We start from the raw sequence: 55,730 nt of genomic DNA, 5'->3' as shown, positions 1-55,730 counted from the left end.
TCCAGGGTTTTTAATAGGGCGTTGGCTGCGGCTTCCGTGAGCAGCGCGGCGTCTTTCAGCCACACCACTTTCGCCCCGCCCAGACGCGCATATTCGTACAGTTTCTCACTGACCTCACGCACCGCGTCGATACCGAGCGTATTTTTGCCTTTCTCGGGTTCGAGGGTGTAATAGTCAGGATGCGTGCCCGCCTGCATGAGCTGGCAACCCCGGCACTTACCGCAGCTTTTATGTCCTTCCGGCTGTTGGCACATCAGAAAGCGGGTGATGGCGTAAATCAACGCATCATCACCCATTCCCGGAAGCGCCTGGATCAGTAACGCATGATGCCCCCGACCAACCTGATAGCTGCCGATCAGCTGTTCAAAGTGTGGGCGCAACCATGGATACCATTTCATGCCTGCTGCTCCTGTAGCCACTGCGTAACAGTCTGCTGAATATCACGCGTAACGTCTTCAAGGGATTGCGTCGCATCGATGGTACGAATGGTCTTGTCCTGCCCGGCCAGCTCCAGATAACGCGCACGGGTGCGGTTAAAGAAATCAAAAGATTCCTGTTCAATGCGGTCCAGTTCGCCGCGGGCACGGGCGCGCTTCAGGCCCACCTCAGGGGTCACGTCCAGATACAGCGTCAGGTCAGGACGGAAATCGCCCAGAACCGCGTCGCGAAGCGTAGCCAGCATGGTCTGGTCGATACCCCGGCCACCGCCCTGATATGCCTGGGTTGAGAGATCGTGGCGATCGCCAATCACCCATTTCCCTTCTGCCAGAGCGGGTTTGATCACCGTCTCCACCAGCTGAACGCGCGCCGCATAGAACATCAGCACTTCCGCTTTGTCGGTAATAACTTCATCGCCAACGGATTTGATATCCAGAACCAGGCTGCGCAGTTTTTCCGCCAGCTGCGTACCGCCCGGCTCGCGGGTGAAGACCATATCGGCAACGCCAAGCGACGTAAGCGTATCCACCACCACGTTACGGGCAGTTGTTTTGCCCGCCCCTTCGAGTCCCTCAATGACAATGTATTTACTGCGCATTTTTTTCCTTAAGTGCCTTCAGATAGTCCTGAACGGAGCGATTGTGGCTGGCCAGGTTGGTATTGAACGTGTGCCCCCCTTTTCCGTCAGCCACAAAATAGAGATACGGCGTTTTGGCCGGGTGCGCGGCGGCCTTCAACGATGCTTCACTCGGCGTCGCAATCGGTCCAGGCGGCAGGCCGCTAATCACGTAGGTATTATACGCCGTTGGCGTCTCCAGATCTTTTCTGGAAATCCTGCCGTTGTAGTTTTCGCCCATGCCGTAGATGACGGTAGGATCGGTTTGCAAACGCATGCCGATGCGCAGACGGTTAATAAACACCGAGGCAACCTGGTCACGTTCGGCAGCAACGGCCGTCTCTTTCTCGATGATTGAGGCCATCGTCATGAACTGGTTTTGATCTTTATAAGGCAGGCCTTCTGCTCGCCCTTTCCAGGCAGCGTCTACCGCCGCGACCATTTTGTTGTGCGCGCGCTTCAGAATGGCCACATCCGTCGTGCCTGCCGTATACATCCACGTATCGGGCCAGAACCAGCCTTCCACCCACTCGGGATGTTCGAATTTTAAGGCGTCTGCCACGGTCTGGTAGCGGTCATCTTTCAGCGTATGCTTGATGTACGGCGCGTCACGCAGCTGCCTGAGGTAATCGCTCAGACGCATACCTTCCACGAAACGCAGCGGGAATTGGGCTTCTTTACCACTTTCCAGCAGTTGCAGCATTTCGCGCACGGTCATGTCAGGGGTAAAGCGATAGGTACCGGCCTTGAAATGGGACAGGTCCGGTTCAATACGCAGCAGCCACTGGAATACGCGTGGGCGATTGATAATTTTGTCGTCATACAGCTGCTGACCAAGCGCCTGCCGCCCGGTCCCCGCTTTCAGGGTAAAAATCGTCTCGTCTTTTATCAGGATCTGACTCTCCGCCAGCTGACGGACTTTCCACACTCCCGCTCCGCCAGCGATACCTAACGCAACGATCAGAAGGAGGACAAAGCGTAACATTTTCTTCATGACTACCTGGTTTGCTCACATAACGGGGCCAGTAACTGGAACAGCTCGCGGGATGACCAGCATTTGCGGCCATAAGCGCGAACGGGGACAACGGGCATCAGCGCATTGCAGATAACGACTTCATCGGCAGCCAACAGCGCCTCTTCCTTAGCGTTGACTTCGACAACGCGAAAGCCTGCGCGTGCCAGCTGGTGCATACAAAACTGCCGCATAATGCCGTTGACGCCGGCCTGCTCCAGCGAAGGCGTGAACACGTCACTGCCCTTCCGCCAGAGTAAATTAGCCGCACAGCATTCCGTAATGTACCCTTCGCTGTCAAGAACCAGCGCCTCCCCGGCCTCCGTCTGCTCAAGATGAGTACGAATTAGCACCTGTTCAAGGCGGTTGAGGTGTTTTATGCCAGCGAGCATCGGGTTTCTTCCCAGACGTACCGGACTTAGCGCCAGGGCTACGCCCTCTTCACGCCAGTGCGCATAATGGGAAGGATAATCTGAAACGGAAAGGATCCGCGTAGGATGCAGACAGGCAGAACCGCTATAGCCCCGGCCACCGCTCCCGCGGCTGATAATGACTTTCAGGACGCCGCTTGCTTTTTCTGACGCCAGCCGACGCATCTCACTTTCAAGAATGTCCCACTGCGAGAAGGGGATCAGTAATGTTTCGCAGGCTTTTTGTAAACGAAGGATATGGGCCCCGAGCAGGCACACGTCACCGTCGAGAATACGCGCAGTCGTGAAACAGCCATCGCCAAACTGGGTCGCCCTGTCGCTTGCCGGCAGCGTGTCTTGCTCAAGGCCATTAATCAAAAACATAGTGGCTCCTTATGCGTGGAGGCTCAGTCTGGCAGGATGTGAACAGCCGGACAAGGGGATTTCGCCTAATAAAAAAGGCCCGGCAAGCGGACCTTTTTTATCGTCAGCGACCAACCAGACTCAGACCTTTTTGAAGATCAGAGAACCGTTAGTCCCACCGAAGCCGAAGGAGTTACACAGGGTATACTCCATACCGCTAACCTGGCGCGCTTCGTGAGGAACGAAGTCCAGATCGCAACCTTCATCCGGGTTATCCAGGTTGATGGTTGGTGGTACAGCCTGATCGCGCAGCGCGAGAATAGAGTAGATTGACTCTACTGCCCCCGCAGCGCCCAGCAGGTGACCGGTCATGGATTTCGTGGAGCTCACCAGCACACGGCTGGCAGATTCGCCGAAGATAGACTTAACAGCCTGCGCTTCTGCTTTATCGCCCGCAGGGGTAGACGTCCCATGCGCGTTAACGTAGCCAATCTGTGCCGGCGTAATGCCCGCATCACGGATGGCGTTTTCCATCGCCAGCGCAGCACCTGCGCCATTCTCTGGAGGAGACGTCATGTGATAAGCATCGCTGCTCATGCCAAAGCCAACAACTTCAGCATAAATTTTCGCGCCACGTTTTTTCGCGTGTTCGTACTCTTCCAGTACGATCATGCCTGCACCGTCACCCAGCACGAAACCATCACGGTCTTTATCCCACGGACGGCTCGCCGCCTGAGGATTATCGTTTCGGGTAGAGAGCGCACGCGCTGCACCGAAACCACCGACGCCCAGTGGGGTACTGGCTTTTTCAGCGCCGCCCGCAACCATAGCATCTGCATCGCCGTACGCAATGATACGCGCGGCCTGGCCGATGTTATGCACGCCAGACGTACAGGCTGTCGCGATTGAGATGCTTGGGCCACGCAGGCCGAACATAATGGTCAGGTGACCTGCCACCATGTTGACAATCGTAGACGGAACGAAGAACGGGCTGATTTTACGCGGGCCGCCATTCATCAGAGATGTATGGTTTTCTTCAATCAGACCAAGACCGCCAATCCCGGAGCCGATAGCGGCGCCGATACGGGTCGCGTTCTCTTCCGTAATCTCAAGGCCAGAATCCTGCATGGCCTGAACGCCAGCGACAATTCCATATTGAATGAAGGCATCCATCTTGCGCTGTTCTTTGCGCGAGATGATCTCTTCACAGTTAAAATCCTTTACTAAGCCAGCAAATTTCGTTGCATAGGCGCTAGTATCGAAATGGTCGATTAGGCTGATGCCGCTCTGACCGGCAAGGAGAGCTTTCCAGGTGGACTCTACGGTATTGCCGACAGGAGACAACATGCCAAGTCCGGTCACAACTACACGACGCTTAGACACGCTTGTCCTCCAGGGAGGGATAAAAAAAGAGATTCGTGGGACAACAAAAGATAAAACTCAGGCGGTCGAATGACCGCCTGGAGATGTTCACTTACGCCTGGTGACCGTTGATGTAATCAATGGCAGCCTGAACGGTGGTGATTTTCTCAGCTTCTTCGTCCGGAATCTCAGTATCAAACTCTTCTTCCAGAGCCATTACCAGCTCAACGGTGTCAAGAGAATCTGCGCCCAGGTCTTCAACAAAGGAAGCGGAGTTCACAACTTCTTCCTGCTTAACGCCCAGCTGTTCGCCGATAATTTTCTTAACGCGTTCTTCGATAGTGCTCATACTCTTAAATTTCCTATCAAAACTCGCTTTCGCGATGGTTTTCGTAGTGTATAAAATGTTGAAAAATTTGCAACTAAATCCCGGCAGGTCTTACCACGATTTTACGTTATTTTGAGGCCATTTGCCCAAATAACGCAAATATTTTCGATCGTGATTAAACCATGTACATCCCGCCGTTGACGTGGAGGGTTTCACCAGTGATGTAACCCGCTTCGTCAGAGGCTAAAAATGCAACCGCGCTGGCGATTTCTTTAGGGTCGCCAAGACGACCCGCTGGAACTGCCGCCAGCGTACCCGCACGCTGCTCATCAGTTAGCGCACGCGTCATGTCCGTTTCAATAAAGCCCGGAGCAACAACGTTTACAGTAATTCCGCGGGACGCGACTTCACGCGCCAGCGACTTACTGAAACCGATCAGACCTGCTTTCGCCGCAGCGTAGTTAGCCTGACCAGCATTTCCCATGGTACCAACCACAGAACCTACAGTGATAATACGACCATGACGCTTTTTCATCATAGCGCGCATTACCGCTTTTGACAGACGGAATACAGATGACAGGTTGGTTTCGATAATATCGTTCCACTCGTCGTCTTTCATTCGCATCAGCAGGTTGTCGCGAGTGATCCCGGCATTATTGACCAGAATATCCACTTCGCCAAACTCTGCGCGAATATTTTCCAGAACAGATTCGATAGATGCTGGTTCAGTCACATTCAGTACCAGACCTTTACCGTTCGCACCCAGATAGTCGCTGATGGCCTGTGCGCCATTCTCGCTGGTCGCAGTCCCGATCACCGTTGCGCCGCGCGCAACCAGTGTTTCAGCAATAGCGCGCCCAATACCGCGGCTTGCGCCGGTCACCAGGGCAATTTTTCCTTCAAAACTCATGGTATTCCTCTTTTATTGCGAGAGTGCCGCTTTCATGGCTTCCGGCTCGTTAATCGCCGAGGCAGTCAGGGTATCTACAATACGTTTTGTCAGACCGGTAAGTACTTTACCTGGACCGACTTCATACAGATGTTCCACGCCCTGAGACGCCATAAATTCAACAGTTTTAGTCCACTGAACCGGGCTGTAGAGCTGGCGAACCAGCGCGTTACGGATAGCCTCCGGCGCGGTTTCGCACTTCACATCGACGTTATTCACAACGGAAATCGTCGGTGCGTTAAAGGTCATTTTTTCCAGCTCAACCGCGAGCTTATCGGCTGCGGGCTTCATCAGCGCGCAGTGAGACGGCACGCTCACCGGCAGGGGCAGTGCACGTTTTGCGCCCGCAGCTTTACAGGCAGCGCCTGCACGCTCAACCGCTTCTTTATGACCCGCGATTACCACCTGGCCTGGCGAGTTAAAGTTTACCGGAGAAACGACCTGACCTTCAGCAGATTCTTCACAGGCTTTAGCGATAGAAGCATCATCCAGACCGATGATGGCAGACATGCCGCCCGTGCCTTCTGGCACCGCTTCCTGCATGAATTTACCACGCAATTCAACCAGGCGTACCGCGTCAGCGAAGGCAATCACGCCAGCGCAGACCAGCGCAGAGTATTCACCGAGGCTATGACCCGCCATCAGCGTCGGCGCTTTGCCGTCCTGCTGCTGCCATACGCGCCACAATGCGACGGATGCCGCCAGCAGTGCCGGTTGAGTCTGCCAGGTTTTGTTCAGTTCTTCAGCGGGGCCCTGTTGGGTCAGCGCCCACAGATCATAACCCAGCGCGTCAGAAGCTTCACGGAAAGTCTCTTCAATAACCGGATAGTTTGCTGCCATTTCAGACAACATCCCAACAGTTTGCGAGCCCTGTCCCGGGAACACAAAAGCAAATTGCGTCATTTTTTAATCCTTATCCTAGAAACGAACCAGCGCGGAACCCCAGGTGAACCCGCCACCAAAGGCTTCAAGCAAGACCAGTTGGCCCCGTTTAATTCGTCCATCGCGTACCGCTTCGTCAAATGCGCACGGTACCGATGCCGCAGAGGTGTTGCCGTGGCGATCGAGCGTCACCACAACGTTATCCATAGACATGCCCAACTTCTTCGCCGTCGCGCTGATAATACGCAGGTTAGCCTGATGCGGTACCAGCCAGTCGAGTGCGGCGCGGTCCAGATTGTTCGCTTCCAGCGTCTCATCAACGATGTGAGCCAGTTCAGTCACGGCCACTTTAAACACTTCGTTACCTGCCATTGTCAGGTAAATTGAACTGTCCGGATTAACGCGATCGGCGTTAGGCAGCGTTAACAGCTCGCCGTAGCGGCCATCGGCATGCAGGTGCGTGGAGATGATGCCCGGCTCTTCGGACTGCCCCAGCAGCACCGCGCCCGCGCCATCGCCAAAAATAATGATCGTGCCGCGATCGGTTGGATCGCAGGTACGCGCCAGCACGTCAGCGCCGATCACCAGCGCATATTTTACGGCGCCCGATTTTACATACTGATCGGCGATGCTCAGTGCATAGGTGAAACCCGCGCATGCTGCTGCAACATCAAATGCCGGGCAGCCTTTGATGCCGAGCATGTTCTGCACCTGGCACGCTGCGCTTGGGAAGGCATGCGTGGCAGAGGTGGTCGCCACCACAATAAGCCCGATCTGTTCTTTATCAATGCCAGCCATCTCAAGCGCTCGCTGAGCGGCTTCGTAGCCCATGGTGGACACAGTTTCGTCTGGCGCGGCGATACGACGTTCACGGATACCTGTGCGCGTGACAATCCACTCGTCAGACGTATCTACCATTTTTTCAAGATCGGCGTTGGTACGCACTTGTTTTGGCAGGTAGCTGCCGGTACCTAAAATCTTCGTATACATGTACGCTCAGTCACTTTTAGCTAATACAGATCCCAGGCGAGCGGCAATCCTCTGAGGGACTTGACGCTGCACCGCCTGCACTGCCTGTTCAATCGCGACGGTAAATGCTCGCTGATTGGCGGCGCCATGACTCTTAATCACGATGCCGCGCAATCCTAACAGACAGGCGCCATTATACTGGTCGGGGTTGAGGTGACTGAATCGCCGCGTCAGGCTTTTTTGTAACCAACGCTTTAATATAATCAGCCACCAGGACCTTTTTTTACCGTCTCCCTGCGATTTCAGCAGAGAAAGGAACATTCGTACGACCCCTTCCATGGTCTTCAACGTCACGTTTCCGGTGAAGCCATCACACACTAATACATCCGTTTTGCCCGTCAGCAACTCATTGGCTTCGAGATAACCAATATAGTTGATGGAGGGGACCTGTTTGAGTATTTCCGCAGCGTCGCGGATACTGTCCAGACCTTTGGTCTCTTCTTCACCAATATTCAATAACGCAACGCGGGGATTGTTAATCCCGAGCACGTCTTCTGCCAGCACCGACCCCATAACGGCAAACTGAGCCAGCATTGTACTATCACAATCCACGTTAGCGCCCAGATCCAGCACCACCGTTTTGCCCTTCTGCTGATGCGGTAACACCGTCACCAGCGCCGGACGCTCAATGCCCTCAATCGGCTTGAGCAATAATTTCGACAGCCCCATCAGCGCGCCAGTATTTCCCGCGCTGACGCAAGCCTGTGCTCGCCCTTCTTTCACCAGCTCCAGCGCCATTCGCATAGAGCTGCCGCGGCTATTACGAATAGCCTGCGATGGCCGGGCATCACTGGCAATAACTGACTGCGCAGGAATAATCTGCAGACGCGAACGTTGTTCAAAGTCAGCTTTTGCAAGTAATGGCGTGATTGTGTCGGGATTACCGACTAAAAGAAGTGTGAGTTGCGAATTAGAATTCAGTGCCTGCAATGCTGCAGGCACTGTCACGGTAGGGCCAAAATCTCCCCCCATGACATCTAACGCCAGGGTTAGACGTGTCAAGGTATCGTCGCAGCCTGGTTCGGTAAACTCCCCGTTTGCACGGGGAAGTTCCTCACTAAGCCTAATCACGCTGACGCGTGATTACTTAGTGATAACCTTGCGGCCGCGGTAGAAACCGTCAGCGGTGATGTGGTGACGCAGGTGTTTCTCACCAGAAGTCTTGTCTACAGACAGGCTGGTAACTGCGGTCAGCGCGTCATGGGAACGACGCATGCCACGTTTGGAACGGGTTGGTTTATTCTGTTGTACGGCCATGGACCTTACTCCTCAATTACTTACGCTTTAAGCTGGCTAATACGGCAAATGGGTTTGGTTTTTGCGCTTCATCAGGCAGTTCCCCAAAGACCATGTCCGCCTCGGACACTTCACAGTGTTCAGAATCATGCACCGGAACGACTGGCAGGGAGAGGATGACTTCATCTTCAACCAACGCCAGAAGATCGATTTCACCGAATTCGTTAACCTCAATCGGCTCATACGCTTCCGGGAGTGCTTCAGCCTGTTCGTCAGAACGAACCGGACTAAAACAATACGTTGTGTGAACATGCTGTACAAACGGTTTCCCGCAACGCTGACATTCGAGCGTTACCGTCACCTTTGCATCACCGGTTAACACGGCGAGACGCTGGTTGTCGATAGCGAACGACATGGAGCATTCTACATCACTGTCCACACTGACTACAGATTCGGCAATACGCTCAGCCTGATCGGAAGAATAGATTCCTTCGTAATCGAGGCGTTTTTGAGCCGTACGAACCGGATCAAGAGTCAGGGGTAATTTTACCTTTTGCATAGGGCGCGCATATTAACTTTGTAACGTCATAGAGTCAAAGAAAAAGGCAACCAGAGCTGCCTTTTGCCAATTATTCGCACACATTGCGGCCTGTAGTTTAAAATGGCTGGCATCGATACGCTATATCTGGTGATAAAAATATGCCAAATCTCGTCCTTGCTTCCACTTCACCTTATCGCCGAATGCTGCTGGAAAAGCTCGGGATCCCGTTTGAATGCGCTGCGCCGGAGGTGGATGAAACGCCACAGCCGGGCGAGTCACCGCGTCATCTGGTGACCCGTCTCGCGAAAGAGAAAGCACAGTCGCTGGCCGTACGTTACCCCGCTCATCTGATTATAGGCTCCGATCAGGTTTGTGTGCTGGACGGCGAAATCACCGGCAAACCGTATACGGAAGAAATAGCCTGCCAGCAGCTTTTGCGTGCGCGAGGCAGTATCGTGACCTTTTATACCGGCCTGGCGCTTTATAATTCGGCTTCCGGTCATCTGCAAACCGAGTGCGAGCCGTTTGATGTGCACTTCCGTCATCTTAGCGAACAGGAGATTATGGATTATGTGCGTCGGGAACGTCCGCTGAACTGTGCAGGGAGCTTTAAAAGTGAAGGACTAGGGATTGCGTTGTTCGACAAGCTCGATGGCCGCGATTCCAATACGCTGGTGGGGTTGCCGCTGATTGCGCTGTGCCAGATGTTAAGGCGAGAAGAGTGTAATCCGCTGACGATGTGACCGTTGCGGCCTGATGCCCCCACCCCGGCCCTCTCCCTGTGGGAGAGGGAGAAAAACATGTAGGCCGGGTAAGCGCAGCGCCACCCGGCACAAAATCAGCCGCGCAGAACTTTCAGACAGCGTTTGAGCTGCTCATCCAGCGGCGCTTCAATACGGATAACTTCACCGGTATTAGGATGGGTGAACTTAAGCGCTGCCGCATGCAGGAACAGACGCGATAGCCCCGTCCCCGCCAGCTGCTTATCAAATTCGCGATCGCCATAGCGGTCATCAAACGCAATCGGATGGCCCGCAAACTGGGTATGGACGCGAATCTGGTGAGTACGCCCCGTCACCGGACTACAGCGCACAAGCGTGGCGAATTCGTAGCGCTCTTCAACTTTAAAGCGCGTCTCAGACGGTTTCCCTTCCTGATTAACACGAACAATGCGCTCGCCGCTTTGCAGAATATTTTTCAGCAGCGGCGCCTGCACCACTTTAACGTGGGACTGCCACTGGCCGCGCACCAGCGCCAGATAATCTTTCTGCATCCCTTTTTCGCGCAGCTGTTCATGCAGTGAACGCAGCGCAGAACGTTTTTTCGCCACCAGCAGCACGCCAGAGGTATCACGGTCAAGACGGTGAACCAGTTCGAGGAAACGCGCTTCCGGGCGCAGCGCGCGTAACCCTTCAATCACGCCGAAGCTCAGGCCGCTCCCCCCGTGTACCGCCGTTCCGGACGGTTTATTCAGCACCAGAATGTGGTCGTCCTCATAAAGGATAACGTCGCTCAGGGCCGCGACTTTTTGCAGCTTCGGAGAAACGACCTCTTCTTCACGCTCTGCAACACGTACCGGTGGAATGCGGACTTCATCGCCCACCTCGAGCTTATACTCTGGCTTCACGCGTTTTTTGTTCACCCGCACCTCGCCCTTACGCAAGATGCGATAAATCATGCTTTTTGGCACACCCTTCAACTGGGTGCGCAAAAAATTATCGATACGTTGCCCCGCCTCGTCGTCGGCGATGGCAACCATTTTTACGGCTGGAGTCTCTGTTTTCATGGTTGGCGATTCTAAATAGCGTCAGGCATTAGCGCCACTCATTTTTCTATGCTTATATTTACTTTTATCCGGACCGCTCCCCTTTCGCGCAATCGATTTGGTGGTTATTAAACCAATCACCCCGTTGAAGTGAAGAAACTGTGAGTAACCGGGTGATAATTGGTAAAAGTCATCTTGCTATAACCCGGCGAGCAGTGGAATAATGAATCCGTTTTCCGCGTTAAATCCGGGTTTTGTAAGGATGTCGACGGAATGACCAATTTTGTCTGACCGATCATCCACGCAGCAATGGCGTAAGACGTATTGATCTTTCAGGCAGTTAGCGGGCTGCGGGTTGCAGTACTTCCCGGTATAAGGATTGTTCTCTGGAGAGTTTTCCCAGGCAATTCCCCTGATAATTGCGCTGTGTTTCCGTATGAAACACAGGCAACCGACACTCTGCGCCTCTTAAGCGAGCGACAACCGTGAGGTTGGCGACGTGAATAGACACGAGGCCATCGGTTCATACCCCGGAAAGCGTCACCTTGCCCGCAGCTTTGTCGTCAATGTAAGAATAACGAGTAAGTTACGATGAAAAGAATGTTAATCAACGCAACTCAGCAAGAAGAGTTGCGTGTCGCCCTTGTGGATGGGCAGCGCCTGTACGATCTGGATATCGAAAGTCCTGGACACGAACAGAAAAAAGCGAACATTTACAAAGGCAAAATCACCCGCATTGAACCAAGCCTTGAAGCTGCATTTGTCGATTACGGTGCTGAGCGTCACGGTTTCCTTCCTCTCAAAGAAATCGCCCGCGAATATTTTCCTGCAAACTACAACTCCCATGGCCGTCCGAACATTAAAGATGTTCTGCGTGAAGGTCAGGAAGTTATCGTCCAGATCGATAAAGAAGAGCGTGGCAACAAAGGTGCCGCACTGACCACCTTTATCAGTCTGGCAGGAAGCTATCTGGTGTTGATGCCAAACAACCCGCGTGCGGGTGGCATCTCTCGCCGTATCGAAGGTGATGACCGTACAGAGCTGAAAGAAGCGCTGGCAAGTCTTGAGCTGCCAGACGGCATGGGCCTTATCGTGCGCACCGCAGGCGTCGGCAAATCTGCCGAAGCATTGCAGTGGGACCTGAGCTTCCGTCTGAAGCACTGGGAAGCCATCAAGAAAGCGGCTGAAAGCCGTCCTGCTCCGTTCCTGATCCACCAGGAAAGCAACGTCATTGTGCGTGCCTTCCGTGATTATCTGCGTCAGGACATCGGTGAAATTCTGATTGATAACCCGAAAGTGCTTGAGCTGGCTCGCCAGCACATCGCCGCGCTGGGTCGCCCGGATTTCACCAGCAAAATTAAACTGTACACCGGTGAAATCCCGCTGTTCAGCCACTATCAGATTGAATCCCAGATCGAGTCTGCCTTCCAGCGTGAAGTGCGTCTGCCGTCCGGCGGTTCTATCGTTATCGATACCACCGAAGCGCTGACCGCTATCGACATCAACTCCGCGCGTGCAACCCGCGGCGGCGACATCGAAGAGACCGCCTTCAACACCAACCTAGAAGCCGCTGATGAAATCGCCCGCCAGCTCCGCCTGCGCGACCTGGGTGGTCTGATTGTTATCGACTTCATCGACATGACCCCGGTTCGCCACCAGCGTGCGGTTGAAAACCGTCTGCGTGAAGCGGTGCGCCAGGATCGCGCGCGTATCCAGATTAGCCATATCTCGCGCTTCGGCCTGCTGGAAATGTCCCGTCAGCGTCTGAGCCCGTCACTCGGCGAGTCCAGCCATCACGTCTGCCCGCGCTGTTCCGGGACAGGTACCGTGCGTGACAATGAATCGCTCTCCCTCTCTATTCTGCGTCTGATTGAAGAAGAAGCGCTGAAAGAGAACACCAAAGAGGTTCACGCCATTGTTCCGGTGCCGATTGCCTCCTACTTGCTGAACGAAAAACGTGCAGCGGTGAGCGCAATCGAAGCGCGTCAGGGCGGCGTTCGCTGCATCATCGTGCCAAACGACGAGATGCAAACCCCGCACTATCACGTGCTGCGCGTGCGTAAAGGTGAAGAGACAAGCACCCTCAGCTACCTGCTGCCGAAGCTTCATGAAGAAGAAATGGCGCTGCCATCGGATGAAGAGCCTGCCGAGCGTAAACTGCCTGAGCAGCCTGCATTAGCAACCTTCATCATGCCGGAAGCCCCGCCGGAAGCGACGCTGGAAAAACCAGCGGCAAAACCTGCCGTGCAAAAGGCGGCCCCTGCCGCGGCAAAAGCGCAGCCTGAGCAGCCGGGTCTCCTGAGCCGCATCTTCGGCGCGCTGAAAAAAATGTTTGCTGGCGAAGAAGTTCAGCCTGAGCAGCCGAAAGAAGCGCCAAAAGAAGCGAAACCAGAGCGTCAGCAGGACCGTCGTAAGCGTCAGAACAATCGTCGCGATCGTAATGACCGCAACGACCGTAGCGATCGTAACGAGCGCCGTGATAATCGTTCCGAGAACAACGAAGGTCGTGAACAACGCGAGGACAACCGTCGCAACCGTCGCGAGAAGCAACAGCAGAACGTTGAAGATCGTGAGATTCGCCAGCAGGCGGGCGATGAGTCCGAGAAGAGCAAACAGCGTGACGAGCAGCAACCTCGCCGCGAGCGTAACCGTCGTCGTAACGACGAGAAACGCCAGGCCCAGCAGGAAGTCAAAAACCTGAACCGCGAAGCGCCTGTTGAACAGCAGGACACGGAGCAGGAAGAGCGTACTCAGGTTATGCCGCGTCGTAAGCAGCGTCAGTTGACCCAGAAAGTGCGTGTGGGTGCTGTTCAGGCGGAAGAAAACGACGTTATCGCGGTTGAAGCAGCAGAAAGCACAACGGGTACACAGGTTGCGAAAGTTGACCTGCCAGCCGTAGTAGAAAATCAGGTTGAGCAGGACGAAAGCAGCGAAAACCGTGACAACGCAGGTATGCCGCGTCGCTCCCGTCGTTCTCCGCGTCATCTGCGCGTGAGCGGTCAGCGTCGTCGTCGTTACCGTGACGAGCGTTACCCAACTCAGTCGCCAATGCCATTGACCGTGGCGTGCGCGTCACCTGAGATGGCATCCGGTAAAGTCTGGATCCGTTATCCGGTTGCTCGCCCGGAACAGGCTGTTGAAGAACAGACTGTGACCGAAGAGGTGATTGCACCGATAGCAGCGGTGGAAGACGTCGTGACTGAAGCGGCAACCGTGGTTGAACCGCAGGTTGTTGACACGGCGGCACCGCAGGCTGTGGAAGTGGAAACGACCCATCCTGAAGTCATTGCTGCGCCGGTTGATGCCGCTCCGCAGATCATTGCCGAAGAAGATACCGTGGTAGCTGAAGAAGTCGCGGAAGACGCTCAGCCAGTCTCCGCAGCAGAAGAGCCCGCAGACGTTACCGTCGAAACGGTGACTGAAGAGGTTGTTCAGGACGTCGAGATTCAGGTTGAACCTGTTGTCGAAGAGGTCAAAGCGCCTGAAGTGAAATCAGAGCCGATTGAGGTCGTTGCAGCTGTAGCGCCTGCTCACGTTGCTACCGCGCCGATGACTCGCGCCCCGGCACCTGAGTATGTGCCTGAAGCGCCACGCCATAGCGACTGGGTTCGTCCGGCATTCAACTTCGAAGGCAAAGGTGCTGCCGGTGGTCACAGTGCAACGCACATGGCTACTGCGCCAGCTACTCGTCCTCAGCCTGTTGAATAACGCACGCTAATACTGAAAGCCGACCTTCGGGTCGGCTTTTTTATGGCTGTTGCAGGGGCTTTCTCATTCCGGTGACCTCCGGCATTATCTGCCGCATCAGCTCCAGAAAACGCCGCAAGCGCGCCGGATAATAACGAGACCAGGGGTAAACCAGATGTACCGGTAGCGCTGCCGGCTGCCACTCTGGCAGTAGATGCACCAGTCGTCCTTCCTGAATATCATCCTGTACTGTCCAGCTGGATACCACCGCAACGCCTAGCCCGGTGAGTGCCGTATTGCGCGCCACATACAGGCTGTCGGTACTCAGGCGTGGCGTAATGGTAACCCGCGTCGGGGCAGATGATGCATCGTGGAAAAGCTCCACATGGCGTTGATAAAAAGAGCTGATGGCAATCCAGGGAAGCTGTTGCAAATCTTCCGGCGTTTTAACCGCGGGATAACGGGCCAGTAATTCCGGTGAAGCCACCACCGAGCGCGGCACTTCAGCCAGCAGCACGGACACGGTTGCCGGATCGACTTCCACACCCACCCGAATAGCACAGTCAAGGTTGTCGCCGAGGAAATCAACCGAGCGATCGTTGAGCATCCACTCTACAGAAAGCTGGGGATAGCGCTGCAAAAATTCGGTTAACGGTTTCAGAAGCTGATCCTGGCCAAACGCGTGCGGGGCGCGCACCCTCAGCACCCCAACCGGTTCATCTTCCGTCTGCCCTACCTCGTCTTCCAGCGCCAGCCAGCTGTCAATCACCCGTCGGGCATGCTGATAGCAGCGTTCGCCGTCATCGGTCAGCCGGGTCGTATGGGTTGTGCGCAGCATCAGGCGTACTCCCAGCATGGTCTCAAGCGACTGCAACCGTCGGCTCACCGTGGCCTGGGTTGTTGCCAGCTGACGTGCTGCCGCAGAAAGAGACCCCGCCTCCACAATGCGAACAAACGTTCGCATCAGTTCTACCCGATCTATACGCTCAGGCCTTTTCATACCATTTCTATCCATACGCTACACGTATAAGCGTTTTACCACCGCGCCCGCTACCGTCGCAAGGCGTACTGATAAAAAATAGCCGCACACGACGAATGAGGAACATCTTATGAACACAACTACCACCCGGGCCGTAAGCCGCTGGGTAATCTTAATGCTGGCGCTCGGTGCGGGCTTTAGCGTGGCATCCATCTATTATGCCCAGCCTCTGCTGCCGCTGATGGGCTCAGACCTGAACCTGAGCATCGAAGGCATGGGCATGGTCCCGACGCTTACCCAGGCGGGTTATGCCTTAGGTATCCTGTTTCTGCTCCCGCTCGGCGATCGTCATGATCGCAGAACGCTGATCCTGATAAAAAGTGCGGCTCTGGCGCTGTTCCTGCTGGGTTGTAGCCTGACCGGACAACTGCACTCCCTGCTGCTCACCAGCCTGCTGATTGGCATGGCCGCCACCATGGCGCAGGATATTGTCCCGGCCGCAGCGATCCTCGCGCCGGAAGGCAAACAGGGAAAAACGGTCGGCACGGTGATGACCGGCCTGCTGCTGGGGATTTTGCTCTCCAGAACCGTGAGCGGCGTGGTGGGTGAAGCCTTTGGCTGGCGGGTGATGTATCAGCTGGCCGCCGCAAGTATTGCCTTTGTCGGCGTGGTCATGTGGGCCGTGCTTCCCCGCTTCGCCGTTCACTCCACGCTGAGCTACCCGGCGCTGATGCGCTCCATGGAACACCTCTGGCGCCGCTACCCGGCGCTGCGTCGGGCCGCGCTGGCCCAGGGGTTTCTGTCGATTGCCTTTAGCGCATTCTGGTCAACGCTGGCGGTCATGCTGCTGGAACGGTATCACCTTGGCAGCGCTGTGGCGGGTGGACTTGGTATTGCCGGAGCCGCTGGCGCGCTGGCCGCACCGCTGGCAGGTGGTCTGGCAGATAAGCTGGGCGCCGGTAAAGTCACCCAACTGGGTGCCGCGCTGGTGACCCTCTCGTTTGCCCTGATGTTCCTGATGCCGGCACTGGGTATACACGGTCAATTGATCCTGATTGCCCTCTCCGCGGTCGGTTTCGATCTCGGCTTGCAGTCCAGCCTCGTGGCCCACCAGAATCTGGTCTACAGCCTTGAGCCGCAGGCCCGCGGACGCCTGAACGCCCTGCTGTTTACCGTCATTTTCATCGGAATGGCGCTGGGTTCGGCATTAGGCAGCAATATCTACACGCTGGCAGGCTGGTCTGGCGTGGTGGCTCTGGCAACCCTGTGTGGTGCCATTGCGCTGGCTATCAGAGTGATTGAAAGCGCCCGGGTGCTGTCCGCACAGGCAGAAAGTGTTTAAAAAAAAATGCCCAACCCGGACGGGTTGGGCAGTCAAAACATGCCCAGTTTCAAGACATGTTAAACAGGTCAGAGTCTTATCTGTTCATCTGGAACAAAGACATACCCTGCATATCGCTAAAGGCTTTATACGAGGCCTGCAACGCCGCCTGCTGCATGGTGTAGGACGAAATCACCGAGTTCCAGTCCACGTCAACCAGGTTACTCATCTGCTGGGTCTGACCCAGCGCGCGGTCTTCACCCAGAGCGTCCAGCTTGCCCAGCTCATCCAGCTTGATGCCGAGGTCGGCGCGCACGGTCAGCACGTTGTTGAGGGAGTTGCTCAGGCCACGGTTGGCTTTATCAATAGCCGCCGTAAACGCCTCGGCTTTCGTTTCATCCTCCCCAATCGGCGTATTCAGCGCTTCAATTGCGGAGTCGAGGATCTTGAACAAATTCGTTTCCGGTTTACTACCATCTGGCTCTGGCTTCGCATTGCTGGTGAAGCTATCGAAAACTTCAGTGCCCGTATGGCTGATTTGCATCGTGCGCGCGGAGTCAACCTGCTGGCTGATTGGCGTTCCGCCGCCCTTATAATCACCCGTAGTCTGGTCGAAAGCCGCCGCTTCGGTCTTGTAACCGGAAAAAATATAGCGGCCGTTACCGTCCGTGCTGTTAGCCAGGTTCATGAGCTGATCGCGAATACCTTGCAGGTTCGTGGCCAGCGAAGCGCGGTCATCGTCACTTAACGTACCGTTGCCCGCATTGACAATCTTTTCCTGAGCAGCCTGGATAGCGGTTGTCACTTGCGATAACACGTTCTCTTCCAGCGAGACTTTCGTCGTAGCGAAGGAGCGCGCCAGCGCATACTGACTGTTTTGCGTTTGAGCCTGAGAGAGCACAACGGCCTGCGAGGCGGCAATCGGATCGTCAGATGGACGGTTGATGCGCTTCCCCGTAGACATCTGCTCGCCGTAGCTGAGCCAGAGACTTTGTGAGTTCGTCACGCCGCGCATGCTTTGCTCATACATCATTTGAGTACTAATACGCATTTTTTATGCCTCAGCCTTAGCGGATATTGATCAATGCATCAAACAGCGTGCTCGCCGTTTGCAGCACCTGCGCATTCGCCAGATAGTACTGCTGATAGCGTTGCAGGTTGCCATACTCTTCATCCAGGTTAACCCCGGAGATTGACTGCTGTTGTTTGGTCAGCTGCGTCACCACGTTAACTTTGGTTTCGCTGCTGGTTTTCAGCGACGCCGTGGTGCTGCCCACCGTACTGACCAGCGCGGCATAAGCATCGTTAAAGGTTTTGTTCCCCCCCACCAGCTTAGCGCTCTGCAAATCCAGCAGCTTCTGGCCATTGGTATTGTCACTTTCGCCGCTTCCTTGCGCGGAGGCCATCGCCAGTTTGGATTCGTCGCTGATCGCAACGTCCATATTCACAATGACGTCATTCACCGGTTTGACGATGAAACTGTCTTTATTATTGGCTGAGCCGCTAATCTTAACGTTAAGACCATCAAACGAAAGATTACCGCTGGCGTCAGGCTTGGCCGTGAAGCTGGTGTTGTCCGACAGACGCGTGATTGTCCAGTCAGTACCGTTATACTCAACTTTGTAATTTGTCGCCTGGACCTTGGTACTGTCCGTCATCGTTGCCGTAACGGACGCGCTTCCGGTGTTTTTGCCGTTACTCAGCACTGCCGGGGAGCCAAAATCAAACAGCTTGCCGCCTTTATCTCCGTTGGCGTCAAAGCCCGCCTGGTGCTGGGTATTCATGGCATCCGCAAACGCCAGCGCCATCTGGTTGAGGGTGTTTCGCGCCTGATCCAGATCCTGAGAACGGAACGTTAACAGCCCTCCAAGCGACCCCGTGGTGATCTGTTTTTCTGAGATCTCCACGTTGCCTGCTGCGGCATCCACATACGCAATCGTTGTACGCGCTGGGTCCGCACTGGATTTCACCGCCGCCAGCTGACTTGCGTTGCTGCCCTGTACCAGGGTGTAACCGTTGGCGATAGAGATGTTATACGTGCCGCTGTCCTGTACGGTAACGTCCACACCGACAATCTTGTTCAGTTCACTCACCAGCTGATCGCGCTGATCGAGCAGTTCGTTCGGGGATGCGCCCGCCCCTACGCCAGTCAGCCGGGAGATCTGATCGTTAAGGTTAGCAATCTGCTTCGCATAGTTATTGATCTGATCGACGCTGGTAGAAATCGCCGTATTGACCTGCGCATCCTGATCGCGGAGATATTGATCGTTGGTTTTAAACTGGTTTACCAGACCATCCGCCTTACCGAGCACCGTCTGGCGTGCAGCCGGATCTTCTGCGTTACTCACCAGCGTTTGCAGGCTTTTAAAGAAATCCTGGAGGTTGGCAGAAAGCGAGTTCGTGGTATCCGACAGCACGTCGTCAATTTTTGACATCTGCTGGTAGCGCGTGGTCAGCCCACTGCTCTGGTTCTGCGCCGCACGCAGCTGGTTGGTGATAAACGCATCATATTCACGCTGAACGCCGGAGACATAGACCCCGTTACCCACCCAGCCACCACCGGTCAGGGTGCTGTTTGATGCCCCCAGAATGGTGGTCTGGCGGGTATAACCTGCCACGTTGTAGCTTGAAATATTATTACTGACGGTATTGAGTGCCGACTGCGCAGCACTGAGGCCACTCATGGCGCTGTTAATCAAACTGGACATGGGGGTTCCTTTTATACGTTCAGACACGAGTCCTGATGAAGGTTATCGGCAACCTCCTCCGGGACTTGAGAACTTTCAGAACAGATTTTCGAGATCTGTGCTATACGCTTTACTGACCTTCTCAGACATGGATTTCAGCTGCTGGATCATGCTGGTCAGCTTGCGTGCATAGTTTGGATCGGTCGCGTAGCCGGCATTCTGTAATGCCTGAGCGCCCTGCTCTGGCGTGGCGGCCTGGGTCACCGCAGTGTAGCGCGGGTTCCGGCTCAGCAGCCCGACATAATCCGACAACGCTTCCAGATACGAGCTGTAGACGCGGAATTTGGCTTTCACCTTCACTGCCGCACCGTTTTCATATTCGGTGGTGGTGATTTCCGTGGTCGGCCCTTTCCAGCTGGAGGTGGCCTTCACGCCAAAGATGTTGAAGCTCGGCTCGCCGTTCTCCCTGCGGATCTGACGTTGCCCCCAGCCCGACTCCAGCGCCGCCTGCGCCAGAATCAGATGGTGCGGCACGCCGCTCTCTTCACTGGCAAGACGCGCCGGCAGGGAGAGCTGCGCCAGGAAGTCTTTGCTGTCGCCGGAGAGCGGCTCGTCACGCGTTTCTGCCGGCTTCGGCATCGCCTTACGCACCATCTGCGTTAGCGCCTGATTTTGATAACTGGTCACCTTTTCCAGATCAAACTTCAGCGGCACCTGCGGCGGGGCCTCTTCAGGCGGGAGTCCCTGAGCGGCTGCGGTCTGCTTCACGATCATGTCCGCCAGGCCGAGCCCCTTTCCGGCGGTCATTTGCTGGGCAATCTGCTGATCGTACATGCTGGTGTAAAGCCGCGTGGAATCACTGCTGAACATGCCGTCTTTCGGCAGAGTTTCACGCATGCTTTTCAACATCATCTGCACGAACATGCCTTCCACCTGACGGGCAACCGGGCGGATATTCGCCGCCGGATCCTTGCCCGCTTTGGTTTTCAGCTCGTTGAGCGACTGGGCATCCCAGGCGGCACTGGTCAACAGTTTGCTATCGGTCAGCATTTAGATGATTTCCAGTTTAGCGCGCAGGCAGCCTGCACTTTGCATGGATTGCAGAATGGACATCAGATCCATTGGCGTTGCACCCAGCGCATTCAAGGCACGCACCACGCTGTTCAGGTTGGCGCTGGAGCGCACGCTCTGCAACGAACCGCCGCTCTGTCGTAAATCAATCTGCGTTTGCGGGGTCACTACCGTCTGACCGCCACCAAACGGGGTATCCGGCTGGCTGACGTTGGCCGAGCGGTTAACCGTGACGGAGAGATTGCCCTGCGCCACGGCGCAGCTGTCCAGCGTCACTTCGCGGTTCATCACCACCGAGCCGGTACGGGAGTTGATAATGACTTTCGCATCCTGAACCGGCACGTTCACTTCCATATTCTGGATATCGGCCAGCATCCGCACCTGGTTGCTGCTGCCGGTTGACGTGCGGATCTGCACGGTGCGGGCATCCAGCGCGGTGGCGCTGCCGTAGCCCCGGCTGCGGTTGATGGTGTCAGCGATCTGCTGCGCCATCGTAAAGTCTTCGTTATTCAGTTGCAGGTTAATGGTGTTGCCGGTGCCGAACTGGGTCGGCAGCTCACGTTCGATGATCGCGCCGTTGGTAATACGTCCCCCGTTCAGCTGGTTCACCTGCACGCTGCTGCCGCCCGCCGACGCGCCTGCTCCGCCAACCAGAATGTTGCCCTGCGCCAGAGCATACACCTGGCTGTCAACGCCTTTCAGCGGCGTCATCAGCAACGTACCGCCACGCAGGCTTTTGGCATTACCCATCGACGAGACAACCACGTCGATGGTTTGCCCCTGACGCGCAAAGGCCGGATAAGACGCGGTCACCATCACGGCCGCCACGTTTTTCAGCTGCATGTTGGTCCCGGCCGGTACGGTAATACCGAGCTGCGAGAGCATGTTGTTCAGGCTCTGGGTGGTGAACGGCGTCTGGGTCGTCTGGTCACCCGTCCCATCCAGCCCCACCACCAGGCCATAGCCAATCAGGGAGTTTTCGCGCACGCCCTGCACGCTGGTGAGATCGCGTATGCGATCGGCCAGCGCAACGGTAGCGACCAACGACAGCGCCACGGCGAAGAGAAATTTATACATAGGTCACCTCGCTTACATCGGCGATAGGTTAAGGAAGAAGCGTTGCAGCCAGCCCATATTTTGCGCTTCGTTGATGTAGCCGTTGCCGACGTACTCAATGCGCGCATCCGCCACCTGGGTGGACGGTACGGTGTTGGTGCCGCTGATAGTGCGAGGGTTAACCACACCGGAGAAACGAATGAATTCCGTACCCTGGTTAATGGCGATCTGTTTTTCGCCCACCACGTGCAGGTTGCCGTTCACCAGAACCTGGTCAACCGTTACCGTCAGCGTTCCGCTGAAGGTATTGCTGGCGTTCGCGCCACCTTTACCGTTAAAGGTGTTGCCGCCGGAGGCTTCCACATCCGCACGGGCGTTGCCGAACAGCCCTTGCAGATAGCGCGGTACGGTGTCGAAGCCAAAATTGGTTTTGCCGTCGCGGCTGGCGTTCGCCGACGAGCTCTTGCTCGCGCTGACGTTTTCCTGCAACACAATGGTCAGCGTATCGCCGACGTTACGCGGACGACGGTCTTCAAACAGCGGCTGATAACCGTAGTTAATCGGCTGCGCGGTCTGGAAAATAGAACCGTTCACCACCGGCGCGGGGCCGGGAACGGGTTGGGCGGTAGTCGCACCCTGTACCAATGGTTTAGACGGGATCCAGGCACACCCGCTGAGGGTGACGGCCAGAACAGTCAGGATCGGATAACGAAACGCCGCGTTTTTTTGCATTGCCTTCATCTTCGAAAACAGGGAGCCGGTGCGACGTTTACCGCACCGGGCTACACCTTAGAGTTGCGTCAGTTTTTGCAGCATCTGGTCGGTCGTCGACACTGCTTTACTGTTAATTTCATAGGCGCGCTGGACCTGGATCATATTCACCAGCTCTTCCGCCACGTTAACGTTCGAGGTTTCCACATACCCCTGATACAGCAGCCCCGCCCCGTTCAGGCCCGGGGTACTTTCATTTGGCGTGCCGGAAGACTGCGTTTCGGTGTAGAGGTTCTCACCGATGCTTTCCAGCCCGGTATCGTTCATGAAGGTCGTCAGATTGAGCTGTCCAACCTGGACCGGCGCGGCCTGACCTTGCTGAGTGACGCTGACGATACCGTCACGACCAATGGTGATACTCAGCGCGTTCGCCGGGATGGTGATCGCAGGCTGAACCTGGAAGCCGCCCGCTGTCACCAGTTGACCATTCTGATCCACCTGGAACGAACCATCGCGGGTATAGGCGGAGGTCCCGTCAGGCAGCTGCACCTGGAAGAAACCCTGACCTTTGATGGCAACGTCTTTACTGTTGTTGGTCTGGGACAGGTTGCCCTGGCTGTGCAGACGCTCGGTGGCAACCGGGCGCACGCCGGTACCAATTTGCAGACCGGACGGCAGCGTGGTTTGCTCAGAAGACTGCGCCCCTGGCTGACGAATCGTTTGATAAAGCAAATCTTCGAAAACCGCACGCTGGCGCTTGAAACCATTGGTGCTGACGTTTGCCAGGTTGTTGGCAATCACATCCATATTGGTTTGCTGTGCGTCCAGACCGGTTTTCGCGATCCATAAAGAACTGATCATAGGGAGTCCTGTTAACTCATAGCCAGAAGTTGGTTAGCCTTGCCTGCGTTTTCATCGACGCTGCTGATAATTTTCATCTGCATTTCGAAGCGGCGGGCGCTGGCGATCATGTCGGTCATGGCTTCTACCGGTTTGACGTTACTGCCTTCCAGCACGCCGGACATCACGCGGATGGTCGGGTCGGCCTGTAACGTGGCGCCACGTGTGGCCTGCGCCGCCTGGGTCAGACGGAACATCCCGTCATCGCCACGCTGCACTTCGTTGCCTTCCGCTTTCACCAGCTTCAGACGACCGACAGGCGCAACGGTGTTAGCCGGGTCGCCCGGGTTTAACGCCGAAATCGTCCCGTCTGCCGCAATGGTCAGCTCTGACCCTTCCGGCACCGTCAACGGACCGGCTTCGCCCATCACCGGATGCCCCTGAATCGTCAGCTGCCCGGTGGCGCTCACCTGGATATTACCGTTGCGGGTATACCCTTCCCCGCCGTCAGCCGTTTGCACCGCCAGCCAGCCGTCCTGCTGAAGGGCAACGTCCAGCGGACGCGCGGTGTAATCCATCTGGCCTGGCGTCATGTCGGCGCCCGGCGTGGAAGCGGTGACCAGCGTACGCGTGGGCAATGACAGCCCTTCTACCGGCACCGCACGCAGCGCGTTGAGCTGCGCACGAAAACCTGGCGTGGAGGCGTTCGCCAGGTTGCTGGCGGTAACAGCCTGCTGGTTGAGCGTCTGGCTTGCTGCGCCCATCGCTGTATATATTGCGTGATCCATTGCGCTTTCCCGTCAGCTGCTTAACGCAGGTTAACCAGCGTGTTAAGGATCTGATCCTGGGTTTTGATGGTCTGCGCGTTGGACTGGTAGTTACGTTGCGCGACGATCATGTTCACCAGCTCTTTACTCAGATCGACGTTAGAGGCTTCCAGCGCGCCGTTGGTCAGCGTGCCGAAGTTACCGGAACCCGCAGTACCCAGCAGGGCAACACCGGAAGACTGCGTGGCAGACCAGACGTTGTCCCCTTCGGATTTCAGGCCTTCGTTATTGGCGAAGTTTGCCAGCACGATCTGGCCCAGCACCTGGGTCTGTTCGTTCGAATAGTTACCGACAACGGTACCGTCATCGTTGATCTGGTAGCTCACCAGATCGCCCGGCTTATAACCGTTCTGGCTCGTCGCCACGATGTTGTTCGCACCGGTATTCTGTTGCATGGAGTTGGCGAAACTCATGTCAAACGTGGCTGGCGTCGCGCCCGGAACGGTGCCCGTTGTGATCTTGATATCATCGCCACCCGTCAGCACGCCGCTCGCATTAAAGGTCAGCGTGGTTGCCAGTTTCGCTGCATCTCCCGCTACGCTGCCGTCCTGGGAATACACCTTCCAGGAGTTAGCTGGCGTCGCGTTTTTGACATAGAACAGGTTCATGTTGTGCGCATTACCCTGGCTGTCAAACACCGTCACGGTGCCTTTCTTGTTGTAAGAGTCAGGGTTGGCCGGGTCGAAGGCGACGGTTGGTGCAGTATCGGTGGAGTTCAGGTTGATCTGCTGAGAGGCCGTGGTGGTGGACTTCGCCGCCATCAGCGTCGTTGGGATGGAGATCGCCTGCGGATTCGCACCGGTTTGCACCGTAGGCGGCGTGCCGGCAACCGGATAACCGGTTAACTGAAGCCCCTGCATGTTCACCAGGTTACGGTTTTCATCCAGCTTGAACTGGCCGTTGCGGCTGTAGAATACGGAACCGTTGGCATCCACCATACGGAAGAAACCGTTCTGGCTGATGGCGACGTCCAGACCGCGACCGGTGTTGGTGGTCGTCCCGTCGGTGAAGTCCTGGGTGATACCCGCCACCTTCACGCCCAGGCCCACTTTAGAGCCTGCAAACATATCTGCAAAAGACGCAGAACCGGATTTAAAACCATAGGTCGCGGAGTTGGCGATGTTGTTGCCAATGACGTCCAGGTTGGTGGCCGCAGCATTCAGGCCGCTGACCGCTTGAGAAAAGGCCATGACTTACTCCTGATAAGTATGAAGGCTTAGATAATCTGCCGAACTTCGTCGAGTGTGGTGGTACCGGAGGTACCCAAATCCAGTTTGTTACCATCGCTACCTTTGATGACGCCCTGAACCAGGGCAAACTGTAGCGGCTGAGCCACCAGCTGAGTGGTGCCGTTGCTGGCGCTAATCGCAACCTGATACGAGCCGTTAGGCGCTTTAGTGCCGTCGGTCAGGCTGCCATCCCAGGTAAAGGTATGAACGCCCGCTTTAAGCTCGCCAATCTCAATCGTGCGCACCACGTTGCCGCTGGCGTCTTTGATGGTGGCGGTGACTTTGTCGGCCGGCTGCTGCAACTCAACGCCAAACGGCGTCGTGGTGGTGGTGGACGTGCCATCGGTAGTGCTGGTGCCCGCCAGAATCGTGGTCCCCGGGATCATCACCCCGTGACCGATCAGGTTGGCGGCCTGCAAGGACTGGCTATTATCGATTTGACCGGAGACCGAGCCGAGCGTGGTGTTCAGTTTCTCAATGCCGCTGACGGTACTGATCTGCGCAAGCTGCGTGGTCAGTTCGTTGTTCTGCATCGGATTGGTCGGGTCCTGATTTTTCAGCTGCGCCACCAGCAGGGTCAGGAAGCTGCTCTGTAAATCGGAGGCATTGCTCCCGGTGAGAGAGCTGGAACCGGTCGCACTGCTGGTGCTATTGACGCCGGTATTTGTCGGGTCATTCACGTTTACGGCGATGGACATGCGTGTCTCCTTTACTGGCCGAGAGTGAGTGTTTTGAGCATCATGCTCTTCACGGTATTAAGCACTTCGACGTTTGCCTGGTAGCTGCGCGACGCGGACATGGAGTTCACCATCTCCCCGACCACATCCACGTTCGGCATTTTCACGTAGCCGCTGGCATCCGCGAGCGGGTTGCCTGGCTCGTAAACCAGCTTGTCGGGTGCCTGGCTCTCAACCACGTCCGCCACTTTTACGCCGCCCGTTGCCGCACCCGGTGCAGCATCAACCTGGAAGACAACCTGTTTAGCGCGATACGGTTGCCCGTCAGGGCCGGTCACGCTGTCGGCGTTGGCCAGGTTACTGGCGGCCACGTTCAGTCGTTTAGACTGCGCCGTTAATGCCGAACCGGCGATATCAAAAATATTCAGCAAGGCCATTTACTAATTGCCCCCCTGTAGGACGGTCATCATGCCTTTAATTTGCCCGCCGAGTAGCGTCAGGCCTGTCTGGTATTGCAGGCTGTTATCGGCAAACTGTGTGCGCTCCCGGTCCATGTCGACGGTGTTACCATCAAGCGAGGGCTGATCGGGAATACGGTAAAGCAGGTCGGTCGTTGGCGCGGTCATCGCCTGAGCGGGAATATGACGTGAGGATGTCAGGGCCAGTGAGACACCCGTTCCTTCGGCACGTCCACGCTCCATCACTTTTTTGAGTTCACTGGAAAAATCAATATCGCGCGCCTGATACCCGGGGGTATCCGCGTTGGCGATATTGGCGGCTAAAATCTCCTGCCGCTGGGCGCGTAAATTGAGCGCTTCCTGCTGAAAACGTAACGCGGCGTCGAGTTTATCGAGCATGTCTCCTCCGCTGATGAGAAAATTTCAGTTCACAGCTTAAATCTCAAGGCGTCTCCCTTATCGACGGAATAAGCGCAAAATGCGTCGCTATTTGTTGCGTTGATGGAAAACCACTGCGGGTAGAATTTGCTTAATTCTGGACATGGTGGAACGTGCGATGCGGACTTTTAAACGTGGCCTGGCGGCGACCCTACTGCTTTTGAGCCCTCTGGTGCAGGCTGAGGGGTTAGAGGACCAGCTCAATGCATTCTTTGCGCAGAAGCTGGCCGGTTTCAGCGATGACGTACGCGTGACCGTGCGCACCCCGCCTAACCTTTACCCTTCCTGCGAAGCCCCGTCATTTAGCGTGACCGGCAGCACAAAGTTATGGGGTAACGTGAACGTGCTGGCGCGTTGCGCCAATGAAAAACGGTATTTACAGGTTGCGGTACAGGCGACGGGCAATTATGTTGTCGCCGCCGTTCCGATTCCGCGAGGCAGCCTGCTGCAACCTGACAGCGTAACGCTGAAGCGAGGCCGTCTGGATCAGCTTCCACCGCGGACGATGCTGGACATTAACCAGGCTCAGGAGGCGGTCAGCCTGCGCGATGTCGCCCCTGGACAGGCGATACAGCTATCCATGCTGCGCCAGGCATGGCGGGTGAAAGCGGGACAACAGGTGATGGTGGTCGCCAATGGCGAAGGCTTTAGTATCAACAGCGAAGGAAAAGCGCTGAATAATGCCGCAGTGGCGCAAATTGCCCGGGTCAGAATGTCCTCAGGCCAGGTGGTCAGCGGCACGGTCGGTCCTGATGGGAATATTCTGATTAACCTGTAATCTTTTTAAAGATTTCGCGGCGACTGCCGATAAATATTCAACAAATGATGATGTCAGGCGCAAACGCCGCGAACCCTCGATGAGGACAACACTATGAGCATTGATCGTACATCAGCCCTGAAGCCGGTTAGCACTGTACAACCTCGCGAAACGAATGAGGCTGCCCCGCAAAAAACGCGTCTGGAAAAAACGTCGACCGCTAACAGCACCAGCGTCACGCTGAGCGATGCGCAGTCGAAGCTGATGCAGCCAGGCAGCAGCGATATCAACATGGAACGTGTTGAAGCGCTGAAAACGGCTATCCGTAACGGCGAACTGAAAATGGATACCAGCAAAATCGCTGATGCGCTGATTCAGGACGCACAGAGTTTCCTCCAGAGTAACTAACCGTATGAGTCGACTGTCAGAAATACTGGATCAGATGACGGTGGTCCTGAACGACCTGAAAACGGTGATGGATGCCGAACAGCACCACCTCTCTTCTGGTCAAATCAACGGCAGCGCGTTGCAACGCATAACTGAAGATAAAAGCTCGCTGCTGGCGACCCTGGATTATCTGGAAAAACAGCGACGCGCTGAGCAAGACGCGAAACGCAGCGCCAATGATGAGATCAACGAACGCTGGCAGACCATTACAGAAAAAACCCAGCATCTTCGCGATCTCAACCAGCATAACGGCTGGCTGCTGGAAGGTCAGATTATCCGTAATCAGCAGGCGCTTGAGGTGTTAAAGCCCTATAAAGAGCCGGGGCTGTACGGTGCGGATGGTCAGACGGCCACGGCACGTATCACGGGCGGGAAAAAGATTTCGATTTGACGCAGTAGCGGCACGTCATGAAGCGGGGAGCACCTTCTGGTGAACTCCCCTTTTGACGTTTATACCGTGCGGCGGGTGAATTCTTTCACCTTGAAGCCAAGCACCGCCAGCGTGGCAAAGTACGCCACCACCCCGACCGCCACCACGGCCATCAGACGCATCAGGCGGTAAGGCATGGTGCCCTGCGCCCATTCAGGCATGACATACAACATGCCAACCAGCGCGGCCGCCATCACCACTACCGCGATCGCCAGACGCAGCAGGAAGCTTGCCCAGCCCGGCTGCGGTGTGAAGATATCCTGCTTGCGCAGCTGCCAGTACAGCAGCCCGGCGTTCAGACAGGCCGCCAGACCAATCGACAATGACAGCCCCGCGTGTTTCAGCGGTCCAATAAACGCGAGGTTCATCAGCTGCGTCATAATCAGCGTCACAATGGCAATCTTAACCGGCGTTTTGATGTCCTGACGTGAATAGAAACCGGGCGCAAGCACCTTCACGACGATCAGCCCCATCAGCCCCACCGAGTAGGCTACCAGTGCACGCTGGGTCATGGCGGCATCAAAGGCGGTGAATTTTCCATACTGGAACAACGACACCGTCAGCGGTTTTGCCAGGATCCCCAGCGCCACCGCGCTTGGCAATGCCAGCAGAAAACAGAGACGCAGTCCCCAGTCCATCAGGCGGCAGTATTCATCGTGGTTGCCGCTGGCGAAACTTTTCGACAGCGACGGCAGCAGAATAGTCCCCAGCGCCACGCCCAGCACCCCTGATGGAAACTCCATCAGACGATCGGCGTAGTACATCCAGGACACCGAGCCCGACACCAGGAAAGAGGCGAAGATGGTATTGATGATCAGCGAGATCTGGCTGACGGACACGCCGAGTATCGCCGGTCCCATCTGTTTAATAACGCGCATTGCGCCCGCATCTTTGAAACTAATGCGCGGCAGAACCAGCATGCCGATCTTTTTCAGGTGCGGAAGCTGGTAAGCAAGCTGTAACACCCCGCCGACGGTCACGGCCCAGGCCAGCGCCAGCACCGGTGGGTTAAAATGCGGCGCGGCGAACAGCGCAAAGCCAATCATGCTGACATTAAGGAACGTGGGGGCAAAGGCCGGCACGGAGAAGCGGTTCCAGGTATTCAGGATGGCACCCACCAGCGACGCCAGCGAAATCAGCAGAATATAGGGGAAGGTTATCCGCAGCAGTTGCGTCGTCAGGGCAAATTTATCCGCCGTGTCGGCAAAGCCCGGTGCCGTTACCATGATTACCCAGGGCGCTGCCAGCATGCCCAGGACGGTCACGATCGCCAGCGCCAGCGTCAGTAAACCGGAAACGTAAGCCACAAAGACGCGGGTGGCATCTTCGCCCTGCTTGCTTTTATATTCCGCAAGGATCGGGACAAATGCCTGTGAGAAAGCCCCTTCGGCAAAAATACGGCGCAGCAGGTTCGGCAGCTTGAACGCAACGAAAAAGGCGTCAGTCGCCATCCCTGCGCCAAAAACCCTTGCCACAATGGCATCGCGCGCAAAGCCAAGCACGCGGGAAAACATGGTCATCGAGCTGACGGCCGCCAGCGATTTTAATAAGTTCATTAACGTGAAGTTCCACAACCCTACGGATTTCCAGGACGGATAAGCGAAAGCGCCACCCGGCAAAGCCAACAAGCGGCGCTTAGTCTAACCGGATTTCAACGAATTACTATCGGCAGATGTTACAGCGAGTTATTCCGACATGGCTTCGCGCCAGAGTCGTTCCACGATGCGCTGCGCCAGAATGGCCTGCTCCCCGGACGTTTCAGGAACCGTCTGATTCTGCACGCAGGTGATGAAGTGACGCGCGCAGCCCACAAAGCCACGCTGTTCCAGGGTGCTCTGCCAGCTGGGAACGGGTAACGCAACCACGCCATTGCCCTTCTCTTCCCGCCACTCTCGCATATCGGTGACGTCATACAGCGCGCCATCCGTAACGGCCTGCACGGACTCGCGCTGGCTGCCCGCCCGACGATGCATGCTGGTCGTCACCTGCAAATGCTCAACGGCAAAATGATGTTCGGCGTAAACCATCTCACCCTGCTCGCTGGTCAACAGCGTGCCGCTTTGCAGCTGGGCTTTTCCGTTACTCAGCCACAGGGCCGTATCCACGACGTGGAGATAATCATCCAGCAGCGTGAAGCGCAGATCGTTCGGCCCCACGCTGTCGGTACGGTGCTTATCCATACGCAGAGAGGCGAACGAGCCGGACTGCGCTTTAAGCTGCTGATAGAGGGGCGCAAAACGGCGGTTGAAGCCGACCATCAGCGTCAGCTTTTTACGCGCGGCCAGCTCAATCAGTCGCTCAGCATCCTGTACATTTTCCGCCAGGGGTTTATCCACGCAGACGTGAACGCCTGCATTCAGCAACTCGCTCACCACCTGGTAGTGCGTCGCGGTTGAGGTATGCACAAATACCGCATCACATTCACGGGCTAAATCCTGTAGCGAACCGGCATAAGGGATGCGCCAGGTTTTGCAGATGCGCTCTGCTTTCTCGCGGGTGGGAGACCACGCCCCTTGCAGCGTCCAGTCTGACGCGGCGCCTAAAACGGGCAGCCAGGCTTTTTGCGCAATCCCTCCCAGCCCCACAACACCAATGCGTAATGTTGTCACGATTAATCTCCCAGATGTGCGAGTAACGCATCCAGACGCTGCTTCAGCCCGGCAACCTCGTCTTCCAGGGCTGCCACGCGCGCGGTCAGGCTTTCGTTTGATGCTGGCGTGTCGGATACGACGGCCAGCGCAGAGGGCTCCACGTCGCCGCTAAACAGGTGCATGTAGCGGCTTTCACGCTTGCCCGGTTCGCGGGGCAGACGCACCACGTAGGGACCGTCCTCGCGTGAGGCTAATCCCTCCAGCGTCTGTTCAACGTCCTGCATATCCTGAAACTCATGCATGCGGGAAGCGCGTGTGCGCAGTTCCCCCGGCGTCTGCGCCCCGCGCAGCAGCAACGTGGTGATAACAGCCACTTCCGCAGCGCTGAGTTTTAAATCGCCAAATTCAGAATTACAAAAGCGCTGTTCATATTTAGTGACGCGGTTACCGAAGCCACTGACGGTGCGCAGGTAGTGGCGCTTCACCAGCTCATCAAGGATATCCTGCACCTCGTGCTCGCCAAGGTTCATCACCGGCTCACGGTTCGTCTTCTGGTTGCAGGCCATCGTGACGGCATTCACGGACAGAGGATACTGTTCCGGCGTGGTGACCTGCTTTTCCAGAAGGCAGCCGATCACGCGCGCTTCGGCGCCATTTAACTGATATTTCATCTTTTCTCCTTAACGACCCGCGGTCCACTCCTGTGTGGTGAGCGCGGTGAGCACATGGTCCCGCCACTCGCCGTCAATCAGCAGATAATCTTTGGCATAGCCTTCTTTCTCAAACCCCAGGCGGGCCAGCAGATCGCCGCTGCGCTTATTGTGCGGCATGTAGTTAGCCATAATGCGATGGATATGTTGCGTGCGCTGCATGTAGCGAATCGCCGCCGTCAGCGCCTCAAACATGAGCCCCTGTCCCTGCCATTTCTGGCCGATGGAATACCCGAGATAGCAGGCGTGAAACGACCCGCGTACCACGTTTGAAAAATTGGCAATGCCAACGATCTCTTTCTCTTCCGGATCGAGAAGCGCGAAATAAAACGCACTTCCCTGTTTATGAAATTCCGCAATCATACTGAGGCGCGCCTGCCAGCCAGAGGGGTAGCAGTGGCTCTCGTCCCGAACGGGTTCCCAGGGTTTTAAAAACTGGCGATTCTCGGCGTAATAATCCGCCAGACGCCAGGCATCACGCTCATGCACCAGACGAACGACCAGCCTGTCCGTCGTCAGACGCACTTTTGGCACATTACTGCGATAGCCAAACATCGTTACCACTCCTTCCCGTCGCTTCTGCTCTGCCTGTTAGCTTTACTATACCTGTGCCTGCGCCTTCTGTGAAAACAGTGACATACCATTTTGATCGCTTTTCACATTTTTCGATGAGAACTCTCTATCAAAGCACCTTTTTGATAAAAAAATATTGTCGCCAGCGGGTATGGGAAAAAGCGCGGCGACACCGCAGAATGTTAGCGTGCTCACCTTTTATTTTCCCTGGAGGGAAAATGTCCCGCGTATCACAGGCCAGGAGCCTGGGTAAATATTTCCTGCTCGTCGATAACATGCTGGTCGTGCTCGGCTTTTTTGTCGTTTTTCCGCTTATATCAATTCGTTTTGTCGATCAAATGGGCTGGGCGGCATTGATGGTCGGGATCGCGCTGGGTCTACGCCAGTTTGTACAACAGGGTCTGGGCGTGTTTGGCGGCGCAATAGCTGACCGCTTCGGCGCGAAACCGATGATCGTCACCGGCATGCTGTTACGTGCGGCGGGATTCGCCACCATGGCAATCGCTCATGAACCCTGGCTGCTGTGGTTCTCCTGTTTCCTTTCCGGGATTGGCGGCACCCTTTTCGACCCACCGCGTACCGCGCTGGTGGTTAAGCTTATCCGTCCGCAACATCGGGGGCGCTTCTTCTCGATTTTGATGATGCAGGACAGCGCAGGCGCGGTGGTGGGCGCCCTGCTGGGAAGCTGGCTGCTGCAATACGATTTCCGCCTGGTTTGCGCCACCGGCGCGGTGTTGTTTATTCTCTGCGCGCTGTTTAACGGTCTGTTTCTGCCCGCATGGAAGCTGTCGACGGTGAAAGCGCCTGTGCGGGAAGGGCTTGACCGTGTGCTAAGCGATAAACGCTTCGTCACCTATGTGTTAACCCTGACCGGCTACTACATGCTCGCCGTGCAGGTCATGCTGATGCTGCCCATTATGGTTAACGATATTGCCGGCACGCCGGCAGCGGTGAAATGGATGTATGCCATTGAGGCCTGCCTCTCACTGACTCTGCTCTATCCAATTGCCCGCTGGAGCGAGCGCCGTTTCCGGCTTGAGCACCGTCTGATGGCCGGGCTGTTGCTGATGACGCTGAGCATGATGCCCATCGGTCTGGTAAGTTCGCTTCAGCAACTGTTTATGCTGATCTGCACCTTCTATATTGGCTCAATCATTGCCGAGCCAGCCCGTGAAACGCTGAGCGCGTCACTTGCCGACGCCCGGGCCCGGGGCAGCTACATGGGCTTCAGCCGTCTCGGGCTGGCGCTTGGCGGCGCGCTGGGTTACACCGGTGGCGGCTGGCTGTTTGATGCCGGAAAAGCGCTCCATCAGCCGGAGCTGCCGTGGGTCATGCTCGGCATGGTCGGCTTTATGACGCTGATTGCCCTCTGGTGGCAGTTCAGTGATAAACGCAGCACCCGCGGGATGCTGGAGCCTGGCGCCTGACCTCTTACATTATCAGTTTTTTCTGCTGGTTTCTGTAGGATCACCCTGACATACTGGCGTATCAGGACAGATGCGCCGATTTTATGTTGAGGAACGCCATGAAAAAGATCGTTATTGCCGCTGCGTTAATTGTCAGTGGTCTGCTGGTGGGATGTAACCAGCTTACGCAGTACACCGTCAGTGAGCAGGAAATTAATCAGGCGCTGGAAAAACATAATAACTTTTCAAAAGATATCGGCGTGCCCGGCCTTGCGGATGCGCATATCGTCCTGACGAATCTCGCCAGCCAGATTGGTCGCGAGGAGCCTAACAAAGTCACCCTTTCCGGCGATGCCAGCCTCGATATGACCTCGCTCTTCGGCAATCAGAAAGCGGATATCAAGCTGAAGCTCAAGGCGCTGCCGGTCTTTAATAAAGAGAAAGGGGCAATTTTCCTGCAAGAGATGGAAATCGTCGATGCGGTTGTGACGCCGGATAAAATGAAACCGGTGCTGCAAACGCTGATGCCGTATCTCAACCAGTCGTTGCAGAACTACTTTAACCAACAGCCTGCCTATGTTCTGAGCGAAGACAAAAGCAAAGGTGAATCTCTGGCGAAAAAATATGCCAAAGGGATAGAGGTGAAACCGGGTGAAATCATCATCCCTTTCACCGACTAAATACTCCGGGCGCTCAGGCGCCCGTTTTTTTTAACGGAATAGTGTGCAAACGAAAACGTTTCCGCTTATGATTTGTGTCCGGCAAAAACAGCCATCTTATGACTGATCTCTTTCAAGCCGGAGCTTCCATGACTGTACAATCCCAGGTTCTCAAAATCCGCCGCCCAGACGACTGGCATATCCATCTTCGTGATGGCGACATGCTGAAAACCGTCGTGCCGTATACCAGCGAAATTTATGGCCGTGCGATTGTTATGCCTAACCTGGTTCCGCCAGTCACTACCGTCGAGGCCGCGATTGCCTATCGCCAGCGTATCCTTGACGCCGTTCCGGCCGGGCACGATTTTACCCCGTTGATGACCTGCTACCTGACGGACTCGCTGGATCCCAATGAGGTTGAGCGCGGGTTTAACGAAGGTGTGTTCACCGCCGCGAAGCTCTACCCGGCGAATGCCACCACCAACTCCAGCCATGGGGTGACCAGTATCGACGCCATCATGCCCGTTCTGGAGCGTATGCAAAAACTGGGCATGCCGCTGCTGGTGCACGGGGAAGTGACCCACGCTGACATTGATATTTTCGATCGCGAAGCACGTTTTATCGAAACGGTCATGGAGCCGCTGCGCCAGCGTCTTCCGGGGCTGAAAGTGGTGTTTGAACACATTACGACTAAAGATGCCGCAGAGTATGTCCGGGATGGAAACGAGCTGATTGCCGCCACCATCACCCCGCAGCACCTGATGTTTAACCGTAACCACATGCTGGTGGGCGGCGTTCGCCCACATCTGTATTGTCTGCCGATCCTCAAGCGCAACATCCACCAGCAGGCGCTACGTGAGCTGGTCGCTAGCGGCTTCCCGCGCGCGTTCCTCGGCACGGATTCCGCCCCGCATGCCCGTCACCGTAAAGAGGCGAGTTGCGGCTGTGCAGGCTGCTTTAACGCCCCGACCGCCCTGGCAAGTTACGCAACCGTGTTTGAAGAGATGAATGCGTTAGACCATTTCGAAGCCTTCTGCTCCCTTAACGGCCCGCGTTTCTACGGTCTGCCGATCAATGACACGTTCATTGAGCTGGAGCGCAAAGAAAGCCAGGTTGAAGCGTCGATTGCGCTCACCGACGATACGCTGATCCCCTTCCTGGCCGGTGAAACCGTAAACTGGACGGTAAAACGCTAAAAAACTGTCGCCCCCTGTTGTCAAACCGACAATATAACTGTATAAATAAACAGTATATTACACAGGGGGCATTTATGCGTATTGAAGTCACCATTGCCAAATCCACCGTCCTGCCTGCTGGCGCACTCGACGCTCTGGCGGGTGAACTATCCCGACGTATTAACAGCACTTTTCCTGAAAACGATGGCGCCGTAACGGTACGTTATGCGACAGCAAACCATCTTTCCGTCATCGGCGGTGCGAAAGAAGACAAAGAACGCATCAGCGAAATTTTGCAGGAAACATGGGAAAGCGCCGACGACTGGTTCATCACTGATTAAAATTTGCTCCCTCATTGTGTTTTTTGCCGGGTCGCCCCGGCTTTTTTTCGTTTCGTCTCCTGAAAGTTCAAAATATTTCAGCATCTTCTTAGAAAATCGTGAACAAGATGGCGTTTTATTGTTCGAACAATCCTAAAAAGCAGAAAAATGTGTTGCTACCCGTTTATTTTTTCCTGCTGAACCCTTATTAATTGATATACTGAAATTGCTTTCAGAAAAACATGCATTGAACCTCAAAGTCGTTGTCTTCTAACACGCATTAAGGGGGTTATAATGGAAAAGAATAGTGAAGTGATCCAGACCCATCCGCTTGTTGGCTGGGATATCAGCACCGTAGACAGCTACGATGCGCTGATGCTGCGTTTGCACTACCAGACCCCAAATCAGCTAAACCGTGATGAAGCGGAAGTTGGACAGACGCTGTGGCTTACAACAGACGTCGCCCGTCAGTTTATCTCTATTTTGGAAGCAGGCATCGCAAAAATAGAATCTGGCGACTACCAGGAAAATGAGTATAAACGGCATTAATCTTACGCCTCTTCACTCAACAGGCACCCTCGCGGTGCCTTATTTATTTCGTTCTTGTATAAGCCTACATAGTTAATTACTCTGCTAACAAAGCGTTAGTAAAGAGAAGCCTATGAAATACGATTTGATCATTATCGGAAGCGGCTCCGTAGGATCTGCCGCCGGTTATTACGCCACGCAGGCGGGTCTGAATGTGCTGATGATTGACGCCCATCGTCCTCCCCACTCTGAAGGAAGCCATCACGGCGATACCCGTCTGATCCGTCACGCTTATGGCGAAGGTGAGCGCTATGTACCGCTGGTGCTTCGGGCTCAGACGCTGTGGGATGAGCTGGTCGCCCTCACCGAAGAACGCATTTTTGAGCGCACCGGGGTCGTTAACCTGGGGCCAGCAAGCTCCACGTTTCTGGCGACCGTCGAGGAGAGCGCGAAAGCCTACCGCCTGGACGTCGAGCGTCTGGATGCGAACGGCATCATGGCGCGCTGGCCGGAAATTTCTGTCCCTGAAGACTACATTGGGTTGTTTGAAGCCAACTCTGGCGTACTGCACAGCGAAACGGCCATTAAGACCTGGATTGATCTCGCCGCCAAAGCGGGCTGCGCGCAGTTGTTCAACTGTCCGGTCACGGGCATCACCCACCATGCAGAGGGTTCAACCGTCACCACCTCTGAAGGTGAATATACCGCCACGCGTCTGCTGGTGAGTGCGGGAACGTGGGTGACGAAACTGCTGCCGGACCTGCCCATCCAGCCGGTGCGAAAAGTCTTCTCCTGGTTCCAGTCTGACGGGCGTTACAGCAGCCAGAACAAATTCCCGGCGTTTACAGGCGAGTTACCCAATGGCGACCAGTTCTACGGTTTCCCCTCGGAAAAAGACGCGCTCAAGATTGGCAAACATAACGGCGGGCAGGTAATTTCCTCTGCGGAAGAACGCAAACCGTACGGAGCTTATCCGCAGGATGGTTCCGAAGCCTTCACGTTCCTGCGTAATATCCTGCCGGGCGTAGGCGGGTTGCTTTACGGCGCAGCGTGCACCTACGACAACACCCCGGATGAAGACTTTATCATCGACACCCTGCCGGGGCACGACAACACCCTGCTCGTAACCGGGCTCAGCGGTCACGGGTTTAAATTTGCCTCTGTGTTAGGTGAAATCGCCGCCCAGTTTGCTCAGGGGAAAGCGCCTTCGTTTGATCTCAAGCCCTTCGCGCTCTCGCGCTTTGATCGATAATACCTCTTCAGGCTCCGAGTAACCGGGGCCTGTTTAGCGAGAGGGGCATGATGCGCAGACTGGTGAATTACCTTATCAATAACATCCGCGAGCATTTCATGCTCTACATTGTTCTTTGGTCGCTACTGGCGATCATTGACGTTATCTATATTGTATTCTTCTGAACGTTCTCGCTGACGTTTATTGACACTCCTTTAAATTTATTTAACTTATATTTTTAAAAAACGTCGCCTCAAATTTATTGAACGAAGCGATTGAAATACATTGCGGAAACACATTCAAATTCGCTGAAATAAATTAAATAAAATACATTATTCATTTTTTTCAGTTGCATTATTTATTTAACCCGTCCATTTTTATTGCTCAGTCATTTGAGAACGGAAATTCATATGCAATGGCGTAACTCCTCCCGTCGCTACGGAATAATATCCATGTGTTTACACTGGCTATTTGCAATTGCCGTCTATGCCATGTTTGGTCTCGGCCTCTGGATGGTGACATTAAGCTATTATGACGGTTGGTATCATCAGGCCCCCGAATTGCACAAAAGCATTGGGGTTCTGCTGATGATGGGTCTGGTTTTTCGCGTGATCTGGCGACATATCTCTCCGCCCCCTCCTGCGCCCAAAAGCCATGGCCGACTTACCCGCATAAGCGCTGTTGGCGCGCATATCGCACTCTATGCCCTGCTGTTCGCCATTCTGATCAGCGGCTATCTCATTTCGACCGCAGACGGCAAACCGATCAGCGTATTTGGGCTTTTTGATGTCCCAGCCACGCTGGCTGACGCCGGTTCACAGGCTGACACCGCAGGTGTGGTTCATTTGTGGCTGGCATGGAGCGTAGTGATCCTGTCTGTCCTGCATGGCCTTGCGGCCCTGAAACACCACTTTATTGATAAAGACGATACGCTGAAGCGCATGCTTGGCCGTTCGTCAGTTGACTCTGGAGCATAAAATGAAAAAACGCCTGTTGGGTATCGCATTAGGTTCGCTGTTATTTACTACCGGTTCGGCCCTGGCCGCCGACTATAAAATTGATAAAGAGGGCCAGCATGCCTTCGTCAATTTCCGTATTCAGCATCTGGGTTACAGCTGGTTATATGGCACGTTCAATGATTTCGATGGCACATTTACTTTCGACGAGAAAAACCCTGCTGCCGATAAAGTGAACGTCACCATTAATACCAACAGCGTCGACACTAATCACGCCGAGCGTGATAAACATCTGCGCAGCGCTGAATTCCTGAATGTGGGCAAATTCCCGCAAGCTACTTTCGCGTCGACAGAGGTGAAGAAAGATGGTGATAAACTCGCTATTACCGGTAATCTCACGCTGAACGGCGTAACAAAACCGGTCACACTGGATGCCAAATTAATTGGACAGGGTGACGATCCATGGGGCGGAAAACGTGCTGGCTTTGAAGCCGCAGGCAAAATTCCTCTGAAAGATTTTAATATCACCACGGATTTAGGCCCGGCATCGCAGGATGTAGAGCTGATTATTTCGGTGGAAGGCGTTCAGCAGAAGTCATAAAACAGGCCCGGCAGGCTTGTGAGCCGCCGGGCAGTGTTTTACTCCGGGTCCGGAATACCCAGTTTGGTATTCAGTCGGCCCCGGGATTTATTAAAGATCTTATTCCCGTTCTCGCGTCCGGCACGGCGACGACGTTGCTCTTCTTCAGGCAACATACTCTCTTCACTGCACAGCTCGCTACAGCAGCCATTAAACTTCTCGGCACATGCAGGGCACTGAATAAACAGCAGATGACACCCGTCGTTTTTGCAGTTGGTATGCGTATCGCACGGTGTTCCGCACTGGTGGCAGTACGCGATCACGTCCTCTGAAATTCGCTCGCCCATACGCTCATCAAACACAAAGTTCTTACCGATAAAACGCACCGGTAAACCCTGCTCACGGGCGCGGCGGGCATACTCGATAATCCCACCCTCAATGTGCCAGACTTTATTAAACCCGTTGTGCTTCATCCAGGCGCTGGCTTTTTCACAGCGGATCCCCCCGGTACAGTACATCACGATCTTTTTGTCTTTATGCTCCTGCATCATCTCAACCGCTTTCGGCAGTTGCTCGCGGAAGGTGTCGGCAGGAATTTCCATCGCATTTTCGAAGTGCCCCACTTCATATTCGTAGTGGTTACGCATATCGATGAACACCGCATCCGGATCGTCGAGCATCGCGTTCACTTCAGCGGCCTTCAGGTATTCCCCCACATTAGCAGCATTGAAGCTCGGATCGTGAATGCCATCCGCCACAATACGTTCGCGCACCTTCATGCGCAGCACCCAGAATGATTTACCGTCATCATCCAGCGCAATATTCAGGCGTAAGCCGTTAAGCGCCGGATCAAACCCGTAAAGGAGATCGCGGAAGGCGCTGACCTTGCTTTCCGGCACGCTGATCTGCGCGTTAATCCCCTCACGCGCCAGATAGACGCGACCAAACACGTTCAGGGCGGTGAAAGCCTGGTAAAGCGCATCGCGGGTCGCCTGTGGATCGTCGATGGTGAAATACTTATAGAAAGAGATCGTTGTGCGCGGTTCGGTTTCGGCCAACATACGCGCTTTCAACATCTCATTCGAAACGCGGTTGTGTAACACTGGCATGGTGTACAAGTCCTGCAATCGTTGAGAAATAAAAATCGGTCGGCATGATATAGCAAACAAAGACAATTTACATCCACACAATTTACGCTACATTTCAGTCAATCTGATTAATCAGACTTAACATTTGCATATTCTTTCATGTTTCGATGACAGACATTTTGGCTATGCCTTAAAAAATGAGACAATAGCCTTTCAGGACGTTAGAACACAGGACAGACATGACCCAGTTACCGAAATTTACTGCCGCGCTTTTGCATCCCCGCTATTGGTTAACATGGTCAGGCATTGGCTTGTTGTGGCTAATTGTACAGCTGCCTTATCCCGTTATTTTCCGCATGGGTAAAGGGCTGGGTCGCATTGCTCAGCAGTTTATGAAGCGTCGCGCCAGGATCGCGTATCGCAACCTTGAGCTTTGCTTTCCTCAGATGAGTGAATCTGAGCGCCACGACATGGTGGTTAAAAACTTCGAATCTGTCGGCATGGGGCTGATGGAGACCGGTATGGCCTGGTTCTGGTCGGATAAGCGCATGGCGCGCTGGACGGAAGTGGCTGGGACCGGCATGGAGCCAGTGCATACTCTTCAGGTCAACCAGACTGGCGTCCTGCTGATTGGCGTTCATTTTCTGACGCTCGAAATTGGCGCACGCATGTTCGGCATGCAGGCGCCCGGTATTGGCGTTTATCGTCCTAACGATAATCCGGTGATCGATTTGATCCAGACCAACGGACGTATGCGCTCCAATAAAAGCATGATCGACCGAAAAGACCTGAAAGGGATGATCCGCGCCCTGAAATCAGGTGAAGTGGTCTGGTACGCCCCGGATCATGACTATGGCCCGCAATCCAGCGTGTTTGTTCCGTTCTTTGCGGTGGAAGATGCAGCGACAACCACCGGGACCTGGATGCTGGCGCGAATGTCCAAAGCGGCTATCGTGCCGTTTGTACCGCGCCGTAAACCAGACGGTTCAGGCTATCAGCTCATCATGCTGGAGCCGGAGCTCGCGCCACCGCTGATTGATGCGGAAACCACCGCCCGCTGGATGAACGGCGTTGTCGAGAAATGCATTATGCTCGCCCCGGAGCAGTACATGTGGCTGCATCGCCGCTTTAAAACCCGGCCTCAGGGCGTCCCTTCCCGGTATTAATCTGCATGCGGCCTTCCGGGCCGCATGTTGTTTTAGCTTTAAAAGCTCCCCGTCATTGCGGCAATCATACCCCGGGCGCATAATTAGCAGGCTTATTACCTCACTGGTCACGGTGCCCTGCACCTCATTATGCGGATAGTTATGTCCCCCACAGATGCTCCCATAAACTGGAAACGTAACCTGACGGTTGCGTGGCTGGGTTGTTTTCTTACTGGCGCCGCCTTTAGCCTGGTGATGCCTTTCCTGCCCCTCTACGTTGAGCAGCTCGGCGTCACCGGACATAGCGCCCTGAATATGTGGTCCGGCCTGGTGTTCAGCATTACGTTCCTGTTCTCCGCCATTGCGTCGCCTTTCTGGGGTGGGCTGGCGGATCGCAAAGGCCGCAAAATTATGCTGCTGCGCTCCGCGCTCGGCATGGCGATCATTATGCTGCTGATGGGGATGGCGCAGAACGTCTGGCAGTTCCTGATATTACGCGCACTCCTGGGTCTGCTCGGGGGATTTATCCCTAACGCCAACGCCCTGATCGCCACCCAAATCCCGCGCCAGAAAAGCGGCTGGGCGTTGGGCACGCTCTCCACTGGCGGCGTAAGTGGCGCACTGCTGGGCCCGCTGGCGGGCGGGCTGCTGGCCGACCACTACGGACTGCGGCCGGTATTCTTCATTACCGCCAGCGTGCTGTTCCTCTGCTTCCTGGTGACGCTTATCTGTATCCGGGAGAATTTCACGCCGGTAGCCAAAAAAGAGATGCTGCACGCCCGGGATGTGCTGGCCTCGCTGAAAAACCCAAAGCTGGTGCTGAGTCTGTTTGTGACTACCATGATTATCCAGGTGGCCACCGGTTCAATCGCGCCTATTCTGACGCTCTATGTCCGCGATCTGGCGGGAAACGTCAGCAATATCGCCTTTATCAGCGGCCTGATCGCCTCTGTTCCCGGCGTGGCGGCGCTACTGAGCGCGCCGCGGCTCGGCAAGCTGGGAGACCGTATCGGCCCGGAAAAGATCCTGATCTGCGCCCTGATCGTCTCCGTCCTGCTGCTGATCCCCATGGCGATGGTGCAGTCTCCCTGGCAGCTCGGCGTCCTGCGCTTCCTGCTGGGGGCTGCCGATGGCGCACTGCTCCCGGCCGTGCAGACGCTGCTGGTCTATAATTCCACCAACCAGATAGCCGGTCGTATTTTCAGCTATAACCAGTCGTTTCGCGATCTGGGTAACGTCACCGGGCCGCTGGTCGGTGCGGGGATTTCAGCCAGTTTCGGTTTCCGGGCGGTCTTTATCGTGACGGCAGGCGTCGTGCTGTTCAACGCCGTTTATTCGTGGCTCAGCTTATCCCGGGCGCTACGCCCGGGGCGAATAAGACAACATCGTGACGGCTAATTTTCGCATTCATACTTGCAAAATCACATAATCAGCTATTCTTTCCCTGAATACCTTCACGAAAAACAGGGAGACACCAATGACCATGTACGCCACGCTGGAAGAAGCAATTGATGCCGCTCGCGAAGAGTTCCTCGCCGATAATCCCGGCATTGAGGAAGAAGATGCTGACGTGCAACAACTCAATATCCAAAAATACGTCCTACAGGACGGCGATATTATGTGGCAGGCCGAATTCTTTGCTGATGAAGGTGAAGATGGTGAATGTCTGCCGATACTGAGTGGTGAAGGTGCACAGGCGGTATTCGACGGCGACTATGACGAAATTGAGTTACGTCAGGAGTGGCTGGAAGAAAATACGCTGCACGAATGGGACGAAGGCGAGTTTCAGCTCGAACCGCCGCTGGATACCGAAGAGGGTCAGGCCGCAGCGGACGAATGGGACGAGCGATGAGCTCCCGTTACTCGTAAGGGCCGTGACTGGCATCAATGGGCAGCAGCAGCGTGTCGAAAATCAGCGAAAACGGCAGATCGAGTACGGTGAGATAGCGCCATGCAGAATCGCGAACGTCCCACTGTACGCCGGGGTAGTATTGATTCCCGTGGCCCTGCCCGGGGATGGTGCGGCTGATAATGCTGCCGCAGCCGCTGAGCAGGCATGCCATCATGACGACAATGATTACTTTCATGTCTGACCTCTAAAAAAATACCGGCGATTAAGCCGGTATTTCATTTGGCAGGTAGCGCTTCGCTTACCCGCCCTACTTAACAACTTACTTCGCCTTCAGTGCCAACGGATTCAGCTTAACGTCCTTATAGTAGTTCACCCACGAAGAGTATCTCTCCGGAGAAGACCACACGCGGTAGTGAAGCCGTGCCATCGTCACCGGATCGCTCAACAGCACCAGACGACGGTCGCGGTTAAGCTTTTCTGGCGTCTCGTTCAGCGCCTGCTCAACGTGGCGATCGCGGGCGATCTCCAGCACCTGGCTGGCGCGGTGACGCGCCGTCGCCATCGCGGTTGCCAGCGCGTTGAATGACGGGTTAAACACGGCGTGCATAAAGCCATCATCCAGCGTGCGTTTGCGGTTCTGCTCCAGATAGGTATCGGTATCCACCAGCACCTGCGGCGGAGAATACTCTTCCGGGATCAGGAACAGCTTCCAGCGTTTGGTACGCAGGCCAACCGTGGAACGGCTGGAGATCACCGACACAAACGGCGACAGGATCAGCGAGAAGACGATTGGCGCCAGCCAGAACAGGAAACGCAGATCCAGCCAGGCCATACCAACGGCCCACACCAGGCCCAGCAGCAGCTGAGAGCCGTGGCGCATAAAGGCCTCACTCCACGGCGTAGAGTCATCGTCACGCTGCGGTGAATTCCACACCACTTCCCATCCCAGGAACGCACTCACCACAAACACCGTATGGAACAGCATACGCACCGGCGCCAGCAGGACCGAGAACAGCACTTCCAGCAGCAGTGAAAGGGTCACGCGGCAGAAGCCACCGTACTCCTTCGAACCTTTGCACCAGATCAGAATAATACTGAGCAGCTTAGGCAGGAACAGCAGCACCATGGTCGACGCGAACAGCGCAATCGCCAGCTCCGGACGCCACTGCGGCCACACCGGGAACAGCTGGCGCGGTTGCAGGAAGTATTGCGGCTCCGTCAGAGCATGCACAACCTGCAACGCGGTCGAGAGTGCCAGGAACATAAACCACAGCGGCGCAGACAGATAGGACATAACGCCCGTCAGGAACACCGCACGGTGAACAGGGTGCATCCCTTTCACCAGGAACAGGCGGAAGTTCATCAGGTTACCGTGACACCAGCGGCGGTCGCGTTTGAGCTCATCCAGCAGGTTCGGCGGCAGCTCTTCATACGAGCCAGGCAGATCGTAGGCAATCCAGACGCCCCACCCTGCACGACGCATCAGAGCAGCTTCCACAAAGTCATGCGACAGAATGGACCCGGCAAACGACCCTTCACCCGGCAGCGGCGCCAGGGCACAGTGCTCGATGAATGGCTTCACGCGGATAATGGCGTTGTGGCCCCAGTAGTGAGATTCACCCAGCTGCCAGAAGTGCAGACCGGCAGTAAACAGCGGCCCGTAGACGCGGGTCGCAAACTGCTGGCAGCGCGCATACAGCGTGTCCATACCTGACGCTTTTGGCGAGGACTGAATAATACCCGCGTTCGGGTTGGCTTCCATCAGACGGACCAGCCCGCTCAGGCAGTCGCCGCTCATCACGGAGTCCGCATCCAGTACCACCATGTAGCTGTACTGGTTACCCCAGCGACGACAGAAGTCATCAATGTTCCCGCTCTTACGCTTAACACGACGACGACGACGGCGGTAGAAGATCTGCCCTTCCCCTTGCACCTCGGCAATCAGCTCCATCCAGGCTTTTTGCTCTGCCACGCAAATATCCGGGTTGTAGCTGTCGCTCAGGATATAGACGTCGAAATGCGCCGCGTTACCGGTCGCCTTCACGGACTCCCAGGTGGCACGCAGCCCGGCGAATACGCGGTCAACGTCTTCGTTACAGATAGGCATGATCAGCGCGGTACGGTGCTCAGGATTGAGGGGTTCATCCCCGACCGTCGACGCGGAAATGCTGTATTTGTCACGCCCCATCAGCAGTTGCAGGAAGCCCATCAGCGCCGTCCAGAACCCGGCGGAGACCCAACAGAACAGCACGGCGAACAGCAGAAGAATGCCGCTCTGTAAAATATACGGCAGCAGCTGCATGAAGGAGACCCAGATATCCTGGCCAATCATGTCAGCAGGGTTAATCAACGCCCAGCCCTGGTACGGCAGAATGGTTTTCATGTACCAGGTGGCGACAACCGTCTGCGCCAGCGTCAGCAGCAGCAGAATGTAACGACGAATCGTTCCTACGGTACGCCATTTCTGCTCGGAGGCCTGCTGTTCTTTGGTCAGACGTGACAGATAGCGCGGTGTCACGTCACGCCCACGCAGACGATCCCAGAAGCGGCCCACCGGGTTGGTGCGCCACGGATCGGGGAACATGGAGGAACGCGTGGCCTTCGGCATCGCCTGTAACTGGTCACGCCCTTCGTCATCCTTGATTAACTGCCCTTCTGCCAGCGAGTCCGGCCATGCCTGCTCCAGACGTGCCTTCACTGACCCCAGCGGCGTATCATCATCACGGGAAAAATGACGATGTTCACCATCCAGCGCGGTGTGAACCGCGCGGATGTCGCTCGCAGGGAGCGCCGCTTTTTCAATGTCCGTCAGCGGCATGGCATCAATATATTCAGATGTATTATTCATTGGCAGGTAGCTGATAGCTCCAGGTTTCACTCAGCGGCTTATCGTTACTGACCAGCGCGGCGCGCATTTCAGTGGTCTGTTTCGGATCCTTCACCTTCACGCGCAGGGTCAAACGCCACCCTTTGGTGACCGGGTTGTACCGCACGGCGTTTTCAACGATTTCACCGTTATCGCCAATGCTGGCCTGTGCCGTCACGGCAGTATCCGGCGCCAGTTTTTTCATATCCTGCCCGGTGAAGTCCACGATAAATGCCAGCGTGCCATCCGGCTGACGAATCAGGTTGGACTGCTTCACGTCACCCGTTGAACGACGCGTCTGCATCACATACGCGTTATCCGGTGCGTGCAGCTTGTCTTCGTCACGGCTGAAGGTAATCGCATACTTGAAGTTCATCTCTTTACCGGCTTCAGGCAGCTGATCCGGTGTCCAGTACGCCACGATGTTATCGTTGGTTTCATCGTTGGTTGGAATTTCAACCAGCTCAACCTTACCTTTACCCCAGTCGCCTTTCGGCGTAACCCAGGCGCTTGGGCGCAGATCGTAGCGGTCATCCAGATCTTCAAAGCGGGAGAACTGACGGCCACGTTGCAGCAGACCAAAGCCCTGCGGGTTTTCCATCGCAAAGCTGCTGACCGCGAGGTGTTTCGGGTTGTTCAGCGGACGCCAGATCCACTCGCCGTTACCGGCATGGATGGAGAGGCCATTGGAATCATGCAGTTCAGGACGGAAATTGGTCGCCGGAGATGGCTGGTTCGGCCCAAACAGGAACATACTGGTCAGCGGTGCAACGCCCAGTTTGCCCACTTTATCGCGCAGGTAAACTTTAGACTGCACGTCAACCACCGTGTCACGCCCTGGCATGATCACGAAGCGATAAGCGCCGGTCGCACGAGGGGAGTCCAGCAGCGCATAAATTGTCAGACGTTTGTCGGTTGGTTTTGGACGTTCGATCCAGAACTCGCGAAAACGTGGAAATTCTTCACCTGATGGCAGCGCGGTATCAATTGCCAGACCGCGCGCAGAAAGCCCGTACACCTGCCCCGCGCCAATCACGCGGAAGTAGCTGGCGCCAAGCATGCTGACGATTTCATCGTTTTTATCTTTGCTGTTAATCGGATAAAGCACCTTGAAGCCTGCGAAGCCGAGGTCTTTCACCGTGTCTTTATCGTGTTGCACATCGCCAAAATTGAAGTAATCCGGGCTGTACTTGATTTTGCGTACCGCGGTCGCCGTCACTTCATTGATGGCAACTGGCGTGTCGAAGTACATACCCTGGTGGTAAAATTCAAGCTTGAACGGGGTTTTAATATTGTTCCAGTACGCTTTATCGTGATTGAACTGGATCTGCTGATAGTCCGCGTATTTCATGTCGCGGAAAACGGAGGGCAGGTTACTTTTTGGCGCTTCGTAGCTCTTGCCCGCCATCGATTTTGCCTGTTTTGCGACATCATCGATGTTAAAGGCCAGTGCAGATGAGGTATACAGTGACAACAGCACTGCTACACCCAACCAACGCATTTTCATCATTTGTGGTTTATGTTTCATAATAAGTAAGCACTTCCCCCTTTGTGTGCTTATATCGATCCGATCCATTTTAATGGAAACTCAGGCAATCCGACAACATTATCACTGCTTTGTTCAGCTCGCTGGCTCATGGATTAAGCAAATGAAAGAACCCGCTTTTCACTTTGCGTGCTTATCCTGGAGACAGGGTGTCGGTCTTGGTGTAGGGTTGGCTCCGAATGTAACCATTATGAGCCTTAGGGATAAGGCGAAAAGTCTGAGAATGCGCAAAGTTATATGAGCACAACCCCTGTACAACGTGAATATTTCCTCGACTCGATCCGCGCATGGCTCATGCTATTGGGGATCCCTTTTCATATTTCACTGATCTATTCCAGCCACACCTGGCACGTGAACAGCCAGATGCCCTCCTGGTGGCTGACGCTGTTTAATGATTTTATCCATGCCTTCCGCATGCAGGTGTTTTTTGTTATTTCCGGTTATTTCTCTTACATGCTCTTCTTGCGCTATCCCCTCAAGCGATGGTGGAAAGTGCGCGTGGAGCGCGTGGGCATACCGATGTTGACGGCCATTCCGCTGCTGACGCTGCCGCAGTTCATCATGTTGCAGCATGTTAAAGGCAAGGCGGAAAACTGGCCGAATCTCTCCTTCTATGAGAAATACAACACCCTGGTCTGGGAGCTTATTTCCCACCTCTGGTTCCTGCTGGTACTGGTGGTGCTAACCACGGTGAGTTTGCTGATCTTCAGCCAGCTGCGTCAGCGCGCGAGCACCACATCCTCGACCTTCTTCGCCAACATCACCCTGGGCAAGCTGTCGCTGCTGTTTCTTGCGCTGGGGGTCGCGTATGCCGCCATCAGGCGTACCCTGCTCATTGTCTACCCTCCCATTCTGAGCGATGGGCTGTTTAATTTCGTGGTGATGCAGACCCTGTTCTACATTCCCTTCTTCCTGATTGGGGCGCTGGCATTTATTCATCCCCGGCTTAAAGCGCTGTTTACCACCCCCTCCCCCTGGTGTGCGGTGGGTGCTGCGCTGGCCTTTGCCGCCTATCTTCTCAATCAGCGCTATGGCAGCGGGGACGCGTGGATGTATGAAACAGAGAGCGTTATAACGATGCTGATGGGCCTGTGGATGGTGAACGTGGTGTTCGCCCTTGGCCATCGTCTGCTGAATTTTAAATCCAGTCGCGTCACCTATTTCGTTAATGCTTCGCTGTTTATCTACCTGGTTCACCATCCGCTGACGCTGTTTTTCGGGGCGTACATTACGCCGCATATCGCCTCGAATGCGCTGGGCTTCTTCACCGGCCTGGTCTTTGTGGTTGGCATTGCCATCGTGTTGTATGAAATCCACCTGCGGATCCCGCTTTTGCGTTTCCTGTTCTCAGGCAAACCTCAGGTTAAAGCGGGATAACAAAACGGCGCCTCCAGGGCGCCGTTTTTGCACTTCAGACATCAAAATGCCTGGCTGCGCGCGGTCAAAATCCGCTGATACAGGTCGGCGGTGTGCTCATCGAAACAGACAAAAATGACTTTTTCCGGCATGGGTTTGAGGGAAAGGTAGTGATAAACGGTATTCACGGCGATCGTAGCTGCCGCTTCCTTTGGATAGCCGAACACCCCGGTGCTAATGGCGGGGAACGCCATGGTCTTATACCCGTTATCCGCCGCAAGCCGCAGGCAGTTACGATACGCCTGCTCCAGAATCTCAGCCTCATGGCGGTCGCCACCGTGCCAGACGGGTCCAACGGTATGGATCACCGCTTTGGCCGGGAGATCGCCCGCAAGCGTAATAACAGCATGCCCCGGCGGGCACTCTCCCTGCTGCTGACGCACGGTTTTGCATGCTTCAAGGAGTTGAGGGCCTGCGGCCCGGTGAATGGCACCGTCCACCCCGCCACCACCCATCAGGGAGGAATTGGCTGCGTTGACGATCACGTCAACGCGCACCGTCGTGATATCGCCATGAATAACGTCGATTTGCGGTCTCATAAACACCCTCTGCAACCCGCCTTTTTCACCAGTGTATCGCAGAGGGAGAAGGAGAAAAACTGCCGCGAAAAAAACGTCGGTTAGCGGTAATCCACCTGAACGACCGCAAGCGTTTTCTGTTCATTCAGGTATTTCATGCTGACAGCGGCCAGAGCTGAATGAGGATGATGGCCCCGGAGCGCCTCGTCATAACTGATGGTATGCGTTTTCATACGGTTATTTTCCGGACAGGAGATCGCAAACTGCTGATGCCGGGGCGTGACTTCGCACGGGTCAGCGACCACCGCGCCACGAAAATGAATCACCCCACCATTTTCTATAGTTGCTGAATAAGCCGGAGAAAAAAAAGAGGACAGGATCAGTCCCAGACCAGAAATAATACACGCTGCGGATTTGAACATTATTTGTACTCCTCAATGAAATTCGTCCTTGAGGGGTAAAAACGCTCCGTTATGAAGTATCAATTTAAGCAACCCGATGACTGGGTTCTTGATATCAGCATAGCTTACCTGTGCAGCGCCGCCACTTTATTAAATCATTGATTTCATGAATTATTAAAGCGCACTTACCGGTGCGTTCCACTGCTGTGATAAATGAAGCGATTTTCCATCGGAAACGGTGACGATTATTTTTACCGCATCCCCTGAGCGAATATTTAAACTGATTCGCGTTAAATCAATCGGCTGATTAGCGGGTATAAAAAGAGTATTTTTCTGCCGCGATGTACTTTGTCCCCCCTGCCCCTGTCGGACAGATAACACCTCAACCTGACATTCGCAGGCGTCTGCCAGCGTGACCTGAGGAATAATGGTTGTCATATTTGCCTGCTGTGAGGTGCTGAACGTTATCTGGCTGGCAAGCGCGGCAAGGAGAATGAAGGTGCTCATGAGATCCTCCCGAAAAAAAACAGGGCGCATGCCCTGTTTTTTGGTACAGAAATGAATCAGTACTGGTGTGCGGTCGCGTTGTTGCCAAAGCCAACCTGGTGCACAGTCACCGTTGAGCCGGACGCTGTCTGGTCTACCGCCGCGCCGTTGCCGCCGCCGAACTGTTTCACGTTGATAACAGAGTCTTTGCTATTCCATTGGTCGATGGTGGCGCTGTTACCAAAGCCTTTTTGCAGCAGATCGATAGAACTGTCATCAGAGCCCTGGCCAACATCTGCGCCGTTACCACCACCATGCTGGGTAATGGTCAATTCAGAATCTCGGGCGTCCGTCTGCAAAGCAAGCGCGGAGTTACCGCCGCCGTACTGGTAAATGCTCAGGGTTGAGTCAGGGCCGTTATTGCCGCCACCCCAGCCACCACCGTGGCCGCCGCCAAATTGTGGTACCGCACCTGCGAAAGCACTGCCAGAAACTACGATTGCTGCAATAACTGCCACTTTGAAAAGTTTCATGGTAAACCCCCATCGGATTGATTAAGGCGTCACACATCGCTAACGTTGAATAACGCGAATAGCCATTTGCGACTGTCTCTGTACTACAACTGCTGTTTTCTGCGTACCATACTGCGTTATATTCGCCCTGTTACCCGAGCCTTTCTGGATAATCATGGCGGTGTTGCCAAAAGCGCCCTGCTTAATACTCGCATCGTTGCCGTTGCCGGTCTGATCGATATAAGCAAGGTTATACGTCCCTGACTGATCAACATTCGCGCGGTTATTCCCGCCCTCCTGAGAAATAACGGACAGCAATTTAGAACCGTCCTGGCGTACATCAGAATTATTTCCTGAACCCTGTTGACCAATAATGGCTGCCTGATTGTATGAAGCTTTACTTAATTCATTTATCGCAAAATTATATTCAGAACTGGCTAAATCTGAATCACCTGCGATTACAAACCCAGGCGCACCCAGTAATGTAAACATCATAAACAACGTTTTGTTTTTCATGCTGTCACCCTGGACCTGGCTATAAAAAAGTATCTCTTGCTCCGTTAACGCGATTCGTTTTGTTAACGCCGCGTTACGGAAAAGAGTATGTCTGCCGAAACATGTTTAATATCTCACCCGTGCGCCTTATTTTTATATTCTCCTTCACCTCAAAGTCGTAAATCTCGCCTGAAACGACGGGATACACGCCTAAAGCAGAAACCAAAAATGTCTTCCTGCGCTTGTACAACAGCGAGACAGACTGTCCAACCTGCACCGGCTTCTTCAGACAAAAAAGACAATGCCCTTTGCCACGCGCGTGACACGAAGCAAGTTTTCTTAAGAAAAAATTCTGGCTTAGGGAAGTCTTATGTTTTTAGCAGAGATCATACTTTTTACCGGCTGGCTTAGAATAATACAAAGCCAAATAATTCAACCCATTATAATATACTTTATGGTTTTTAAAATCTGTGCACGTTTATACACATGTACAACTTTCCCCTTATCTTAAAATCTATTAGCCCTGCAATATACACAAATTAATATCGAATTTTACATTCTGTTACACGATTAACACTTGCTTTAAAGTTTGCAATAGCTAGATTGAAAACAGCAGTACGTTATTTGTTTTTAATTTTACCGCCTCCTTTGGAGGAAGGTTTTTTAACTACACACAGCAGTGCCACACCTGTCAGTACCTCTGGTGCCCTTTTCAATAATACGAGGGCAACTGCCGGGTGTCATAAATAACGTGGGGTTTCATCATGTTTAATGAAGTCCATAGCTTACCCGGTCATACATTATTGTTGATCACAAAACCTTCCTTACAAGCGACAGCGTTATTGCAGCATTTAAAGCAATGCCTGTCTCTTAACGGGAAACTGCATAATATTCAACGTTCTTTTGATGATATCGCTTCTGGCAGCATCATTCTTCTCGATATGATGGAAGCGGATAAAAAACTCATTCATTACTGGCAAGATAATTTAAGCAGGAAAAACAATAATATCCGCGTATTGTTATTAAATACGCCTGATGAGTATCCTTTCCGCGAAATTGAGAGCTGGCCGCATATTAACGGCGTGTTTTACGTCACTGAAGAAGAAAACCGTGTCGTGGAGGGTTTGCAGGGCATATTGCGGGGGGAGTGTTATTTCTCGCAGAAACTGGCCAGCTACCTCATTACCCACTCCGGAAATTATCGCTATAACAGTTCGGAATCGGCCCTTCTGACGCACCGTGAGAAAGAGATCCTGAACAAACTGCGTATTGGTGCTTCAAATATTGAAATCGCCCGTTCGTTATTTATCAGCGAAAATACGGTTAAGACGCATCTTTATAATCTTTTCAAAAAGATAGCTGTTAAAAATCGCACGCAGGCGGTGTCGTGGGCAAACGATAACCTCAGGCGTTAATAGCATGAAACGCACCTTAAGTTGGATTGCCGCCGCAGGCATTATGCTTGCTGCCGGAAACCTTCAGGCTGTTGAGGTAGAAGTTCCCGGACTGTTAACCGACCACACCGTCACCTCTGTCGGACACGATTTTTATCGTGCCTTCAGCGATAAGTGGGAAAGCGATTATCCGGGTAACTTAACCATCAACGAACGGCCCAGTGCGCGGTGGGGAAGCTGGATCACAATAACCGCTAATCAGGACGTTATTTACCAGACTTTTTTATTCCCAACGAAAAGAGACTTCGATCAGAACGTCGCTTTCGCGCTGGCACAAACAGAAGAAGCTATTAACCGCCTACAGTTAGACAAAGCCCTTTTGAGCACAGGCGATTTAGCAAAAGATGAGTTCTAACAACGATACCTATTTCGGAGGCTGTAATGCGTCTCGCACACACAGTGATTTCGTTAATACTCATTGCGCCGTTGAGCTGGGCCGGAAATATGACATTCCAGTTCCGCAACCCTAATTTTGGCGGCAACCCGAATAACGGAGCCTTTATGCTTAACCAGGCTCAGGCTCAAAACTCCTATAAAGACCCCAGCTATGACGATGATTTCGGTATCGAGACCCCGTCAGCCCTGGATAATTTTACTCAGGCCATCCAGTCGCAAATATTAGGTGGCTTATTAACTAACATTAATACCGGAAAACCCGGCCGGATGGTCACTAACGACTTTATCGTCGATATTGCCAATAAAGACGGGCAGCTTCAGTTAAATGTGACAGACCGAAAAACCGGTAAAACGTCGACAATCCAGGTTTCCGGTTTGCAGACCAGTTCAACTGATTTCTAAACAACCCCGAAATAAGGACAATTATTATGCAGCGCTTTTTTATTTTAGTTGCAGTGTGCTTATTAAGCGGTTGTTTAACTGCCCCGCCAAAAGAAGCCGCTAAACCCACCCTGATGCCTCGTGCCCAGAGCTATCGGGATCTTACACATCTGCCGGTCCCAACCGGAAAGATATTCGTCTCGGTGTATAACATTCAGGATGAGACGGGTCAGTTCAAACCGTATCCGGCCAGTAACTTCTCGACAGCCGTACCGCAGAGCGCCACCGCGATGCTGGTTACCGCCCTGAAAGATTCTCGCTGGTTTATCCCGCTGGAACGTCAGGGGCTGCAAAACCTGCTTAACGAACGAAAAATCATTCGTGCCGCGCAGGAGAATGGTACCGTTGGTGTCAATAACCGCATGCCGCTACAGTCTCTCACCGCAGCCAATATCATGGTGGAAGGCTCGATTATCGGCTACGAAAGTAACGTGAAATCGGGTGGCGCGGGTGCGCGTTACTTTGGCATCGGGGCCGACACGCAGTATCAGCTGGACCAGATTGCCGTCAACCTGCGCGTGGTTAACGTGAGCACGGGTGAGATATTATCCTCGGTGACCACCAGCAAAACGATTCTCTCTTATGAAGTGCAGGCCGGGGTATTCCGCTTTATCGATTACCAGCGTCTGCTGGAGGGTGAAATTGGCTATACCTCTAACGAGCCGGTCATGCTGTGTCTGATGTCGGCCATCGAAACCGGCGTGATTTTCCTGATTAATGACGGTATCGATCGCGGCTTGTGGGATCTTCAGAATAAAAGTGACGTGAGTAATGCGGTGCTGGTGAAATATCGTGAGATGTCGGTGCCGCCAGAGTCATAATCAGCGGCGCATAAAAAAGGCGAGAATTCCGTCTCGCCTTTTTTTATTTACTTACCGCAGGAACGCTCTGGCTCTTCTCGCGTCGGGCCGCAAGCCAAAGGCCGCTGTTCTTCATGGCGTAGCCAAACAGTAACCCCAGCATGAGCGAAGGGACCACCAGCTTCCAGTCCCCCTGCCCTGCAAAGGTCGCGCAGGCACCCATGAATGTGCCGGGCACAAAGGACAACAGCAGATGTTTTGCCTGAACGCACATCAGGAAGGCCACAATGCCGGTCATGGCGTACCCCAGGATTTCCAGATGCGGCGCCAGCGCGCTGCCTTTCATAATGACCAGCGCCCAGACCACGCCACTCAGTAACGTGCAGCCTGAAATAAAGAGCCCTTTGAGACCACCCTGCGGGCAGGCGAAATAGGCCGTGCAGCCAAGAAAACCAGCCCAGCTCAACAAGCCGAGAGAGACAGCCACCCAACCCCAGAGGCCGGAGAGGATGCCAGTCGTGATTGCAATACAAAGTAATATGTTCATGGTGCGCATCTTAGCAGATGCGCACCATATAAATGAGATCAGAAGCACATTACGTGCAAGTTGAAATGTATCGTTGCAGAATTTTTGTGATTCAAGTCACCCTTCGTTCTCTTCTTCCAGCTCGTCCCACATAGCAGCGATAGCGTCACGCGTCAGCGGAGCCAGCGTTCTCCAGAATGGCGAGGTGGCGTGGGCTTCAACTTTACCCAGGAAGGTGCCAACCCACGGCAGCAGATACGTTTCGAACAGGGTTTCAATCGCCTCGTTCTCATCATCACCTGCATTATCTTCAATCCAGGAGGCCGCCAGCAGCAGGGTACCGATATGATCGGCAGGCATATCCGTCAGCGGCATGCCGCGTTCTGAAAGAAACGCCCGAACTTCCGCTTCGGTCGCACCTTCCTGCCAGGCAGAACGATACGGCGACACGCGACACTCTTCCCCCACAAACAGCGCGTTGTAATCCGTTGAAATCTGCTGCATATCGCAGCT

63 protein-coding genes (2 of these 63 only partly in view) are annotated in these 55,730 nt (G+C 54.6%); 23 read left to right on the top strand and 40 right to left on the bottom strand.

Features of this window, described 5'->3' with window-relative positions:
* From holB to yceD, 12 genes are all read right to left on the bottom strand, one after another.
* Window positions 1-398: the start of a DNA polymerase III subunit delta' gene (gene holB, locus SK47_RS07690; protein WP_045350106.1), read on the bottom strand. 607 nt of this gene lie to the left of the window's left edge; 398 of the gene's 1,005 nt are visible here — the first part of the coding sequence; it begins with the start codon at window positions 396-398; its stop codon lies off the left edge, out of view.
* Window positions 395-1,036 (bottom strand): dTMP kinase, encoded by a 642-nt coding sequence (gene tmk / locus SK47_RS07685; protein ID WP_003857946.1) that lies wholly within the window; start codon window positions 1,034-1,036, stop codon window positions 395-397. Before tmk ends, holB begins: the two co-directional genes overlap by 4 nt.
* Window positions 1,026-2,048 carry a cell division protein YceG gene (gene yceG / locus SK47_RS07680; protein ID WP_023315814.1) on the bottom strand — a complete coding sequence of 341 codons (1,023 nt, stop codon included), beginning with the start codon at window positions 2,046-2,048 and terminating at the stop codon, window positions 1,026-1,028. The genes tmk and yceG overlap by 11 nt, the downstream gene beginning before the upstream one ends.
* A gap of 2 nt (window positions 2,049-2,050) precedes the next feature.
* Complete coding sequence (gene pabC, locus SK47_RS07675; protein ID WP_023315813.1) at window positions 2,051-2,860, bottom strand: aminodeoxychorismate lyase; 810 nt, start codon at window positions 2,858-2,860, stop codon at window positions 2,051-2,053.
* A 120-nt stretch (window positions 2,861-2,980) separates the two neighbouring features.
* The gene (gene fabF / locus SK47_RS07670) at window positions 2,981-4,222 is read right to left on the bottom strand and encodes a beta-ketoacyl-ACP synthase II (protein ID WP_003857950.1); all 1,242 of its coding nucleotides are present in this window, start codon (window positions 4,220-4,222) and stop codon (window positions 2,981-2,983) included.
* 91 nt (window positions 4,223-4,313) lie between these two features.
* Window positions 4,314-4,550: an acyl carrier protein gene (acpP, locus tag SK47_RS07665; RefSeq protein WP_003857954.1), complete on the bottom strand. Its 237-nt coding sequence runs from the start codon at window positions 4,548-4,550 to the stop codon at window positions 4,314-4,316.
* Between the two features lie 154 nt (window positions 4,551-4,704).
* Entirely contained in the window at window positions 4,705-5,439 is a 735-nt protein-coding gene (gene fabG / locus SK47_RS07660; protein ID WP_003857956.1) for a 3-oxoacyl-ACP reductase FabG, read from the bottom strand.
* Between the two features lie 12 nt (window positions 5,440-5,451).
* Complete coding sequence (gene fabD / locus SK47_RS07655) at window positions 5,452-6,381, bottom strand: ACP S-malonyltransferase (protein ID WP_023324453.1); 930 nt, start codon at window positions 6,379-6,381, stop codon at window positions 5,452-5,454.
* Window positions 6,382-6,396: 15 nt separating this feature from the next.
* On the bottom strand, window positions 6,397-7,350 hold the full coding sequence (locus tag SK47_RS07650; protein ID WP_003857960.1) for a beta-ketoacyl-ACP synthase III: 954 nt from the start codon (window positions 7,348-7,350) through the stop codon (window positions 6,397-6,399).
* Between the two features lie 6 nt (window positions 7,351-7,356).
* On the bottom strand, window positions 7,357-8,391 hold the full coding sequence (gene plsX, locus SK47_RS07645; protein WP_003857962.1) for a phosphate acyltransferase PlsX: 1,035 nt from the start codon (window positions 8,389-8,391) through the stop codon (window positions 7,357-7,359).
* 81 nt (window positions 8,392-8,472) lie between these two features.
* Window positions 8,473-8,646, bottom strand: a complete 174-nt coding sequence (gene rpmF / locus SK47_RS07640) for a 50S ribosomal protein L32 (protein ID WP_003857964.1) — start codon at window positions 8,644-8,646, stop codon at window positions 8,473-8,475.
* Between the two features lie 16 nt (window positions 8,647-8,662).
* The gene (gene yceD, locus SK47_RS07635; RefSeq protein WP_003857966.1) at window positions 8,663-9,184 is read right to left on the bottom strand and encodes a 23S rRNA accumulation protein YceD; all 522 of its coding nucleotides are present in this window, start codon (window positions 9,182-9,184) and stop codon (window positions 8,663-8,665) included.
* Between the two features lie 140 nt (window positions 9,185-9,324).
* Between yceD and SK47_RS07630 the strand changes: the two genes are divergently transcribed.
* Window positions 9,325-9,909 (top strand): Maf family protein, encoded by a 585-nt coding sequence (locus SK47_RS07630; protein ID WP_003857968.1) that lies wholly within the window; start codon window positions 9,325-9,327, stop codon window positions 9,907-9,909.
* A gap of 95 nt (window positions 9,910-10,004) precedes the next feature.
* Here SK47_RS07630 and rluC read toward each other — a convergent pair whose 3' ends face one another.
* Entirely contained in the window at window positions 10,005-10,952 is a 948-nt protein-coding gene (rluC, locus tag SK47_RS07625; RefSeq protein WP_045342796.1) for a 23S rRNA pseudouridine(955/2504/2580) synthase RluC, read from the bottom strand.
* A gap of 570 nt (window positions 10,953-11,522) precedes the next feature.
* On the opposite strand from rluC, the gene rne reads away from it, so the two are divergent.
* Window positions 11,523-14,639, top strand: coding sequence for a ribonuclease E (gene rne, locus SK47_RS07620; protein WP_048243766.1), 3,117 nt, complete (start codon window positions 11,523-11,525; stop codon window positions 14,637-14,639).
* Window positions 14,640-14,679: 40 nt separating this feature from the next.
* On the opposite strand, the gene SK47_RS07615 is transcribed toward rne, so the two are convergent.
* Entirely contained in the window at window positions 14,680-15,618 is a 939-nt protein-coding gene (locus SK47_RS07615; RefSeq protein WP_086598422.1) for a LysR family transcriptional regulator, read from the bottom strand.
* Between the two features lie 109 nt (window positions 15,619-15,727).
* Here SK47_RS07615 and SK47_RS07610 point away from each other — a divergent pair, with 109 nt between their 5' ends.
* Complete coding sequence (locus tag SK47_RS07610; protein WP_048243764.1) at window positions 15,728-16,939, top strand: MFS transporter; 1,212 nt, start codon at window positions 15,728-15,730, stop codon at window positions 16,937-16,939.
* A 76-nt stretch (window positions 16,940-17,015) separates the two neighbouring features.
* On the opposite strand, the gene flgL is transcribed toward SK47_RS07610, so the two are convergent.
* The 11 genes from flgL to flgB form a co-directional block, all read right to left on the bottom strand.
* Entirely contained in the window at window positions 17,016-17,969 is a 954-nt protein-coding gene (flgL, locus tag SK47_RS07605; RefSeq protein WP_003857977.1) for a flagellar hook-associated protein FlgL, read from the bottom strand.
* Between the two features lie 16 nt (window positions 17,970-17,985).
* On the bottom strand, window positions 17,986-19,626 hold the full coding sequence (gene flgK / locus SK47_RS07600; protein WP_003857979.1) for a flagellar hook-associated protein FlgK: 1,641 nt from the start codon (window positions 19,624-19,626) through the stop codon (window positions 17,986-17,988).
* Window positions 19,627-19,701: 75 nt separating this feature from the next.
* Window positions 19,702-20,655: a flagellar assembly peptidoglycan hydrolase FlgJ gene (gene flgJ / locus SK47_RS07595; RefSeq protein ID WP_017384732.1), complete on the bottom strand. Its 954-nt coding sequence runs from the start codon at window positions 20,653-20,655 to the stop codon at window positions 19,702-19,704.
* A complete protein-coding gene (locus SK47_RS07590) occupies window positions 20,656-21,753 on the bottom strand; it encodes a flagellar basal body P-ring protein FlgI (RefSeq protein WP_048243761.1) in 1,098 nt (365 codons plus the stop codon). It abuts the gene before it with no gap.
* 12 nt (window positions 21,754-21,765) lie between these two features.
* A complete protein-coding gene (gene flgH / locus SK47_RS07585; RefSeq protein WP_003857987.1) occupies window positions 21,766-22,464 on the bottom strand; it encodes a flagellar basal body L-ring protein FlgH in 699 nt (232 codons plus the stop codon).
* Between the two features lie 57 nt (window positions 22,465-22,521).
* A complete protein-coding gene (gene flgG / locus SK47_RS07580; protein WP_000625853.1) occupies window positions 22,522-23,304 on the bottom strand; it encodes a flagellar basal-body rod protein FlgG in 783 nt (260 codons plus the stop codon).
* Between the two features lie 11 nt (window positions 23,305-23,315).
* Complete coding sequence (locus SK47_RS07575; protein WP_003857990.1) at window positions 23,316-24,071, bottom strand: flagellar basal body rod protein FlgF; 756 nt, start codon at window positions 24,069-24,071, stop codon at window positions 23,316-23,318.
* Between the two features lie 20 nt (window positions 24,072-24,091).
* The gene (gene flgE / locus SK47_RS07570) at window positions 24,092-25,300 is read right to left on the bottom strand and encodes a flagellar hook protein FlgE (protein WP_003857992.1); all 1,209 of its coding nucleotides are present in this window, start codon (window positions 25,298-25,300) and stop codon (window positions 24,092-24,094) included.
* A 26-nt stretch (window positions 25,301-25,326) separates the two neighbouring features.
* Window positions 25,327-26,037: a flagellar hook assembly protein FlgD gene (flgD, locus tag SK47_RS07565; protein WP_003857994.1), complete on the bottom strand. Its 711-nt coding sequence runs from the start codon at window positions 26,035-26,037 to the stop codon at window positions 25,327-25,329.
* Between the two features lie 11 nt (window positions 26,038-26,048).
* Window positions 26,049-26,453, bottom strand: a complete 405-nt coding sequence (gene flgC, locus SK47_RS07560) for a flagellar basal body rod protein FlgC (protein WP_003857997.1) — start codon at window positions 26,451-26,453, stop codon at window positions 26,049-26,051.
* Between the two features lie 3 nt (window positions 26,454-26,456).
* Entirely contained in the window at window positions 26,457-26,873 is a 417-nt protein-coding gene (gene flgB, locus SK47_RS07555) for a flagellar basal body rod protein FlgB (protein WP_003857999.1), read from the bottom strand.
* A 157-nt stretch (window positions 26,874-27,030) separates the two neighbouring features.
* Here flgB and flgA point away from each other — a divergent pair, with 157 nt between their 5' ends.
* From flgA to flgN, 3 genes are all read left to right on the top strand, one after another.
* The gene (gene flgA, locus SK47_RS07550) at window positions 27,031-27,690 is read left to right on the top strand and encodes a flagellar basal body P-ring formation chaperone FlgA (protein WP_023315807.1); all 660 of its coding nucleotides are present in this window, start codon (window positions 27,031-27,033) and stop codon (window positions 27,688-27,690) included.
* Window positions 27,691-27,783: 93 nt separating this feature from the next.
* The gene (flgM, locus tag SK47_RS07545; RefSeq protein ID WP_003858002.1) at window positions 27,784-28,077 is read left to right on the top strand and encodes a flagellar biosynthesis anti-sigma factor FlgM; all 294 of its coding nucleotides are present in this window, start codon (window positions 27,784-27,786) and stop codon (window positions 28,075-28,077) included.
* Window positions 28,078-28,081: 4 nt separating this feature from the next.
* Complete coding sequence (gene flgN / locus SK47_RS07540) at window positions 28,082-28,507, top strand: flagella biosynthesis chaperone FlgN (RefSeq protein WP_003858003.1); 426 nt, start codon at window positions 28,082-28,084, stop codon at window positions 28,505-28,507.
* A gap of 59 nt (window positions 28,508-28,566) precedes the next feature.
* Here the strand turns inward: flgN and murJ are convergent, their stop codons facing one another.
* From murJ to rimJ, 4 genes are all read right to left on the bottom strand, one after another.
* On the bottom strand, window positions 28,567-30,102 hold the full coding sequence (murJ, locus tag SK47_RS07535; protein WP_003858004.1) for a murein biosynthesis integral membrane protein MurJ: 1,536 nt from the start codon (window positions 30,100-30,102) through the stop codon (window positions 28,567-28,569).
* Window positions 30,103-30,231: 129 nt separating this feature from the next.
* Window positions 30,232-31,155, bottom strand: a complete 924-nt coding sequence (locus tag SK47_RS07530) for a Gfo/Idh/MocA family protein (protein WP_048243759.1) — start codon at window positions 31,153-31,155, stop codon at window positions 30,232-30,234.
* A gap of 2 nt (window positions 31,156-31,157) precedes the next feature.
* Window positions 31,158-31,808 carry a YceH family protein gene (locus SK47_RS07525; RefSeq protein ID WP_003858006.1) on the bottom strand — a complete coding sequence of 217 codons (651 nt, stop codon included), beginning with the start codon at window positions 31,806-31,808 and terminating at the stop codon, window positions 31,158-31,160.
* Between the two features lie 9 nt (window positions 31,809-31,817).
* Complete coding sequence (gene rimJ, locus SK47_RS07520; RefSeq protein WP_003858007.1) at window positions 31,818-32,402, bottom strand: ribosomal protein S5-alanine N-acetyltransferase; 585 nt, start codon at window positions 32,400-32,402, stop codon at window positions 31,818-31,820.
* A 236-nt stretch (window positions 32,403-32,638) separates the two neighbouring features.
* Between rimJ and mdtH the strand changes: the two genes are divergently transcribed.
* The 9 genes from mdtH to SK47_RS07475 all read left to right on the top strand — a co-directional run bounded on the left by mdtH (window position 32,639) and on the right by SK47_RS07475 (window position 39,296).
* A complete protein-coding gene (mdtH, locus tag SK47_RS07515) occupies window positions 32,639-33,847 on the top strand; it encodes a multidrug efflux MFS transporter MdtH (protein ID WP_003858008.1) in 1,209 nt (402 codons plus the stop codon).
* Window positions 33,848-33,945: 98 nt separating this feature from the next.
* Entirely contained in the window at window positions 33,946-34,506 is a 561-nt protein-coding gene (locus SK47_RS07510; protein WP_023305855.1) for a lipoprotein, read from the top strand.
* Between the two features lie 128 nt (window positions 34,507-34,634).
* Window positions 34,635-35,681, top strand: a complete 1,047-nt coding sequence (gene pyrC / locus SK47_RS07505; protein WP_023315804.1) for a dihydroorotase — start codon at window positions 34,635-34,637, stop codon at window positions 35,679-35,681.
* Between the two features lie 74 nt (window positions 35,682-35,755).
* On the top strand, window positions 35,756-36,001 hold the full coding sequence (gene dinI, locus SK47_RS07500) for a DNA damage-inducible protein I (RefSeq protein WP_003858011.1): 246 nt from the start codon (window positions 35,756-35,758) through the stop codon (window positions 35,999-36,001).
* 273 nt (window positions 36,002-36,274) lie between these two features.
* The gene (gene bssS / locus SK47_RS07495) at window positions 36,275-36,529 is read left to right on the top strand and encodes a biofilm formation regulator BssS (RefSeq protein ID WP_003858012.1); all 255 of its coding nucleotides are present in this window, start codon (window positions 36,275-36,277) and stop codon (window positions 36,527-36,529) included.
* A gap of 112 nt (window positions 36,530-36,641) precedes the next feature.
* Window positions 36,642-37,760, top strand: coding sequence for an N-methyl-L-tryptophan oxidase (gene solA / locus SK47_RS07490; protein ID WP_048243757.1), 1,119 nt, complete (start codon window positions 36,642-36,644; stop codon window positions 37,758-37,760).
* 50 nt (window positions 37,761-37,810) lie between these two features.
* The gene (locus SK47_RS07485; RefSeq protein ID WP_003858014.1) at window positions 37,811-37,924 is read left to right on the top strand and encodes a YceO family protein; all 114 of its coding nucleotides are present in this window, start codon (window positions 37,811-37,813) and stop codon (window positions 37,922-37,924) included.
* Window positions 37,925-38,149: 225 nt separating this feature from the next.
* Window positions 38,150-38,716 carry a cytochrome b gene (locus SK47_RS07480; RefSeq protein ID WP_003858015.1) on the top strand — a complete coding sequence of 189 codons (567 nt, stop codon included), beginning with the start codon at window positions 38,150-38,152 and terminating at the stop codon, window positions 38,714-38,716.
* A 1-nt stretch (window position 38,717) separates the two neighbouring features.
* On the top strand, window positions 38,718-39,296 hold the full coding sequence (locus tag SK47_RS07475; protein WP_045345707.1) for a YceI family protein: 579 nt from the start codon (window positions 38,718-38,720) through the stop codon (window positions 39,294-39,296).
* Between the two features lie 38 nt (window positions 39,297-39,334).
* On the opposite strand, the gene SK47_RS07470 is transcribed toward SK47_RS07475, so the two are convergent.
* A complete protein-coding gene (locus SK47_RS07470; RefSeq protein WP_048243755.1) occupies window positions 39,335-40,384 on the bottom strand; it encodes an oxygen-dependent tRNA uridine(34) hydroxylase TrhO in 1,050 nt (349 codons plus the stop codon).
* 218 nt (window positions 40,385-40,602) lie between these two features.
* Here SK47_RS07470 and SK47_RS07465 point away from each other — a divergent pair, with 218 nt between their 5' ends.
* The 3 genes from SK47_RS07465 to SK47_RS07455 all read left to right on the top strand — a co-directional run bounded on the left by SK47_RS07465 (window position 40,603) and on the right by SK47_RS07455 (window position 43,360).
* On the top strand, window positions 40,603-41,529 hold the full coding sequence (locus SK47_RS07465) for a Kdo(2)-lipid IV(A) acyltransferase (RefSeq protein ID WP_048243753.1): 927 nt from the start codon (window positions 40,603-40,605) through the stop codon (window positions 41,527-41,529).
* A 141-nt stretch (window positions 41,530-41,670) separates the two neighbouring features.
* The gene (mdtG, locus tag SK47_RS07460) at window positions 41,671-42,906 is read left to right on the top strand and encodes a multidrug efflux MFS transporter MdtG (protein ID WP_003858021.1); all 1,236 of its coding nucleotides are present in this window, start codon (window positions 41,671-41,673) and stop codon (window positions 42,904-42,906) included.
* A gap of 79 nt (window positions 42,907-42,985) precedes the next feature.
* Complete coding sequence (locus tag SK47_RS07455; protein WP_003858026.1) at window positions 42,986-43,360, top strand: MysB family protein; 375 nt, start codon at window positions 42,986-42,988, stop codon at window positions 43,358-43,360.
* A 7-nt stretch (window positions 43,361-43,367) separates the two neighbouring features.
* Here SK47_RS07455 and SK47_RS07450 read toward each other — a convergent pair whose 3' ends face one another.
* From SK47_RS07450 to mdoG, 3 genes are all read right to left on the bottom strand, one after another.
* A complete protein-coding gene (locus tag SK47_RS07450; RefSeq protein WP_003858030.1) occupies window positions 43,368-43,595 on the bottom strand; it encodes a YceK/YidQ family lipoprotein in 228 nt (75 codons plus the stop codon).
* A gap of 84 nt (window positions 43,596-43,679) precedes the next feature.
* Window positions 43,680-46,208: a glucans biosynthesis glucosyltransferase MdoH gene (gene mdoH, locus SK47_RS07445; protein ID WP_003858032.1), complete on the bottom strand. Its 2,529-nt coding sequence runs from the start codon at window positions 46,206-46,208 to the stop codon at window positions 43,680-43,682.
* The gene (gene mdoG, locus SK47_RS07440) at window positions 46,201-47,754 is read right to left on the bottom strand and encodes a glucans biosynthesis protein MdoG (RefSeq protein WP_015570847.1); all 1,554 of its coding nucleotides are present in this window, start codon (window positions 47,752-47,754) and stop codon (window positions 46,201-46,203) included. Before mdoG ends, mdoH begins: the two co-directional genes overlap by 8 nt.
* Before the next feature lie 255 nt (window positions 47,755-48,009).
* On the opposite strand from mdoG, the gene mdoC reads away from it, so the two are divergent.
* Window positions 48,010-49,149 (top strand): glucans biosynthesis protein MdoC, encoded by a 1,140-nt coding sequence (mdoC, locus tag SK47_RS07435; RefSeq protein WP_023315799.1) that lies wholly within the window; start codon window positions 48,010-48,012, stop codon window positions 49,147-49,149.
* Between the two features lie 41 nt (window positions 49,150-49,190).
* Here the strand turns inward: mdoC and ymdB are convergent, their stop codons facing one another.
* The 5 genes from ymdB to csgB form a co-directional block, all read right to left on the bottom strand.
* Window positions 49,191-49,727 carry an O-acetyl-ADP-ribose deacetylase gene (ymdB, locus tag SK47_RS07430; protein WP_023324442.1) on the bottom strand — a complete coding sequence of 179 codons (537 nt, stop codon included), beginning with the start codon at window positions 49,725-49,727 and terminating at the stop codon, window positions 49,191-49,193.
* 80 nt (window positions 49,728-49,807) lie between these two features.
* Complete coding sequence (locus SK47_RS07425; protein ID WP_003858038.1) at window positions 49,808-50,128, bottom strand: type 1 fimbrial protein; 321 nt, start codon at window positions 50,126-50,128, stop codon at window positions 49,808-49,810.
* A 153-nt stretch (window positions 50,129-50,281) separates the two neighbouring features.
* Window positions 50,282-50,614, bottom strand: a complete 333-nt coding sequence (csgC, locus tag SK47_RS07420) for a curli assembly chaperone CsgC (RefSeq protein ID WP_003858040.1) — start codon at window positions 50,612-50,614, stop codon at window positions 50,282-50,284.
* A 56-nt stretch (window positions 50,615-50,670) separates the two neighbouring features.
* Entirely contained in the window at window positions 50,671-51,126 is a 456-nt protein-coding gene (csgA, locus tag SK47_RS07415) for a curli major subunit CsgA (RefSeq protein ID WP_003858043.1), read from the bottom strand.
* A gap of 39 nt (window positions 51,127-51,165) precedes the next feature.
* Window positions 51,166-51,621: a curli minor subunit CsgB gene (csgB, locus tag SK47_RS07410; protein WP_003858046.1), complete on the bottom strand. Its 456-nt coding sequence runs from the start codon at window positions 51,619-51,621 to the stop codon at window positions 51,166-51,168.
* A 743-nt stretch (window positions 51,622-52,364) separates the two neighbouring features.
* Between csgB and csgD the strand changes: the two genes are divergently transcribed.
* From csgD to csgG, 4 genes are read left to right on the top strand one after another with little or no spacing between them, the layout of a single operon-like run.
* A complete protein-coding gene (gene csgD, locus SK47_RS07400; protein ID WP_003858049.1) occupies window positions 52,365-53,015 on the top strand; it encodes a biofilm master transcriptional regulator CsgD in 651 nt (216 codons plus the stop codon).
* Between the two features lie 4 nt (window positions 53,016-53,019).
* Window positions 53,020-53,409: a curli production assembly/transport protein CsgE gene (csgE, locus tag SK47_RS07395; protein WP_003858052.1), complete on the top strand. Its 390-nt coding sequence runs from the start codon at window positions 53,020-53,022 to the stop codon at window positions 53,407-53,409.
* 26 nt (window positions 53,410-53,435) lie between these two features.
* The gene (gene csgF / locus SK47_RS07390; RefSeq protein WP_048243750.1) at window positions 53,436-53,852 is read left to right on the top strand and encodes a curli production assembly/transport protein CsgF; all 417 of its coding nucleotides are present in this window, start codon (window positions 53,436-53,438) and stop codon (window positions 53,850-53,852) included.
* 26 nt (window positions 53,853-53,878) lie between these two features.
* Window positions 53,879-54,712: a curli production assembly/transport protein CsgG gene (csgG, locus tag SK47_RS07385; RefSeq protein ID WP_003858055.1), complete on the top strand. Its 834-nt coding sequence runs from the start codon at window positions 53,879-53,881 to the stop codon at window positions 54,710-54,712.
* Between the two features lie 43 nt (window positions 54,713-54,755).
* On the opposite strand, the gene SK47_RS07380 is transcribed toward csgG, so the two are convergent.
* Together SK47_RS07380 and SK47_RS07375 are read right to left on the bottom strand one after the other, a co-directional pair.
* The gene (locus SK47_RS07380) at window positions 54,756-55,238 is read right to left on the bottom strand and encodes a DUF1097 domain-containing protein (protein WP_074173990.1); all 483 of its coding nucleotides are present in this window, start codon (window positions 55,236-55,238) and stop codon (window positions 54,756-54,758) included.
* Window positions 55,239-55,334: 96 nt separating this feature from the next.
* Window positions 55,335-55,730 carry the 3' portion of a TorD/DmsD family molecular chaperone gene (locus SK47_RS07375; RefSeq protein WP_048243746.1) on the bottom strand. Its footprint extends 159 nt past the window's final position, so only the last 396 of its 555 coding nucleotides appear in the window; its start codon lies off the right edge, out of view — the gene reads right to left on this strand; its stop codon occupies window positions 55,335-55,337.

It is taken from the genome of Enterobacter sp. BWH52 (assembly GCF_001037565.1).
Lineage (GTDB): Bacteria > Pseudomonadota > Gammaproteobacteria > Enterobacterales > Enterobacteriaceae > Enterobacter > Enterobacter hormaechei_C.
This window is presented reverse-complemented; position numbering and strand designations above follow the sequence as displayed.

Coding starts and splice junctions, on each gene's coding strand:
- solA (WP_048243757.1), top strand. CDS start 36,642: ATGAAATACGATTTGATCATTATCGGAAGCGGCTCCGTAGGATCTGCC.
- ymdB (WP_023324442.1), bottom strand. CDS start 49,727: ATGAGACCGCAAATCGACGTTATTCATGGCGATATCACGACGGTGCGC.
- rpmF (WP_003857964.1), bottom strand. CDS start 8,646: ATGGCCGTACAACAGAATAAACCAACCCGTTCCAAACGTGGCATGCGT.
- SK47_RS07470 (WP_048243755.1), bottom strand. CDS start 40,384: ATGCCAGTGTTACACAACCGCGTTTCGAATGAGATGTTGAAAGCGCGT.
- murJ (WP_003858004.1), bottom strand. CDS start 30,102: ATGAACTTATTAAAATCGCTGGCGGCCGTCAGCTCGATGACCATGTTT.
- SK47_RS07485 (WP_003858014.1), top strand. CDS start 37,811: ATGCGCAGACTGGTGAATTACCTTATCAATAACATCCGCGAGCATTTC.
- fabD (WP_023324453.1), bottom strand. CDS start 6,381: ATGACGCAATTTGCTTTTGTGTTCCCGGGACAGGGCTCGCAAACTGTT.
- dinI (WP_003858011.1), top strand. CDS start 35,756: ATGCGTATTGAAGTCACCATTGCCAAATCCACCGTCCTGCCTGCTGGC.
- SK47_RS07615 (WP_086598422.1), bottom strand. CDS start 15,618: ATGAAAAGGCCTGAGCGTATAGATCGGGTAGAACTGATGCGAACGTTT.
- flgD (WP_003857994.1), bottom strand. CDS start 26,037: ATGTCCATCGCCGTAAACGTGAATGACCCGACAAATACCGGCGTCAAT.
- bssS (WP_003858012.1), top strand. CDS start 36,275: ATGGAAAAGAATAGTGAAGTGATCCAGACCCATCCGCTTGTTGGCTGG.
- acpP (WP_003857954.1), bottom strand. CDS start 4,550: ATGAGCACTATCGAAGAACGCGTTAAGAAAATTATCGGCGAACAGCTG.
- flgN (WP_003858003.1), top strand. CDS start 28,082: ATGAGTCGACTGTCAGAAATACTGGATCAGATGACGGTGGTCCTGAAC.
- rne (WP_048243766.1), top strand. CDS start 11,523: ATGAAAAGAATGTTAATCAACGCAACTCAGCAAGAAGAGTTGCGTGTC.
- mdoC (WP_023315799.1), top strand. CDS start 48,010: ATGAGCACAACCCCTGTACAACGTGAATATTTCCTCGACTCGATCCGC.
- mdoG (WP_015570847.1), bottom strand. CDS start 47,754: ATGAAACATAAACCACAAATGATGAAAATGCGTTGGTTGGGTGTAGCA.
- mdtH (WP_003858008.1), top strand. CDS start 32,639: ATGTCCCGCGTATCACAGGCCAGGAGCCTGGGTAAATATTTCCTGCTC.
- csgA (WP_003858043.1), bottom strand. CDS start 51,126: ATGAAACTTTTCAAAGTGGCAGTTATTGCAGCAATCGTAGTTTCTGGC.
- SK47_RS07575 (WP_003857990.1), bottom strand. CDS start 24,071: ATGGATCACGCAATATATACAGCGATGGGCGCAGCAAGCCAGACGCTC.
- yceG (WP_023315814.1), bottom strand. CDS start 2,048: ATGAAGAAAATGTTACGCTTTGTCCTCCTTCTGATCGTTGCGTTAGGT.
- mdoH (WP_003858032.1), bottom strand. CDS start 46,208: ATGAATAATACATCTGAATATATTGATGCCATGCCGCTGACGGACATT.
- rluC (WP_045342796.1), bottom strand. CDS start 10,952: ATGAAAACAGAGACTCCAGCCGTAAAAATGGTTGCCATCGCCGACGAC.
- flgK (WP_003857979.1), bottom strand. CDS start 19,626: ATGTCCAGTTTGATTAACAGCGCCATGAGTGGCCTCAGTGCTGCGCAG.
- flgG (WP_000625853.1), bottom strand. CDS start 23,304: ATGATCAGTTCTTTATGGATCGCGAAAACCGGTCTGGACGCACAGCAA.
- flgC (WP_003857997.1), bottom strand. CDS start 26,453: ATGGCCTTGCTGAATATTTTTGATATCGCCGGTTCGGCATTAACGGCG.
- SK47_RS07455 (WP_003858026.1), top strand. CDS start 42,986: ATGACCATGTACGCCACGCTGGAAGAAGCAATTGATGCCGCTCGCGAA.
- SK47_RS07465 (WP_048243753.1), top strand. CDS start 40,603: ATGACCCAGTTACCGAAATTTACTGCCGCGCTTTTGCATCCCCGCTAT.
- csgE (WP_003858052.1), top strand. CDS start 53,020: ATGAAACGCACCTTAAGTTGGATTGCCGCCGCAGGCATTATGCTTGCT.
- csgD (WP_003858049.1), top strand. CDS start 52,365: ATGTTTAATGAAGTCCATAGCTTACCCGGTCATACATTATTGTTGATC.
- rimJ (WP_003858007.1), bottom strand. CDS start 32,402: ATGTTTGGCTATCGCAGTAATGTGCCAAAAGTGCGTCTGACGACGGAC.
- flgH (WP_003857987.1), bottom strand. CDS start 22,464: ATGCAAAAAAACGCGGCGTTTCGTTATCCGATCCTGACTGTTCTGGCC.
- SK47_RS07450 (WP_003858030.1), bottom strand. CDS start 43,595: ATGAAAGTAATCATTGTCGTCATGATGGCATGCCTGCTCAGCGGCTGC.
- pyrC (WP_023315804.1), top strand. CDS start 34,635: ATGACTGTACAATCCCAGGTTCTCAAAATCCGCCGCCCAGACGACTGG.
- mdtG (WP_003858021.1), top strand. CDS start 41,671: ATGTCCCCCACAGATGCTCCCATAAACTGGAAACGTAACCTGACGGTT.
- csgF (WP_048243750.1), top strand. CDS start 53,436: ATGCGTCTCGCACACACAGTGATTTCGTTAATACTCATTGCGCCGTTG.
- tmk (WP_003857946.1), bottom strand. CDS start 1,036: ATGCGCAGTAAATACATTGTCATTGAGGGACTCGAAGGGGCGGGCAAA.
- yceD (WP_003857966.1), bottom strand. CDS start 9,184: ATGCAAAAGGTAAAATTACCCCTGACTCTTGATCCGGTTCGTACGGCT.
- flgJ (WP_017384732.1), bottom strand. CDS start 20,655: ATGCTGACCGATAGCAAACTGTTGACCAGTGCCGCCTGGGATGCCCAG.
- SK47_RS07475 (WP_045345707.1), top strand. CDS start 38,718: ATGAAAAAACGCCTGTTGGGTATCGCATTAGGTTCGCTGTTATTTACT.
- SK47_RS07590 (WP_048243761.1), bottom strand. CDS start 21,753: ATGTATAAATTTCTCTTCGCCGTGGCGCTGTCGTTGGTCGCTACCGTT.
- flgM (WP_003858002.1), top strand. CDS start 27,784: ATGAGCATTGATCGTACATCAGCCCTGAAGCCGGTTAGCACTGTACAA.
- csgC (WP_003858040.1), bottom strand. CDS start 50,614: ATGAGCACCTTCATTCTCCTTGCCGCGCTTGCCAGCCAGATAACGTTC.
- SK47_RS07425 (WP_003858038.1), bottom strand. CDS start 50,128: ATGTTCAAATCCGCAGCGTGTATTATTTCTGGTCTGGGACTGATCCTG.
- flgB (WP_003857999.1), bottom strand. CDS start 26,873: ATGCTCGATAAACTCGACGCCGCGTTACGTTTTCAGCAGGAAGCGCTC.
- SK47_RS07630 (WP_003857968.1), top strand. CDS start 9,325: ATGCCAAATCTCGTCCTTGCTTCCACTTCACCTTATCGCCGAATGCTG.
- pabC (WP_023315813.1), bottom strand. CDS start 2,860: ATGTTTTTGATTAATGGCCTTGAGCAAGACACGCTGCCGGCAAGCGAC.
- flgA (WP_023315807.1), top strand. CDS start 27,031: ATGCGGACTTTTAAACGTGGCCTGGCGGCGACCCTACTGCTTTTGAGC.
- csgG (WP_003858055.1), top strand. CDS start 53,879: ATGCAGCGCTTTTTTATTTTAGTTGCAGTGTGCTTATTAAGCGGTTGT.
- flgE (WP_003857992.1), bottom strand. CDS start 25,300: ATGGCCTTTTCTCAAGCGGTCAGCGGCCTGAATGCTGCGGCCACCAAC.
- SK47_RS07510 (WP_023305855.1), top strand. CDS start 33,946: ATGAAAAAGATCGTTATTGCCGCTGCGTTAATTGTCAGTGGTCTGCTG.
- flgL (WP_003857977.1), bottom strand. CDS start 17,969: ATGCGTATTAGTACTCAAATGATGTATGAGCAAAGCATGCGCGGCGTG.
- SK47_RS07610 (WP_048243764.1), top strand. CDS start 15,728: ATGAACACAACTACCACCCGGGCCGTAAGCCGCTGGGTAATCTTAATG.
- csgB (WP_003858046.1), bottom strand. CDS start 51,621: ATGAAAAACAAAACGTTGTTTATGATGTTTACATTACTGGGTGCGCCT.
- SK47_RS07380 (WP_074173990.1), bottom strand. CDS start 55,238: ATGAACATATTACTTTGTATTGCAATCACGACTGGCATCCTCTCCGGC.
- SK47_RS07525 (WP_003858006.1), bottom strand. CDS start 31,808: ATGAAATATCAGTTAAATGGCGCCGAAGCGCGCGTGATCGGCTGCCTT.
- fabG (WP_003857956.1), bottom strand. CDS start 5,439: ATGAGTTTTGAAGGAAAAATTGCCCTGGTGACCGGCGCAAGCCGCGGT.
- SK47_RS07480 (WP_003858015.1), top strand. CDS start 38,150: ATGCAATGGCGTAACTCCTCCCGTCGCTACGGAATAATATCCATGTGT.
- SK47_RS07650 (WP_003857960.1), bottom strand. CDS start 7,350: ATGTATACGAAGATTTTAGGTACCGGCAGCTACCTGCCAAAACAAGTG.